This is a genomic window from Arthrobacter sp. B1805, assembly GCF_002929745.1.
Taxonomy (GTDB): domain Bacteria; phylum Actinomycetota; class Actinomycetes; order Actinomycetales; family Micrococcaceae; genus Arthrobacter_D.
The window spans coordinates 57,672-114,010 of record NZ_PJIQ01000008.1; the positions used below are offsets into that span (position 1 = coordinate 57,672).

Below are 56,339 nucleotides of genomic sequence, written 5' to 3' on the forward strand. Positions count from 1 at the left end.
GCCCTTCCGTCAGTCCTGAAGATCCACTTCCCGAGCAACCGTTGCGCCGATCTCGGCGCGGATCGCGTCGAGGACATCCTGTGGCACGGAGCTGTCGACGGTCAGGAGCGACAGCGCCTGGCCGCCTTCCTTGTTGCGGGCTACCTGCATGCCGGCGATGTTGATGCCGCGCTCCCCGAGGAGGCGTCCGAGGGCGCCGATGACGCCGGGCCGGTCGGTGTACAGCAGCACCAGGAGGTGATCGCTGATCGGGATCTCGAGGTCGTAGCCGTTCACGCCGACGAGCTTCTCGACCTGCTTCGGCCCGGTCAGGGTCCCGGCGACCGAGATCTGCGACCCGTCGGACAGAGCGCCGCGCAGGCGCAGTACGTTCCGGTATTCCTCCGACTCGGGGGTGGTGACGAGCCGGGAGGTGACGCCGCGCTGCTCCGCGAGGACAGGGGCGTTGACGTACGAGACCTGTTCGGACACGACATCGGTGAACACACCCTTGAGCGCGGCGAGCTCCAGGGCCTTGACGTCCAGGGAGGCGATCTCGCCGGCCACTTCGATGTCGATCTGTGTCAGGGAGGCGTGCGTCAGTGCCGTGAAGATGCGACCCAGCTTCTCCATGAGCGGGATGCCGGGGCGCACCGCCGGGTCGATGACGCCACCCGCGACGTTCACGGCGTCGGGTACGAGTTCACCCGCGAGTGCGAGGCGCACGGACTTCGCGACGGAGATGCCCGCTTTCTCCTGGGCTTCCTCCGTGGATGCCCCGAGGTGCGGCGTGACGACGACGCTGTCGTGAGCGAAGAACGGAAGATCGGTGCTGGGCTCCTTCACGAAGACGTCGACGCCTGCGCCTGCGATCTGGCCCTGCTCGAGCGCGGTGTGCAGCGCCTCCTCGTCGACGAGCCCTCCGCGCGCCACGTTGACGACGTACGCGCTGTCCTTCATCAGGGCGAAGGCGTCGGCGCCGAGCATGCCGACGGTCTCGGGCGTCTTCGGCATGTGGATGGTCACGAAGTCCGACTCACGCAGCAGCTCGTCCAGGGACACGAGGCGCACCCCGAGCTGCGCTGCGCGCGCCGAGGTGACATAGGGGTCGTACGCGAGGATCTGGGTGCCGAACCCCTGCAGCCGCGCCGCGACCAGTGCACCGATGCGGCCCAGGCCGATGATGCCGATGTTCTTCTCGTACAACTCCGTGCCCGAGTACTTCGAGCGCTTCCACTCCCCGGCCTTCAGAGCCGCACTGGCCTGCGGGATATTCCTCGCGAGGCTGAGGATGTGACCGACGGTGAGTTCCGCGGCGGAGATGATGTTCGACGTCGGAGCGTTCACGACCATGACGCCGGCCTGGGTGGCCGCCTTGATGTCGACGTTGTCCAGGCCCACTCCGGCGCGTGCGATGACCTTCAGTTTCGGTGCAGCCCTGATGGCCTCCTCGTCCATCTGCGTCGCCGAGCGCACCAGGACGGCATCGACGTCCGCCAGCGCCGCGATGAGCTGCGTGCGATCGGCACCGTCGGTGCTGCGGATCTCGAAATCGGGTCCCAGCGCTTCGACGGTTGCGGGTGAGAGTTCCTCGGCGAGGAGGACGACGGGCTTGGTGGTCACGGGATTTCCTTCTGCGGGGAACTGGCGGGATCAGGCGGGATCAGGCGGGATCGAACGGAATCAGCGGTGTCGGACGTCCTCGGACGGTGTCGCGAGCACACCGGCCGGGAGCCGGACGGGAGCGGACACGACTCCGGCAGGGCACGTGCTCGTCACTGAGCGTCGATCACGTGTCCTGCCGGAAGGACCGAAGGGGGCTGGCGCTAGCGCGCGACCGAACCCTCGGTGTAGTCGTCGTTCGTCTTGATCCAGGAGAAGAGCTTGCGCAGTTCGCGGCCCGTGCTCTCGATCGGGTGATCCTCGCCCTTCTTGCGCAGCGCCGTGAACTCGGGAGCGCCGGCATCCTGGTCGTCGATGAAGCGCTTGGCGAAGGCACCGTTCTGGATGTCCGCGAGGACCGCCTTCATGTTCTCCTTCACCTCGGGGGTGATCACGCGCGGGCCGGAGACGTAGTCGCCGTACTCCGCCGTGTCGGAGACGCTCCAGCGCTGCTTGGCGATACCACCCTCGACCATGAGGTCGACGATGAGCTTGAGCTCGTGCAGCACCTCGAAGTACGCGACCTCCGGCTTGTAGCCTGCTTCGGTCAGCGTCTCGAAGCCGTACTGGACGAGCTGCGACGCACCGCCGCACAGAACGGCCTGCTCGCCGAACAGGTCGGTCTCGGTCTCCTCCGTGAAGGTGGTCTCGATGACCCCCGCGCGGGTGCCGCCGATCGCCTTCGCGTAGGACAGGGCGAGGTCGCGGGCCTTGCCCGAGGCGTCCTGCTCGACGGCGATGAGGTCGGGGACGCCGCGGCCGGCCTCGAACTCGCGGCGGACGATGTGGCCGGGACCCTTCGGGGCCACGAGGGCGACGTCGACGTCCGACGGCGGCTGGATGTAGCCGTAGCGGATGTTGAAGCCGTGGCCGAAGAACAGGGCGTCACCGGCCTGCAGGTTCGGCGCGATGTCGTCCTTGTACACGTGCCGCTGCACCTGGTCGGGGGTCAGCACCATGATGAGGTCCGCTTCGGCGGTCGCCTCGGCGACGGAGAGCACCCGCAGCCCTTCGGCCTCGGCCTTGGCGCGCGACGCCGATCCTTCCTTCAGCCCGACGCGCACGTCGACGCCGGAGTCCCTGAGGCTCAGGGCGTGGGCGTGGCCCTGGCTGCCGTAGCCGATGACTGCCACGGTGCGGCCCTGGATGATGGAAAGGTCTGCGTCGTCGTCATAGAACATCTCGGTCACGGGTGTTTCTCCTTGGGGTGGGTGATGCTGGAAAGGGTTGGGAAGGGTGCCTCAGGCGCTGCGCAGGGCGCGGTCGCTCATCGACTTCGCACCTCGGCCGATCGCGAGAGTGCCTGACTGGACGATCTCGCGGATGCCGAACGGCTCGAGCACGGACAGGAGCGCCGAGAGCTTCTCGGGGGTGCCCGTGGCCTCGATGATCAGCGAGTCGATCGACACGTCGACGACGGAGGCCCGGAACAGGTCCGCGGCCTGGGTAACCTGCAGGCGCGTCGCGGCGTCGGCCCTGACCTTGATCAGGACGTGGTCGCGCTGCACGGACTGCTCCGAGGTGAGCTCGACGATCTTGATGACGTTGATGAGCTTGTTCAGCTGCTTGGTGACCTGCTCGAGGAGGTCACCCTCGGCTTCCACCACAACGGTGATGCGGGACATGCCCGCTACCTCGGTCGGTCCGACCGCGAGGGAGTTGATGTTGAACGCCCGCCGCGCGAACAGGCTGGCGACTCGCGTCAGGACGCCGGGCACGTCCTCGACGAGCACGGAAAGGGTGTGTCGTGCCACCGTCAGTCCTCCTGTTCCCATGTGGGGGTCATGTTGCGCGCGATCTGGATGAGGTCGTTGCTGACGCCCGAGGGCACCATCGGCCATACCATCGAGTCGCGGCTCACGACGAAGTCGATGACGACCGGGCGGTCGTTGATGGCCAGTGCCTGCTCGATGGTCGCGTCGATGTCCTCGTCCCGCTCGCATCGCAGGCCGACGCAACCGTATGCGTCGGCGAGCTTCACGAAGTCCGGGACGCGCACGGTGTCGTGGCCCGTGTTGAGGTCCGTGTTCGAGTAGCGGCCCTCGTAGAAGAGCGTCTGCCACTGCCGCACCATGCCGAGCGACGAATTGTTGATCACCGCGACCTTGATCGGGATGTTGTTGATGACGCAGGTCGCGAGTTCCTGGTTGGTCATCTGGAAACAGCCGTCGCCGTCGATCGCCCAGACGACGCGGTCCGGGTTGCCCACCTTGGCACCCATCGCGGCGGGGACGGAGTACCCCATGGTGCCCAGGCCGCCCGAGTTGAGCCAGGCATGGGGGCGCTCGTACTGGATGAACTGGGCAGCCCACATCTGGTGCTGGCCGACGCCCGAGACGAAGACGCCCTCGGGTCCGGTCAACTCGCCGATGCGCTTGATGACCTGCTGCGGAGCCGACAGGCCGTCGTCGGGCTGGGTGAAACCGACCGGGTACGTCTCGCGCAGGTGGCGGATGGTCTTCCACCATGCCGAGATGTCCGGCCGCTCCTGTGCGTCGAACGCCTCGCGTACCGCAGCGGTCAGTTCAGGGATGATCTCCTTGACCGAGCCGACGATGGGGACGTCCGCGGTCCGGTTCTTGGAGATCTCGGCAGGATCGATGTCCGCGTGGATCACCTTCGCATGCGGGGCGAAGCTGGACAGCACGCCTGTCACGCGGTCGTCGAAGCGCGCACCCAGGGTGATCAGGAGATCCGCCTGCTGCAGCGCCGTCACGGCGGACACCGAGCCGTGCATGCCCGGCATTCCCACATGCTGGTCGTGCGAGTCGGGGAACACACCCCGCGCCATGAGGGTCGTGACCACCGGGGCGCCGACGAGCTCGGCGAGCTCCTTCAGCTCGACCGAGGCATGCGCCTTGACCACGCCGCCGCCGACGTAGAACACGGGGCGCTGCGAGGCACCGATGAGGCGTGCGGCCTCGCGCACCTGCTTGGAGTGCCCGCGGACGACGGGCCGGTAACCGGGGATGTCCACCTTGGGCGGCCAGGAGAACGTCATGGACGACTGCTGGGCGTCCTTGGCGACGTCGACCAGCACGGGTCCGGGACGTCCGGTCGTGGCGATGTGGAACGCCTCGGCCAGGACGCGCGGGATGTCCTCGGCCTTGGTGACGAGGTACGAGTGCTTCGTGATCGGCATCGTGATGCCGACGATGTCCGCCTCCTGAAACGCATCCGACCCGATGAAGGCGCTGGAGACCTGGCCGGTGATGGCGACCATGGGCACCGAGTCCATGTGGGCGTCGGCGATCGCCGTCACGAGGTTGGTGGCGCCGGGACCCGACGTGGCGATGCAGACACCGGGACGCCCTGTCACCATGGCGTACCCCTGTGCCGCGTGGCCGGCTCCCTGCTCGTGGCGGACGAGGATGTGACGGAGCTTCGTCGACGCCAGCAGCGGGTCGTAGGTCGGGAGGATGGCTCCGCCGGGGAGGCCGAAGACGTCGTCGACGCCGAGCTCCTCGAGGGATCGGACGATCGCCGCCGAGCCGAGCATCTCGGTGGGCGGGACGACCCTGTTCGGGCCGCGAACCGCGCTCACAGGGACGACGGAGGCCGTCTCACGCGCGGGTGCTGCGGGAGGTGCTGGCCTTGCTGCCAGCAGCGCTGGGCTGATGGGCGATCCCTTGGACATCTGAGACTTCCTTTGGAACGGGTGCTGCACTGCTGCAGCGATGACTGCGGACGGACTTCCACGGGCTTCCCTGCCGACAGGTTGTGTCAACAAAAAAACCCCTCAGCCGTATGAGGCTCTGCGAGGGGTTGCGCGTGACTGTAGTCGTCTACCGGACGGGGTTCAGGCCACGCGCTGTATAAGGACGACGACTACGGGTTCGAGCTGCATACCTGTAGTTTCCACGCCCCGTCGAAACGGTGTCAACCGCACCTGTCCCCGTCTCGCATCGTGGACAGGCTGTCCGACCAGTGGACGTCACCCTCCTGGTCGGCACGATCCGGGCCGGAGTTCCTCCTCCGGCCCGGATCCCCCTCTGCCACCCCTAGCCCGTGTACGCACCCTTGGACGCGGAGTGCACGAGCTTTGCATACTTCGACAGGACGCCTTTCGTATAGCGGGCCGGCAGGGGCGCCCAGCCCTCCTTGCGCCGCTCGAGCTCCGCTTCGTCGACCAGGAGGTCGAAGCTCTTGGCTGCGATGTCGACGCGGATGCGGTCGCCGTCACGGACGAAGGCGATGGGACCGCCGTCGACCGCCTCCGGGGCCACATGGCCGATGCAGAGGCCGGTCGTTCCTCCGGAGAAGCGGCCGTCGGTCAGCAGGAGCACGTCCTTGCCCAGACCGGCACCCTTGATCGCGCCGGTGATCGCGAGCATCTCCCGCATGCCGGGCCCGCCCTTCGGCCCCTCGTAGCGGATCACGACGACGTCGCCCGCGTGGATCCCGCCGGCGTCGAGTGCGTCGAGCGCCCCCTGCTCGCGCTCGAAGACGCGCGCGGTGCCCTCGAAGACGTCGGCATCGAAACCCGCGCTCTTGACGACGGCGCCCTCGGGAGCCATCGAACCGTGCAGGATCGTGATGCCACCGGTCTTGTGCATCGGGTTGTCGAGCGCGCGGAGGATCTTGCCATCGAGGTCCGGCGGATCGATCTCCGCGAGGTTCTCCGCAAGGGTCTTGCCGGTCACCGTCAGGCAGTCCCCGTGCAGCAAGCCGGCCTCGAGCAGTGCCTTCATGATGACCGGCACGCCGCCCACCTTATCGACGTCGAACATGACGTAGCGGCCGAAGGGCTTGAGGTCGCCGAGGTGCGGGATCCGGTCACCGATCCGCGTGAAGTCGTCGAGCGTCAGTTCGACCTCGGCCTCGCGGGCGATCGCCAGCAGGTGCAGCACCGCGTTCGTCGAGCCGCCGAACGCCATGGTGACTGCGATGGCGTTCTCGAACGCCTTTTTCGTCATGATGTCGCGGGCCGTGATGCCGAGGCGCAGCAGGTTCACGACCGCCTCGCCCGACTTCTGCGCGAACGTGTCGCGACGGCGGTCGACCGAGGGCGGCGCTGCCGAGCCCGGCAGGGACATCCCGAGGGCCTCGCCGATGCAGGCCATCGTGTTCGCCGTGTACATCCCACCGCACGCGCCCTCGCCCGGGCAGACGGCGCGCTCGATGCTGTCGAGGTCCTTGAGGCTCATCCTGCCTGCAGCGCAGGCTCCGACCGCCTCGAAGGCGTCGATGAGGGTGACCTCCTTCTCGGTGCCGTCCTCGAGTTTCGCGAAGCCGGGCATGATGGTGCCCGCGTACAGGAACACGGAGGCGAGGTCGAGGCGGGCCGCCGCCATGAGCATGCCCGGAAGCGATTTGTCACACCCGGCGAGGAGCACCGACCCGTCGATGCGTTCGGCCTGCATAACCGTCTCCACCGAATCAGCGATGACCTCACGGGAAACGAGCGAGAAATGCATTCCCTCGTGGCCCATCGAGATGCCGTCGGACACCGAGATCGTACCGAACTGCATGGGGAACCCGCCCGCGTCACGCACGCCCTCCTTGGCGCCTTCCGCCAGGCGGTTGAGCGACAGGTTGCAGGGAGTGATCTCGTTCCAGGAGCTTGCCACGCCGACCTGCGGCTTCGCGAAGTCGTCGTCGCCCATGCCCACGGCTCGCAGCATCCCGCGGGACGGTGCCGCATGGATGCCGTCCGTGACGACCCGGCTTCTTGGCTTGATGTCTGGGGTTGTTTCCGCGCTCATGGGTCCAAGTCTAGGCCCGCGTTACAGGCCCGTTTCGCCGTATGACCCTCCTGTTACAACCCCCCCGCGACGGAGACAGAAGCCCGGAGCTCCCGCGCGGCTCCTCGTGCCGTGGGTCGAGCCTCCGGTACAGTGTGGGTTTCGCGGGCGATTCCGGCCCGCCGGCCGAGCGCACCGCGAGCAGTCCCCGAGGGGACGCGTCCGACAGCCTCCTACCGCAACGGCGTGACATGACTCCTGACGAGCCCCGCGACCCCGCTCCACCGCTCGACGGCGGGCAGGGACTGAAGAACGCCCTCCGGCGCGTGTTCGACGCCCAGATTCCCAACTACGGCGACTACAACCTCGTGTTCGCAGCACGCCATCCCGGGCGGGGGGAAGCAGTCACGACGGATACCGGCTATGTGATCGGGTACAGGTGGAAGCCCGTCGAGCTCATGATCGCGCCCGTCGACCTCACCGCCATCACCAGCGCCGGTGTGCCCATCGAGGTCAACATGACGAACCTCGCCCACGCACTGCAGTGGGACGGCGATGACAGCTACGAGGTGGGCACGAGCACCGGGCGCGCCTTCCGTTTCGGTGTCTCGGAAGCCCCCGTGCTCGACATCGGTCCCGGCAGTCCCCTGCGGCTTGCGCAGGACGACGACGTGACCGACTTCAGGGCGTTCATGGAGTCGTTCATCTCGATGGCATGAGCCCCGCGGCCCTGTGAGCCGGACTGCGCTATTCCCAGGGGCCCCGCCGCACGAGGTTCAGCGGCTCCCGGCCGCTTCCGAGCCGTTCGACCTGACGCTTGAGCAGCGCGAGGATCCGCGGCGGGAAGGCCTCCGTGTTCCCTCCGACGTGCGGTGTGATGAGAACACCGGGCGCGCTCCACAGCGGATGTCCCTCGGGCAGTGGTTCAGGATCCACGACGTCGAGAGCCGCCATGAGGCGCCCTGCCACCACCTCCGCCGTGAGCGCCCCGGTGTCCACCACCGCACCCCTGGCCACGTTGACCACGAGCGCTCCGTCCGGCAGAGCCGCGAGCACGTCCCGGCCGATGAGGCCCCTCGTCGCCTCGGTCAGCGGCGTGATGACGATGACGACGTCGTGGTGCGGAGCGAGCGCCACGAGTTCGTCGGAGCCGTGGACGTGCCCGAACTCGTCGTCGCGCGCCGCGCTGCCGACGCGCGTCACGGTCGCTTCGAACGGCGCGAGTCTCTTGCGGATCTCCTCGCCGATTCCACCCACACCCACGAGGAGGACCCGACGGTCGGCCAGCCCGGGATAGCGGGCGCTGTGCCATCGGCCCTCCCCCTGCTGGCGCACGGCGTCGTCGATGCCACGCAGCGAGGCGAGGGCGAGTCCGACGGCCAGCTCCGCGGTCGCCGCCGCATGCACCCCTGCCGCCGTCGCTATCGCTACCTCCGGGGCCACCAGGTCCGCGACCCCGTCGTAGCCCGTGGACTGCGTCTGGACCAGCATCAGATTGGGAGCGGAGTCCAGCGCGCCATCCAGGTGGGCGCGGCCGGTGTAGGGCAGGACGGCGGCGTCGAGCTCCGTCAGATCGAACTCCTCTGGCGCGTCGAGGAAGTCCCAGAGGACGACCTCGACAAAAGGCGAGACGCCCGCCAGTTCATTCCGCAACTCAGCGGACGGGACGCTCAGGGTTCGGACCTCCTGGCGTGCCGTGTCCGAGTAGTCGTGTCTGGCCGGAGCGGGATTCGTCATGGCGCCAGCCTAGCGCCGGGGCGTCGTGGCGTCCGTCGATTCCACAGAGTGGACACCGCGGGGTCTGCCACCATCGATCTGGGACCCTACGGACCGGCAGAGCCACCCCGATTTAAGGTTTCGGCTCAAGTACTGGTAGAGTTTCATGCTGTTGCGGATGACCCGAGCGAGTGAAATCGGGAGGGAAAACGCCACGCACCTCTAGCTCAATTGGCAGAGCAATTGACTCTTAATCAATGGGTTTCGGGTTCAAGTCCCGAGGGGTGCACCTCGAATCCCCGTTCATCAGGTCTCGCCGCCTGGAGGACGGGGATTCGTCTTTTCTCCGTCCTCCAGGCGATTTTCCGGTCCGGTCAAGCCCGCAGGGCGTGCTGGATACCCGTTGCCCGGGCGCCGTGGATTCCTGCACGATGGCAGGTATCCGACTCCGGAGGACACCATGTTCAGGAAGGCCGCCGACGCGCCGCCCACCATCGAATTCCATCCGTGGCCCCGACCCATCCCGGCCCACTACCTCTCGTTCCTGCAGGTCGCGGTCCTGCTGGGCCTCGTCACCGCCCTGCTCCTGACGGTACTTCCGTCCCTTTCGGTCCTGCATCTCCTCGTCAGCGGGCTGATCCTGGCGGCGCTCCTCCGGAGGACGCGAAGGCAGCATCCGGGCCGCGAGCGGACCGGGGACTGATCGGCCCGGCGCCCCGCCGGTATCCGGGCCTACCATGGACGCGTGAACGAAATCCTGTCCTTCGCCGGTCACTACTGGTGGCTCGTCTTCCCGCTCTCGGGCGTGTTCGCCGTGTGGGGACGGTCCTGGACCGAGGCGAGCGAGCGCCGCCACCAGCGCAGGATGGAGCTGTACCGCCTGAAGCATCCGGGTGCCGTCCAGGGGCACGGGTCGACCGAGCACCCCGCGCACGGTCAGGAGCGGCCGGAACGCGGGAACGAACGGAACGTACAGCAGGTCGCGCGTCTCCACGACGAGATCGACAGGAAATGGCTGTCCTACGAGCTCGACGCGGCGAAGCTCATCGACTACCCGACCATGACCGACGTCAGGGAGCCCCTGACGGTCGCCTTCCTCCGGGCCAAACGGGAAGCGGACTCCCTCCGGCCCGAGGATCCCACCACGGTCACTGCCGAGGAGCTCTCCGACTACCGGTCCGCCGTCACCTCGTACGACGTCGCCTTCCAGGTGGCCGAGACCGAGGCCCGCCGCGTGCGGGCGAGCGGCTTCAGCGTGGAGGAGCGGCAACGGCTGGAGACGGCCCGGAAGCTCGTGACGGTGGCGATCGACGACGCCGCCACCGCCGCCGAGCGCCAGACGGCCTACCGTCGTGCCCGGCGCGAACTGGACGGCCTCATCGTCCTGCCGGACGCCACGATCACATCGCTGGAGGAGAAAGTCGCAGGCGCGATCAGCGCGCGCCCCGAGCCGACGCCCTCCTGATCGCCCGGACGCTGCGGACCACGGCTCCACGGCACCACGGCTCCACGGCTCCACGGCTCCACGCCGCCAAGGTTCCCCGGTTGCAGAACCCTGCGGCCCTCGTCGTCCTGCCCTTCCCTGGACGGCCCGGCTGGACCATAATCGCAACCATCACCGGCACCCATCGAGCGTGGCGAGAGCCACCGGTCAGAGGCGGACACCATGGCAGCGACGATCAACACCTATCTCAGTTTCAAGGACACCGCCGCGCAGGCGATGGAGTTCTACCAGTCCGTGTTCGGCGGGGAACTCCAGAGCAGCACCTTCGCCGAGTACCAGGTGAGCGAGGACCCCGCGGAGCAGTCCAAGATCATGCACTCGATGCTGACCACTCCCTCCGGTCAGGTCCTGATGGCCGCGGACACGCCGAACAGCATGGAGTACTCGGCCCCGGCCGGGCATTCCCTGTCGGTCAGCGGCGACGACGAGGCCGAGTTGCGCCGCTACTGGGAGGCACTCTCGCTCAGCGGCAGCGAGATCGTGCCCCTCGCCCTGTCACCGTGGGGGGACAGCTTCGGTATGTGCGTCGACCGCTTCGGGATCACCTGGATGGTGAACATCGCCGGCGGGTCCTCGCAGGATGCGGCGGTGGCAGGGTCGACTCCGGCTCCCGTGGACACGGCCGGGGACGCCACCGGCGTCTGACACGCCGAGCCGCTGCCGTGTTCCGGGGCGTCGGAGCCTCAGGGCGTCAGGCTCCTCCGGCGTCGGCCCCGCTCCCCGCCGGGAAGGAGAGAGCCGGTTCGTCGGGCGTGGACAGCGTGAGAACGGCTTCCTCGATCCGTTCGTGCTGCTCGATGTCGCGCTCCACGGCCCTGAGTGACACCGCGACGTCGTGCTCCCGGCGGTCGCCCACCAGGTCTACCTGGGCCACGAGGTAGAGGCCCTCGGGGCCCACGTACTCGAGGTGCAGGTAGGTCACCCGCTCGATGCTGCTGTGGGCCGTCAGCCGGGCGGCGACGGCTTCCAGCGTCGACGGCGACACGGCCTGGCCGACGAGGAAGCGGCGGTTGCGGTCGATGAGGACGAGGGCGATCACGCCGAGGAGAACCCCCACGAGGATCGAACCGACGGCATCCGGCACCGGGGATCCGGTCAGCTGGTGCAGCAGGATCCCGAGGAACGCGATCACGAGGCCGATCAGCGCCGCCGCGTCCTCCGCGAACACCGCACGCAGCGTGGGGTTCGACGTGGTTGAGACGCTCTGCAACGTGGTGGTGCCCCGCTCGCGCCCGGCCTTCTTCGCCCACCGGAAGGCCTGCGTGAAGGAGATCCCCTCGAGGACGAAGGCGACCGCGAGGATGGTGACGGACAGCACGGCCTCCCCGCCCGACGCTCCCGTCCGGTCCCCGTGGTCCTCGGGCCCGGCCTGCCGGCCATCGTGCGATGCCTGGTTCTTTATGCCGTCATTCCCGCCCCCGCCGATGACGGCACTTCCCCGGCAGTGCGTCGGAAGTGCCGTCATCGGTGCGGTTCTACTTGGACGCTTCCTTGTTCACATCCGTCGGCGAGTCGAACTCGCGGTCAGGCAGGCCGTTGAGCGTGTCCACGACCGCATCGTCGGCGCCCTTGTCCTTCGCGTGCTGGACGAGGTCCTCCTTCGATGCCGGATACTCCATGCCGCCCAGTGCCTTCTGGATGTCGATCGGGCTCGGATCTGCCATGTGGTGCTCCTTCGTATCGGTTACCTTGCACGGTGGTGCTCCCGGTCGGAGAGCACCGTCACTGGCCCAGGATCACGTGGGCAGCGTCTATCTCACGGTCCGTCACCGTGGTGGGCGCCTCGAGGTGGACGGCTCCCGACGGGATGATGCCCGCCCCTCCGTAGCGCTCCATGACGCGCCACTGCGCGGCGACGTCCTCCCCGGCATGCTCCGGAGGCAGTCGGTCCCAGAAGTCGAACCCACCGCACTCCACGAGGGACTCCCTGTCGAACAGGACGCACCCGCCGACCCAGGCGACCCTGTACAGCAGCCACTCACCGGGCGGTACCGCGAGGTCGGCGGCGGCATGCGCCAGGTTCGCCGCGTTGTGGAGCGGCCACCGGGCGAACCCTGCGGTTCCCGGGCGGATCCGCTCGGGCTGCACCCTGTTGCCGGGCCACAGCGCCAACTCGGTCCGCTCATGGGGCCGACGGTCGTCGAGGTAGGACAAACCCTGCACGGCGGACCCCACGAAGCCGCAGCCGGCAGCCTGCAGTGCCTTGCACATGCGGCCGAGGGACCCGGGCTCGAGCCAGACGTCGTTGTCGAGGAAGAGGACGAACGGAGCGCGTGCCAGTCCCAGGAGGTACTCGCGGTGTTCGGCCAGCCCCCTGCGCGGCAGGTGCCGCTCGAGGCGGACGTGCCGTCCCTGGGCTTCGAGCACCCGCACCATGGCACGCACGGCCGGCGCCGTGAAGGATGCCACTTCCCCTTCGGTCTGGTCGCTCACGATCACGCGGAACGGTACGCCCTCCTGCGCGGCGAGCCCCGACAGCGTGACGGCGAGTTCCGCGGGACGCCCGAAGGAGGGGATCAGCACATCCACGAGGGGCTCCTCGGCGGGCGCTTCGACGGCCCACTCCCCCGACCAGCGCAGTGTCACGACGCGTCCCCCGCCACGGGCGTCGACCGGATCCTCCGGACCACGGCCGCGGTGGACCGTTCCGGCACGTAGTCGAGGATGCTGACCCTCCCGCCGCAGGCCTCGACGGCCGGCGCCTCCTCCAGCATCTGGGCGGTGTAGTCACCGCCCTTCGCATAGACGTCCGGCTTCAGCAGCTCGATGAGCGGGACCAGGGTGTCGGTCCCGAAGACGGTGACGTAGTCGACGCAGCTCAGCGACGCGATGATGCCCGCGCGGTCGGCGATCGGGTTGATGGGGCGATCGGGGCCCTTGAGCCTGCGGACGCCGTCGTCGTCGTTCAGCGCCACCACGAGGACGTCGCCGAGCTGCTTCGCCTGGTTGAGGTAGCGGGTGTGGCCCCGGTGCAGCACGTCGAAGCAGCCGTTCGTGAGCACGATGCGCTTGCCGGCCGCGCGGTCCTCCTCGACCCTGCGCAGGAGGTCGGCCGTCGCCAGGGCCGTGTCCGCGAACTGCTGGAGATGACCCGTCAGGTCGGCCGTCGTGCAGACGGAGGTGCCGGGCCGGTGCACGACGACGTCGGCGGCGGCCTGCGCGAGGTCGAGGCTCGTGGTGAGCGGCAAGCCGACCGCGCGTGCAGCCGTGAGGCTCGCCACGAAGGTGTCCCCCGCGCCGGAGGCCTGCTTCTCGGTGGCGGGCTTGGCCCAGGTGCGGTGTTCCTCGCCGTCCTGCCCGAGCAGCACCGTGCCGTCACGGTCCAGGGTGACGACGACGGCGGCGGCGTTCGTGGCCGCGAGGAGCTCGGTCCGCCGTTCCGCCACCGTCGCAGCCCTGTCGGACCGCGGATCGAGGCGCGTCGCGAGGACCTGCGCGGCCTCCTGCGCATTCGGGGTGACGATGTCCGGCTCCAGGGCGGACCACACGGCGGTGTCATGCGCGTCGACGACGACGAGCATGCCTGGATCCAGCCTCGAGGCGTGCCCGAGTGCCTCGCGGACCTCGTCGCCCAGAGCGCCGGACCCGTAGTCGCACACGACGACGGCATCAACCCCCGCGACCGCGTCCGGAATTCTTGCGGCGAGCGACGTGATGGCGGACGGTGGAAGGCCGTCGTGCGTGTCGTCGAGCCTGAGCATGACCTGGTCCCCACCGAGGATCCGGTACTTCGTGGTGGTGCTGACCCGCTCGTCCTGCACGAGGTCCGTGGTGTCCACGCCCGCGGCGTCGAGGATTCCCCGCAGGCGGCGCCCGGCGTCGTCGGTTCCGATCAGGCCGCACATCCGGACCCTCGCCCCCAGGGCGGCGAGGTTCATCGCCGTGTTCGCCGCGCCTCCCGCGGCATAGTCCCGCCGGGTGATGTCCACGACGGGCGCGGGCGCCTCACGGCAGAACCGTTCGATGGTTCCGCTCCACCAGCCGTCCAGCATCGCGTCGCCGACGACCGTCACACGCGGCGACCGGTCGGCGATGGCTGCGGGGACCCACGCCGCGAGGCCGCGTACCTCCGAGAGGTCTCCGGCGATGTCGTCCGCGTCGTGTACGCCCGGCACCCGCTCGTCCGGCAGGAGCTCGGGACGGTCCGCCTGGTCGTTCCGTCGCGCGTCGTCCATCAGGCACCCTCCTGCGGCGCACTGATGTGCACGACCTTCACGAGGGCGAACTCGTCCAGCAGTTCCGGTCCGTAGCCGAAGCCCGCCCCGCTGATGCCCCGCGGCTGCGCGGACCCGCCCGGCGCACCGCCGAAGACGGCGTTCACCTTGACCGTGCCCACCGGGAGCCGGGCGATCGCCTGCTGGGCGTGCGCGATGCTGCCCGTCAGCACGGAGGCGGCGAGGCCGTAGGGGCCGCCCGCGGCAAGCCGGAGGCCCTCATCGAAGCTCTCCACGACGGTCACCGGTGCGACCGGTCCGAACGTCTCCTCCGTCATGACGTTCATCGCCTCGGTGCACCCGGCAAGGACGGTCGCCGGGTAGTGGGCGCCCGGCCCGTCCGGCACCGAACCACCCTCGAGGCATTCCGCGCCGAGCCGGATGGCTTCGCCGACCTGCCCGTCCACGATGTCCCGCATGCGGCGGTCGACGAGGGGCTGGCGATTTCCGCCGGCGTTCCGCCGCCGTGCCTCGTCGACGAGCGCGGCCAGGAACGGCTCGGCGATTCCCCGGTGGACGTAGATCCGTTCGACCGAGGTGCAGATCTGGCCGCTGTTGGCGAAGGCACCCAGTGCTGCCTGTGAGGCCGCCCAGACGGGATCGACATCGGCGTCGACGATCAGCGGGTCGTTGCCGCCGTTCTCCCGGATGACGTGTGCACCGGTGAGTGACGCCGTCCGCGCGATGCGTGCTCCCGTAGCGCTGGAGCCGACGTGGGCGAAGACGTCCACGCCGGTCTCCATGGTCAGCATCTGGCCCACCTCGGCGCCACCGGTCAGCGTGGTGAGGACTCCCTCCGGGAAGGCGGGCTGGAGCAGGCGCCCCAGCAGTTCGCCGACGTGGGGGCAGCGCTCGCTCGGCTTGTGGATGACGACGTTGCCGGTGACCAGGGCTGCACCGATGAGTCCGGCGGCGACGGCCACCGGATCGTTCCACGGCGTCAGGAGCACGGCTACGCCGCGCGGCTCCGCGACGGTGTAGTCGGTCGCAGTGACCGCGCCACGGAGGCTCAGCCCACGGTGCACCGGGCCCAGTTCCGCATACTGCTCGAGGGTCGAGATCCCGGCCTCGATGCCGCCCAGCGAGTCCTCGAGCAGCTTGCCGGTCTCCCGCGTGTTCAACTCCGCCAGTTCCTGCGCGCCGTTCCGCAGCGCGGCGGCAGCTCGGCGCAGGGCCGCACCGCGGTCCGCCGGGCTCGTCGCGGCCCATTCCGGCTGCACGGTCCGCGCCAGTGAGATGGCGAGTGCCACCTGCTCGCGAGCGACGCAGGGCAAGGTGCCGACCTCACTGCCGTCCCGCGGGTCATGGATCGTGATCGATCGATCGGCCTGCACATCAAGCAGAGTGTCTGCCTGGGAGTTGATGGACATTGCGCTCCTTGATGTCGAGTACCGGCGCGGCTCGTTCCCACCGCGCGGCTAGTGATTCCGTACCCAGCGTGCGCCCGTTCACACACGTCACCGTCCGATTTCTACGCCGCTCACGCAACCATCAGCACGCTTAGCATAGTGTGGCACCAGGAGAAGAGGCGGCCGCCCACCCGCAGCGAAAAAGGCATGGACAGCAGGAGCACTGCTGTCCGTGCGGGCAGCCGTACCGGCGATGGCACCAGCAGATGAACGGGGAAGAACGTGATGCAGCAGGATACGACGGCGGATTTCGGCGGACGGCAGGACACCGCGAGGTCGGTCGGACCGGTGCTCGAGCCGTTCGAGGACGTGCGGAGCATCGCCGTCCTGCGCGGCGGAGGGCTCGGCGACCTCATGTTCGCGATGCCGGCCATCGCCGCCCTGAAGGACACCTACCCGGAGGCGGACATCACCCTCCTCGGTATGCCGGGGCATGCGGCGCTGCTCGCCGGGCGGCCAGGGCCGGTGTCGGCGGTGCTGGAACTCCCGTTCTCTCCCGGCGTACGCCCGGGGGACGAGGACCCGGAAGCCGTCGAGCGGTTCTTCACCGGAATACGCGGTTCCTTCGATCTCGCCGTCCAGCTGCACGGCGGCGGGCGGAACTCGAACCCGTTTCTCCTGCGCCTCGGCGCGCGCCACACCGTGGGCACGCGGACGCCGGACGCCGTAGCGCTGGAACGCACCATCCCGTACGTCTACTACCAGCACGAGGTGTTCCGTGCACTGGAGGTGGTGGGACTCGCCGGCGCCGTTCCCGTGGACCTGGAGCCACGGGTGCACGTGCTGCCGGCCGAAGCAGACCGCGCTGCACAACTCACCGGCGAGGGCGCCGTGATCGCTCTTCACCCAGGCGCCACGGACCCCCGCAGGAGATGGCCGTCGTCGTCGTTCGCGGAGGTCGCGGTGCGCGCGGCAGCGGACGGGTGCGAGGTGCTGGTGGTCGGGGACGAGACGGACGTCCCGACGGCGGAGGACATCGTCCGGCTGGCCCTCCAGGCCGATCCGACGGCGAACGTGCGCTCGCTCGCCGGTCAGCTGACGCTCGGGGAGCTGACCGGCGTGCTGGACCGCAGTGCCGTCATGGTGGGCAACGACAGCGGGCCGCGTCACCTCGCGCAGGCGGTCGGTACGCCGACGGTCGGCGTCTACTGGATCGGCAACGTGATCAACGCCGGGGCGATCGGACGCACACTCCACCGCGTGCACTTCTCGTGGGTGACGCACTGCCCCGTGTGCGGGGTGGACGTGACCCAGGTGGGCTGGACTGCGGAACGATGCGAGCACGATGACTCGTTCGTCGCGCCGGTCCAGCCCGCCGCCGTCTACACGGACGTGGCCGAACTCAGGGCCACGAGCCTTCTTCTGCGTGGGCGATGACCATCTCGCGGATCTCGCAGCTCTTGGGCTGCGACAGCGCGAACAGGATCGCCTCGGCGACGCGCTCGGGGTCGTTCAGCCGTGAGTCGTCCTGGGGCTTGTACTGCTCGTCGCGATCGTCGAAGAAGCGCGTCTTCATACCGCCCGGGATGATCGTCGTCACGCCGATCTGGCCGGCGGTCTCCGCTGCCAGGGCCTGCGAGAAGCCCATCACGCCGAATTTCGAGGCACAGTAGGCCGTCGCGTCGCCGACCGCCTTGATGCCGAGCGTCGAGGCGATCGTCACGACGCGCCCGTGGGTCTTCTTCAGGTAGGGCAGCGCGGCACGGGCGGTCGACGCCGTGCCCATGAGGTTCACGCCGATCACCTTCTCCCACTGATCCGCGGGCACCGTGTCGAGCGCTCCGCAGCGGTCGATACCGGCGGCGGTGACAACGGCGTCGAGGCCGTCCATCATCTCTGCCGCCTCGCGCACCGCCGCCTCCACGGCCGCCCGGTCGGCGACGTCGACCTCGAAGGCCTTGACGCCCGTCACGCGACTGATGTCGCGGTCGAGCACCACCGGTGTGCCACCTGCGGCGATCACACCCTGGACGATGGCTGCTCCGAGGCCGGAGCCCCCGCCCGTCACCAGGACGCGTCCCGGGTTGAATCCTGTACCTGCTGTGGTTCCTGCGTTCTCGGTCATGCTGTTCCTTTCGTTGCTTGGTCCCGGCCGGCTGGATCGGTCCGGGCCCGTCTCTGCAGCCCGTCAGCCTACTCGGGCGAGCGCGGCTGCAAGTTTGGTGGTGGAGCGGGCTGGGATGTAGGGGACGGTGACGGTCCTGCCACCCCAGCTGGCGACGAGGGCGGCCTCGGGAAGGTCCTCGGCCGCGTAGTCGCCACCCTTGACCCAGATGTCCGGCTGCAGGCGCGAGATGGCATTCTCCGGGGTCGACTCGCCGAAGACGAGGACTGCGTCGACGCACTCGAGAGCCGAGAGCAGCTCGGCGCGGTCCTCCTGCTTGATGATCGGCCGGGTCTCGCCCTTCAGACCACGCACCGACTCGTCGGAGTTGAGACAGACGATGAGGCAGTCGCCGAGTCGTCGGGCGGCGGCAAGGGTCCGCGCGTGGCCGGCGTGCAGGAGGTCGAAGCACCCGCCGGTGGCCACCACGGTCCCGCCCGCCTCCCGCGTCCGGCGTGCCACTGTGAGAGCGTCCAGGCCGTCGACCGGCAACTGTTCCGGAGCTGCAGGCCGCTCCCGGCCCATGGATCCGACGCCACCGGAGCCGAGGAAGTGCGCCGCGGCCTCCGTCGCCTGCTGGGCCGCGTCGTCGATCGCAGCTCCCCGGGCGAGCCCGACCGCGAGCGCGGAGGCGAAGCGGTCGCCTGCCCCGCAGGGGTCGGCAGCGGTGACGCGGGGGGCGGGCACCACCTGGGGCAGGAGTCCCCTCGCTCCCACGAGCGCGCCGTGTTCGCCCATGGTCACCAGGACGGCGCGGCTGCCCCACTTCTCGAGCAGGACGTCGGCGGCGGCCGCTGCGGCCTGGGTGCCCGAACCTGCGATGTCGGCGAAACGCAGTGCCTCACCGATGTTCGGCGTCACCGCTGCGACTCCCGGCACCGGACGCGCGCCCGATGGATGGGGGTCCCACACCACGGGGACGGACACCGCAAGCGTCTCGAGCCGCGCACGGAGCTCGTCGTTCCCGAGCAACCCCCTGCCGTAGTCCGCAGCGACGATCGCGTCGGCGTGCTCGAGTGCCGCGAGCATCTCCTCGGTGCAGCCGGGCACGGGCGGCGTCGCGCAGCCCTCGTCGAAGCGCACCACGGGCTGTCCCGAAGCGCGGACCCTGGTCTTGACCGGGGTCGGCGCGCCTGAAGGCCCGGCGACCACGGTCACGCCGTCGAGTTCCGCGCGCAGCAGTCCCGCCGCGTCGTCGTCCCCGAGAACGGTGACCAGGACGGCGTCGTGCCCGTCCGACTGCAGCATGCGGGCCACGAGACCGGCTCCGCCCGCCCGGCGCCGCACGGCGTCGACGTCGACGACGGGCACCGGCGCGTCGGGCGAGAGCCGCCCCGCGCCGCCAGAGAGATCGGTATCGAGCAGGACGTCGCCCACCACCACGATCCTCATCGCTGTGCCTCCCGCCGGCGGTGTACTTCGGCGTCGAACGCCCGGCAGATCGCGTGGAGTGCAATCAGGTGGCCCTCCTGGGCGTTGGCTGACTTCGCGTCGATTGCCACGTAGTCGTCCACGCGGTCGGCCAGCGGGTTGGGGCCAGGCCCTGTGAGCGCCCAGGTCGTGACGCCTGCCGCCCGGGCGGCGTCGACGGCGTGGAGCAGGTTGGGGCTCTTGCCGCTCGTGCTCAGGAGGATCAGGATGTCACCGTCCCGTCCATGGGCGCTGACCTGCCGGGCGAACATGTGGTCGAATCCGTAGTCGTTCGCGATCGCGGTGACCGCGGAGCTCTCGGCGTGGAGCGAGATCGCGGAGAAGGGCTCGCGCTCGCCATCGAAGCGGCCCACGAGCTCTGCGGTGAGGTGCTGCGCCTCGGCAGCCGAACCACCGTTGCCTGCGGCGAGCAGTCGCTGCCCTGCCATGAGCCGATCGGCCATCTCGACACCCCACCCGGCGAGGGTGCCGGCGTTCTGCACCAGGGACTCGAGCGCGGGGGTGACCGCGCGGAGGTGGTCCAGGACGAGGCGTCGCGAATCCTCCTGCACCGCATCCGTTGCGCGCTCAGGCTGTCCGGAGGGGATCGTCGGTGCTGGGGTGTCGGTGCGCGTCTGGGTGAAGACGTCCGAAAGATGCGTGGTCACAGTGCCCTGCCTCCCGTGCTCTCGAGTCGACGCGCGGCGCTCCGCCGCGCGGTGGCCGGTTGTGCGGGCGCTGCCGCACCCAGGGCCGTCTGGTATGCCTTTTCCGTGTCCGCAGCAATGCGGCTCCAGGAGTAGCGGGCGCGTACGCGCCGGTAGCCGTTGTCACCGAGTTCGCGCGCCCATTCGGGGTCCCCCACGATGTCTGCGATGGCTGCCGCGATGGCGGCCGGATCCTGGGGCGGGACATGGAGACCGGTCTTGCCGTCCACGACCGTGTCCACCAGTCCGCCGACGGCCGCCGCGATGACCGGGACGCCGCACGCCATCGCCTCCAGCGGCACGATCCCGAACGGTTCGTACCACGGGGCGCAGACGACTGCGTCGGCACTTCTCAGGACCGCCGGCATCTCGGCGCGGGAGACCTGACCTCGGAGGACGACCCGGTCGGCTACGTCGAGCTCGAGGGCGAGCGCGCGGAGCCGCTGCGCTTCCGGGTCGTCCTCGAGGCTCGTCGAATTGCCCGCGCCCCCGACGATGACGAGTTCGACGTCGTCCCGCCCCAGCTCTGCGAGGTCACGGAGGGAACGGATGACGAGGTCCATGCCCTTGCGGGGGACGAGCCGGCCGACACTGACGATGCGATGTGCGCGGCCTCGCTCCTCCACGGGACCCCGTGGCGTGAACAGTTCGAGGTCGACGCCGCACGGCGCGATCGAGACACGGCTGCCGGGAACACCCATCGCCTTCAACTCGAAGACCTCGTCGGAGCACGTCGCCACGATCCGGTCGGCGCTCCGGCCCACCATGGTCTCGAGCATGAGCCGCTCGGACGGGCTCGTGTCCTCCGCCCCCTGGTGCCGGCGCTTCACCGTCCCGAGGGCGTGGAAGGTCTGGACGACCTGCACCGGGCGGCCTGCTGCCCGCGACTGCCCTGCGGCGTCGAGCGCGGCCAGCCCGGACATCCAGAAGTGCCCGTGCACGATGTCCGGCGGCTCCTGGCCCCAGTCCGCCACGATGCCTTCTGCGAGTTCACCCATGTACGGCAGCAGCATGTCCTTCGGGACGCTCCTCACGGGGCCGGCGGTGATGTGGACGACCTCGAGCCGCGGCTCGGTCCGAACCCGGTCGGGAACGGCAGGATCGTCGCGCCGCGTATATACCGTCACCTCATGACCGCGGCGCGCGAGTGCGAGGGACAGCTCGGCCACGTGGACGTTCTGCCCGCCGGCATCGACGCCTCCCAACGCCGCAAGGGGGCTTGCATGCTCAGACACCATGGATATCCTCACTGCGCTTTCCTTTCTGTAGCCGCCAGGACGCGGTGCCGCGTCGGTTCCTGCTCCAGGACGTCGTCCCAGTCGGCGAGGAACCGTGCGAGACCGTACCGTGCGAGTGCCGCTTCCCGTGCAGCCAGCCCCCGTGCTCTGGCTTCGTCCGGGTTGTCGATGAGGCGTGCCGCCATGCGGACGAGGTCATCGATGCTGGTCGAGATGGCTCCGGCCTCCGGTGGCACCGCACGGGCCGCTTCGGTCGTCGCGAGCGCCAGGACGGGGAGTCCGACATGCATGGCTTCCAGGAGCGAGAGCCCGAGCGATGTCCAGCGCAGCGGGTGGACATAGGCACGCGACCGTCCGAGCCGGGCATGCAGCTCGGCCATGGGCAGGTCGCCGCCGATGCGGAGCTCCCCCGGCCCGAGGTCGAGCGCGTCGGCGAGCTTGTGCGTCCCCATGCCGAAGACCTCGAGCGGCGCGACGCCCGCGAATCGTGGGAGCAGATCGGTGCCGGTGATGCGCCCGCGCCGGACGGGCTCGTTGATGACGGCGGCGAGCTGCTCCAGCTCGCCCGTATACAGGTAGCCGGGATCGACGATGCCGTGCTCGATGACCCTCGTCCGCGCGTTCCCGTTGTCCCAGAAGAGTTCATTGAAGTGGGTGACGTGGATGACGGGGATCCCCGACTGGTCCGCCAGCGGGTGAACGGTGCCCACGATGTCCCGGCGGGGCGTGTTGTGCTCGAGGAACACCGCGGGCAGGTCCTGGCCCGGTGTCCGCCCGAGGAGGCGCTCGCACTCGGCGATCTCCTCGAACCGCTGCAGGACGACGACGTCGATGTCTGCGTCCGCGAGGTCCTGAGGAGCTACTTCGATGACGGAGGCGGGCCAGTTCCGGCCGGCCCTGCCCAGGCCCCAGGCACCACCCTCGGGGGTCGTGGGCAGCACGTAGGTGTGCTCCCCCCTCACGAAGGCGTCCGTCCACCCTCCGTGGACGTGCCATAACAGGATCCTCATCGGTTTCCCCTCGTTGTTCGGCGGCCCTCTGTACGGCCGATGGTGCGGCGCGAGCCGAGTGACGATACTCCGGAGCTGAGCCGCAGGGCGGCATCCACCACATCCTCCGGGGAGACATTGGACAGGCACGGGTGTCCCTGCACCGGGCAGATGCGGGCGCGGCTGAGCGCGCACGCCGCCTGCTGGTCGCCGAGCAGTTCGACGGGGACACGGTACGGCGCCCAGCGGATGGCGGGCACCACGGGCGAGAACAGGCAGACGACAGGTGTGCCCACCGCCGCCGCCAGGTGCGCGGGACCGGTGTTCCCCGTGATGACGACGGTCGCTCCGGCGAGGATGGAGCCCAGCGCCGCCAGATCCGTCCGGCCACCCAGATCGACGGCCTCCGGACCTGCGACGGTGGAGGTGAGGTCTGTCTCGTTCGGTCCACCTGTGACGACCACGCGGAAGCCCGCCGCGGTCAGCAGTTCGACGGCGGCGGCGTGGTGCAGTGGCGGCCACGCGCGCGCGGGCACGGAAGCCCCCGGGTGGACGACGACGTAGGGTCCGCGGCCGACGAGATCGGAGGCGTCCGTGAGGTTGGTGACCTGGAGCCGGCCGTCGTCCCCGGGCGGCAGGGCATAGCCGGCCGCCTCCGCTATGCCGAGGGCGCGTTCCGCTTCCGGCTGGTCCTCGGGGAAGTCCTCCCCCGGCTTGAGCCGCACGTCGAGGAGCGACCCGGCGTAGTCGACCGATGCACCCGCGATACGCCGCACGCCCGCGAGCCGCAGCAGGAGCGCCAAGGGCAGGGGCGACTGGTGGAACGAGGTCAGGATCACCGCTTCGTGGACACCTGCCGCCTCGACGGCGTCGTGCAGTTCGCCCAAGAGTTCCGGCGTGACCTCCGGTGGCGGATCCACGATCCAGGGCGCGGCCCAGGTGAGGACGTCGACGACGCCAGGCAACAGCCTCGCTGCAGCGGCACCCTGCGGGCCGCACAGCATGACGACGTCGTTCGGCGAGTCGCCGTGGTCGCCGGCCGCGATCGCACGGACGGCGGGGCCTGCGAGCAGGACGTCGCCGGCGCTGTCGAGCCGGACCACCAGCACGCGCCGCCTCATGGCGTCCCGGCCCAGAGGAAGTCGACGGCCTCGGCGAGATTCCCGGCGACGGCCGGGGCGGACCGGATCTCCTCCTCGAGCGTGATGTCCGTGGGCACGAGCACCGCGCGGGCACCGGCGGCGGCGGCGGCACCCATGTCAGCTCCGATGTCGCCGATCACGGCGACGTCCGACGGATCGAGGCCGAGGCGGGCACTGGCCGAGAGAACCATCCCGGGACCCGGCTTGCGGCATCCGCACCCGTCGTCGTTCCCGTGCGGGCAGAGCTCCCAGACATCGAAGGGGCCGAGCAGTTCTTCCACGCGGGCATTGACGGCGTCGACCTGCTCCCGCGTCACGAAACCGCGGGCGATGCCGGACTGGTTGGTAACCACGCCGACCGGGACGCCTCGTGACCGCAGGCCGTCGAGGACCTCGCGGGCTCCGGGCATGGGCTGTACGAGCGACGGGTCGCCGTTGTACGGAACGTCGATGACGATGGTCCCGTCGCGGTCGAACAGGACCGCCCGGGGAGCTGTCTGCGTCAGTCCGGCCGAAGTGTGCATACAGGCTTAGTTCCCGAGAAGGAGCAGTACTAAACACTTTGTGCAGAACTTCTTCTCCTGCTTCTTCTCCTGCTTCTTCTCCTGCTCCTCCTCCGCGCCGTCCCTCGGCCGCGATTCCACCCCCGTGCAGGGCCCCCTGCGGGCCACGCGTCGGCCCGTGCCGACCCGTGCCGACCCGTGCCGACCCACGGCTCGCGCTGCGACGGGCGCCCGCCGATCCTCTGGCAGGATGATTTGCATGACTTCCGAGGGCACCAGCGCCGAAAGCGCTCATCAGGCGTTGCAGGGACACCACGAGCACGTATCGGCCGACGCGACCACCCGCGCCATCCCCAGCACGACACCCCCACCGGACGGGCGGCCCGAGATCCTGGCCCTCCGCGCCCTGAAGCTCGGCGATCTGCTCGTCGCCGTCCCGGCCCTCCGGGGATTGCGTCGCGCGTTCCCGGAACACCGGATCTTCTACGCCGCGCAGGAGTGGCTACGACCGGTCGTCGCCCTCACCGACGCCGTCGACGACCTGCTGCCCACGCACGGGCTCGACGACCCCCTGCCCATCGAGCACGGGCGGATCGACCTGGCCGTGAACCTCCACGGCAACGGCGCGGAGAGCCGGGGACGGCTCGAGGAGATCGGCGCCGGACGCCTCATGGGCCACAGGGCGCCGGGCTGGGAGGGGCCCGAGTGGGACAACGACGCGCTCGAGCGGCAGCGCTGGGCCTCGCTCGTCAGCTGGCACGGCGTCCCGGCGGATCCACTGGACTGCCGCCTCCGGGTGCCCGACGGCGACAGCCCCGCTCCTGACGCCGTCGTCGTCCATGTCGGAGCCGCCTATGGCAGCCGTCTCTGGCCTGTGGAGCGGTTCGCGGCGGTTGCGCGTTCCCTTGCCGCAGCCGGGCACCAGGTGGTGTTCACGGGAAGTGCGAAGGAGCGCCCCCGCGCCCTCGCGGTCGCCGACGCCGCCGGGCTGACCGAGGAGACCGTCGCGGCGGGGAACCTCCCGCTCGACCGCTTCGCACGACTCATCGCAGGGGCGTCCCTCGTGATCTCCGCCGACACGGGAGCCGCCCACCTCGCGTCCGCCTATGCGAGACCGTCGGTCATCCTGTTCGGTCCGGCACCGGTGTCGTCATGGGGTCCCCCGCCGGGCCCCCACACCGTGCTGACCGACGAGTCGGTACGTGTCGGGGAAACGTTCTCGCCCACACCCGACCCGGCGCTGCTGGCGGTGACCGTGGATCAGGTGCTGGCAGCCGCAGCCGATCACGGCATCTCCTGACGACGCGATACCGGCGGTGGTGGAGCTGCTGACCAAGGGCTCCACCGCCGGCCGCACGCTGACGACCAGGCCGGGATCGGCACGAAGCACCGACGGCGCCCTCAGGCGATCCGGGTAGCGGCCTCCCGCCCGTCCTGCTCGGCAGGAGCACCCAGGAGCCTCTTCTGCAGCTTGACCAGGATCCGCGCCAGTGCCCGGGACACCTGCATCTGTGACATACCCAGTTCATCGCCGATGCTCTGCTGGGTCTGCTCCATGAAGTAGCGGCGGTACAGCAGTTCCTTCTCGCTGGCGTCGAGCTCGTTGACGGCGCCACGCAGGGAGATCATGTCGTCACTGCGCTCCATGCCGTTGGAGTCGGTCGCGAGGGTATCGGCCCAGCTCCGGCCCTCGAAGGGGGCATCCAGCGAGTCCGGCCGGAGGCTCGAGTACGATGCCTGGGCTTCGAGGATCTTCTCCTCCGGCCACCCGAGCTCGATCCCGAGCTCGCGGGCCGTCGCTTCACGACCGAGCCGCTGGGCCATGGCGGGTGCCGTACGGGCGATCTCGGTGCGGAGGTCCTGCACATCCCTGGGCGGCCTCACCACCCAGCACGAGTCCCGCAGGTAGCGCTTGATCTCCCCGTTGATGGTGGGGACGGCGAAGGAAGCGAAGGGAACCCCCCGCGCAGGATTGAAACGCTGCACCGCCTTGATCAGGCCGAGATAGGCCACCTGCCTGATGTCGGACGCCTCCGGACCGGACACGGCGAAGGAGCGGGCCACCGACTCGGCGATGTCCATGTGTCGCAGGGCGATGTCGTCCTGCAGTGCTGCTTTGAGGGGGCGTTCCGAGTAGCCGTCACCCTCGGAGTCACTGCCGCTGCCGCCGCCCGCAGCCCGGTGATCGACGACGTCCATCGCCTCCACGGTGCGTTGTGCGGGGGCCCCGTGGTTCACGAGGGGTGCGGCGGTACTCGGCATGCTGTGTTCTCCGTCTGGCGTTGGGCACTAACGCATCCCAACAAAACAGCAGCCTGCTGAGTACGCAAGCGATTCTTCTCTTTCGAGGAATGTGCGCCGAGGCCTACCCATTTCCTGACACCCGTTGTAGGAGCTGTCGACCACATGAGGTCCCCGAGCAGGCAAAAGCCCCCTGCCGGAGACGGCAGGGGGCTCGATGCATCGTTCCGGGCGGCCGGATCAGCTCAGGACGGTCGCTGCCGGCCCGGATGCGCCCGGACCATCGAGTGCGGTGTCGTCCTGCCGCGCTCCGCCCGGCGACGTCACGCTCCACCGAGGCGCCCCCAGTTCCCTGACGACCGCCTGCAGATGGCTCCGGAGCTCGTCGGACACCAGCCCGCCGCCGGCGACCAGCGTGCGCTCGATGTCGTCGGCCGCGTCGAGCACCTGACGACCGGCCGGCGAGATGGAGACCATGTGCGAGCGGCGATCGAGGTCGTTCCGAACGCGCGTCACGTGCCCTCTGGACTCGAGCCGCGCCAGGGTCTTGCCCATCGTCTGGGCCTGCACCCTCACGATCTGGGCGAGGCTTGCCTGGGTCATGGCGCCCTGGTCCGCGAGGACACCCAGCGCGATCACGCCCGCGTGGGTCACGCCGATGTCGACAAGGCGCTCATTCCAGGCGTGCTCGACAAGGCGCGCCGCCGTCGTCAGCAGTCGACCGGTGGGCCATTGCTCCAGATCCGGCATGAAACAGTGCACTTCCTCTCGCTCAGGACACCGGCGCCCGCGTTCGGGATCGGGTCTTCCACCTATGATAGCTAGGCTTACTAATCACGATCGCTCAGCCCGCGATGAGGGCTTCGCAGCGTCAAGGGTCGCCCTCCGGCCGTCCCCTCAACAACACCAGCGAGAACAACAGGAGTATTCATGTCGCAACGACTCGCCGTCGGTGATAGTGCCCCCGACTTTACGCTCAACGACGCCGAAGGCAACGAGGTGTCACTGTCCTCGCTTCGCGGCGGCAACGTCGTCGTGTATTTCTACCCGGCAGCTGCGACGCCCGGCTGTACGACCGAAGCGTGTGACTTCCGGGACAACCTGGCATCCCTACGCGCCGCCGGGTATCGGGTCCTGGGGATCTCACCCGATCCGGTCGGCAAGCTGGGTGCCTTCACCGAGAAAGAGTCCCTGAACTTCCCGTTGCTGTCCGACGAGGACCACGCCGTCGCGGAAGCCTACGGCGCCTGGGGAGAGAAGAAGAACTACGGGAAGACCTACGAGGGGCTCATCCGTTCGACGGTCGTCGTCGATCCCGAGGGCACGGTCGCGCTCGCGCAGTACAACGTGCGGGCAACCGGCCACGTCGCCAAGCTGCGCCGCGACCTCGGCATCGACCAGTAGGGATCGGAAGCGCTGCCTCGTTGGCGCTAGAGTGAAGGAAAGGGACGCGCTCTGCGGAGCGGCGCCCGAGCGCGAGTGGCGGAATTGGCAGACGCGCTGGATTTAGGTTCCAGTGTCTTCGGACGTAGGGGTTCAAGTCCCCTCTTGCGCACTACAAGTACCTGCAGGAGCCGTCCTCGGACGGCTGTTCCAAGCCCCGCCGGGTTCCACTCCCGGTGGGGCTTTTTCATGCCCGACGGCAGCCTTCCGCTCATCGACCCGCACATCGACCCGCACATCGTCCCGCACATCGACGCAGGTCACGGGGAGGTCACGAAGCAGCAGCCTTTCAACGAGCCGAGATTTCTTCGCAGATCCAACCCATCCACCCCCGCCGGGTGCCCGAAGTAACTGTGAGACATCGACACGATGTGTTTCATCAAACAGTCACCGACCACAGGCACCCGCCGGGTCACATCTATGGAGGAAATCTCATGGAAATCACCAAGCGCAGGAACCTTTCGATCCTCGGAATCGCAGCAGTCTCGATGTTCGGTCTCGCAGCCTGTGGCGGCGGCGAGGAAGCCTCGTCGGAGGCCGCCCCCAGCAGCATGGCCAGCGAGACCAGCATGGCCAGCGAGTCCGCATCGCCGGAGGCGTCCGAGAGCATGAGCCCGTCCGCATCGGCATCCGCATCGGCCGACGCCATGGCAGACCCCGCCGCGAACCTCGTCGGACCCGGCTGCGCCGGATACGCCGAGACGGTCCCCGATGGCGCCGGCTCGGTAGCCGGCATGGCCCTCGATCCCGTGGCAACTGCGGCGTCGAACAACCCCATCCTGACCCAGCTGACCGCCGCGGTCTCCGGCGGGATCAACCCTGAGGTCGACCTCGTCGACACGCTCAACGGCGGCGAGTTCACCGTCTTCGCACCGGTCGACGAAGCCTTCGCCGCACTGCCGGCCGAGACCGTCGAAGGTCTGAAGACGGACACCGCGGGCCTCAGCGGCATCCTGACCTACCACGTCGTGCCCGGCAAGATCCAGCCTTCCGAGCTCGAGGGCACCATGCAGACGACAGTCCAGGGTGCCGACCTCGAGGTCACCGGCTCCGGCGACGAGCTCATGGTCAACGGCGCCAGTGTCATCTGCGGTGGCGTCCAGACGGCCAACGCCGTCGTGTACCTGATCGACACCGTCCTCACGCCCCCCGCCGGCTAAGGAACATCAGCCCCCTGGTTCATGCCTCTAACCTGCTCCAGGGACCAGGAACGGACCCCTTCACCCCTCGGTGGAGGGGTCCGTTCCTGTAGGTCCTGCTGCCGCGCCTGGACCGCAGCAACAGGACCATCACCTAGACTTGGGTCTTCCAGACTCCCGGTTCCCCGGACCGGGGCCCGCCTGCCTTTCGGAGATCCTGCTCGTGAACATCCCCGCCGCGTGCCGAAACCGCCCGGGTCGGTCCGTCCACGGGGGCATCAGAATCGTCGCGGCGCTGGCGTCGGTAGTACTCCTCGCCTCCTGCACCGCACGGGACGTCCCCGCACCGCACCCGTCCCCGACCGCATCGGCCACGGCGGAGGTGACGGCGACGCCCGAGGCCTCCACTTTCACTTTCGGTACCGCTGCGGATCCTCGGACGCTCGACCCGGCACTGGCCAACGACACCGAGTCCTACCGCGTGACGCAGCAGGTCCTGCAGGGTCTCGTCGGAGTCGATCCGCTGACATCGGAGCCGACGGCGCTGCTGGCCGAATCCTGGGAGGAGAAGGACGACGGCCGCACGTACGCGTTCACGCTCAGGGAGGACGTCGTCTTCCAGGACGGCGAGCCGTTCGACGCCGAGGCCGTCTGTGCCAATTTCGACCGCTGGTACACGCTGCCCGCCGGTGCCCGTTCCGGAACAGCCAGCCTGCCGTTCAAGGACGTGTTCAGGGCGTTCTCGGACCAGCCGGAGGTCAGCCTCTACAGCGGGTGCACGGCGACAGGGAAGTACTCCGTCGACCTGAAGCTCACGAGCAGGATCACCGGACTCATCTCCGCGCTCGCCGCGCCCGCCTTCGCCATCTCCTCGCCCGCTGCCCTCGAAGCCGGCGCAGCGGACGAGCTCAGCGAGAGCCGCGAGGGAGTGGAGATCTCACGGTACGGCCAGGCGCCGGTCGGTACCGGCCCGTTCGAACTAGCGTCCTGGCAGCCGGGCACGGTGGAGCTGTCGTTCTTCGACGGGTACTGGGGCGAACGGGGGGAGATCGACCGCGTCGTCTTCACGACCATCCCCAGTCCCGACTCCCGCGCTCGGGCGCTCACGGCAGGCAGGATCGACGGCTACGACTTCGTCTCGGTCGACAGCGCGGTCGACCTCGCTCGTAACGGGCTCCAGTTCCTGCAGCGCGACCCCTACTCGGTGCTGTATCTCGGTCTGAACGAGGACTTCCCGGGTGTCGACAACGTGCTCTTCCGCGAAGCGGTCGCGCACGCCATCGACAAGGATTCGCTCATCGACGGCCGCTTCCTGAACGGGACCAAACCCGCTCGCCAGTTCATTCCGGAGAAACTCGGGGTCAGCGGCGAGAGAGTCGAGGACTACGGCTACGACCTGGATCTCGCCAAGGATCTGCTGACGCGATCCGGCTACGACGGACGCCCGCTCCCCTTCTACTACCCGCGCAACGTCTCGCGGGCCTACCTGCCCTCGCCCGAGAAGGCGTACGCCGAGCTGAGCCGACAACTGACCGAGGCCGGCTTCACCATCAAGCCCGTGCCGGTGGAGTGGAGCGACGGCTATGCCGCCACGGTCCAGCAGTCCGGCGACAGGGCGTTCCACCTCCTCGGCTGGAGCGGGAGCTACGACGACCCGGACAACTTCGTCGGTGCGCTCTTCGGCAGCTACAGCGACGAGTTCGGCTACGACGACCCGCAGTTGGTCAGCAAGATCAATCGAGCGCGAGGGTTGCCGGACGGTGAGGACCGCTCCGATGCCTATGCGGACATCAGCGCGCAGATCGCCGCCCGGATTCCGGCGGTGCCGCTGGCCTTCCCCATCTCGGCACTCGCGATGAGCGCCCGCGTCAGCACCTACCCCGTCAGTCCCGTGATGAACGAGGTGTTCAACCGCATCGACCTCGCTGATGTGGAGCCCCGCCCCACCCCGTCCGGCTGAGCCACAGGCTCCCGCCTATTCGGGTGATCCGGAGCACCCGGTGGATTTAAGTAAGGTCACTACCAGACGCTAGGCTTTCCCTGCTAGGACCTCGCGACTGGAGACAATGTTGAGCACTATGAGCCAGGGCACACCCGCCAAGACAACCGACGTCATCCTCATCGGCGGCGGGATCATGAGTGCCACGCTCGGCGCTTTCCTGCGGCAGCTCCAGCCCGACTGGGACATCTCACTCTTCGAACGGCTCGACGCCGCCGGGCTCGAAAGCTCCGACCCCTGGAACAACGCGGGGACCGGGCACTCCGCACTGTGTGAACTCAACTACTCGCCTGCAGGCAAGGACGGCTCCGTCGATCCGGCCAAGGCGGTCGCCATCAACGAGCAGTTCCAGGTTTCCCGACAGTTCTGGTCCCACATGGTGTCCGAAGGGCTCGTCGGCGACCCTCGCTCGTTCATCAACCCCGTACCCCACATGAGCTTCGTGTGGGGCCAGGCGAACGCTGAGTACCTGCGCAAGCGCTATGAGGCGCTCAGCGCCCAGCCGCTCTTCAGCACCATGCAGCACAGCGAGGACCATGACACCATCGCCGGGTGGACTCCCCTGGTCATGAAGGGCCGCAACCCCTCCCAGCCCGTCGCGGCCTCGCGCGTGGAGGGCGGGACCGACGTCGATTTCGGCGCACTGACGCGGCAGCTCACCAGCTACCTGCAGGGGACCGGCGTCGAGGTCAACTACGGCTTCGACGTACTCGACGTCGCTCGCGCCTCCGACGGACGCTGGGACGTCAAGGTGAGGAACAAGGCGACCGGCGAGACGAGTACCGTCACCACGAAGTTCGTCTTCATCGGTGCGGGCGGCGGCGCCCTGCACCTCCTCCAGCGCAGCGGTATCCCGGAAGGCCGCGGTTTCGCCGGCTTCCCGGTATCCGGACAGTTCCTCCGCTGCACGGACCCGGAGCTCGTCGAGCAGCACAATGCGAAGGTGTACGGCCAGGCCTCGGTCGGCGCTCCCCCGATGTCCGTCCCGCACTTGGACACGCGCTTCGTCAAGGGCGAGCGCTCGCTGCTGTTCGGACCGTACGCGGGGTTCTCCACCAAGTTCCTGAAGCGGGGCTCCTACCTCGATCTCCCGACGTCCATCCGGACGTCGAACCTGGTGCCGATGCTCGCGGTAGCCAAGGACAACATGTCCCTCACGAAGTACCTCATCACCGAGGTCCTCAAGAACCGCGACGCCAAGAACGAGTCGCTCAACGAGTTCCTCCCGACAGCCGAGGGCGGCAGCTGGGAACTGATCTCTGCCGGGCAGCGTGTACAGGTCATCAAGAAGGCCCCCAAGAAGGGCGGCGTACTGCAGTTCGGCACCGAGGTCATCACCTCGGCTGACGGTTCGGTCGGGGCTCTTCTCGGTGCGTCTCCCGGCGCCTCCACGGCCGCACCGATCATGGTGGAGCTGCTGAAGCGCTGCTTCCCGGGCAAGATCTCGGACTGGGAGCCGAAGCTGAAGGAGATGCTGCCAGGGTACGGGGTCAAACTCAACGAGAACCCGTCGCTGGCCGCAGAGGTGCAGTCCCTGACCGACCGGGTACTCAAGCTCAAGTAACTATCGGCGGAGCCGGCGGGCCGGGCGATCGTCAGCACCGAAGGCAGGTTCCTTGTTCCGTCTGGCTCAACTATCCCTAGGTAATCGGGCGCTCATCGCGCTCATCACGATCCTCGCATCGGTCTTCGGCGTCATCACGCTCGGATCGCTGAAGCAGGAGCTGATCCCGTCACTCGAGTTCCCCCAGATCACGGTGCTGTCCAACGTACCGGGAGCATCTCCGGAGTACCTCGACGAGCAGGTCAGCGAGCCGCTCGAAGCCGCACTGAGTGGCGTGGAAGGCCTCGAGTCGTCGTCGTCGACCTCCCGCACGGGCGTGTCGACCGTCAGCCTGGTCTTCATCTACGGCACGAACCTGGACCGTGCGCGTGCGCAGGTCGACCGTGCAATCTCTACCGTCCGTCCGGCGCTGCCGGACGACGTCGAGCCCCAGGCCCTCGCCGGGAGTATCAGTGACCTGCCGATCGTCTTCATGGCCGTGTCGTCGGAGCAGTCGCTCAGCGAGCTGAACGGCGACCTGACGCGACTGACCGTGCCACGCCTGCAGAAGATCGACGGCGTGCGCACCGCCGACATCTCCGGCGGAACACGGCAGCACGTCGCGATCCTGCCGCGGGACGGCGCGCTGCAGGCGGCTGGACTCACGATCGGGGACGTCACGAGCACGCTCGAGGACAACGGCGCCCTGTTCCCGGTCGGAACCCTCGAGGAGTCCCCACGGTCGCTCACCATCCAGGCAGGGAGCAGGGTGGGTTCACTCGACGACATCAGGGCCCTGCCCGTGCTGCCGGCCTCCCCCGCGAATGACACCCCTCCCGATGGCCCGGCGCGGACCGACGGCACGGGCGGCACCGGGTCCGTCGTCACCATCGGGGCCATCGCCGACGTGAGCCTGGCTGACGACGAGCCGACCTCCGTGACGCGCACCAACGGGGTCGAGACCCTCGCCCTGACCGTGACGAAAGTGCCCGACGCCGACACCGTCCAGATCTCCCAGCGGATCGTGGACCTGGTTCCCGACCTCGAGGCGGAGCTCGGGAACGCAGCGGAGATCACTGTGGTGTTCGATCAGGCGCCCTTCATCGAGCGGTCCATCGACGACCTCACCACCGAGGGGATCCTCGGCCTCGGATTCGCCGTGCTGATCATCCTCGTCTTCCTGCTGTCGGTCCGCTCGACCCTGGTCACCGCTATCTCGATCCCCCTGTCGCTGCTCGTCACCTTCATCGGGTTGTACGCCGCGGGTTACTCCCTCAACCTGCTGACGCTGGGCGCCCTCACCATCGCCATCGGCCGCGTCGTCGACGACTCGATCGTCGTGATCGAGAACATCAAGCGTCACCTCGGGTACGGGGAGGAGAAACGGGAAGCCATCCTGACGGCGGTCCGGGAGGTAGCGGGAGCCATCACGGCGTCCACGCTCACCACGGTGGCCGTTTTCGCGCCCATCGCGTTCGTGGGCGGTCTCGCGGGCGAACTCTTCCGCCCCTTCGCGGTGACGACCGGCATCGCGCTGCTGGCCTCCCTCGCGGTGTCCCTGACGATCATCCCCGTCCTCGCCTACTGGTTCCTCCCGCGGGCCTCGTCTCCCGCCGGTCGGCGCGGAGCGCGTCACACCGCAGCCGCCCAGGCCGGACAGACAGGGGACGGAGCCGAGCACGCCTCGGTCCCGGACAGGCCGTCACTCCTGCAGCGAGGCTACCTTCCTGTCCTGGCCGGGACGCAGCGCCACCCGGTCGTCACGCTGATCAGTGGGGTGATCGTCCTCGGTGCGACCGCGGCCATGGTTCCGTTCCTCCCGACGAACCTCCTCGGCGCGTCGGGCCAGAACAGCTTCTCCATCACACAGACCCTCGCTCCGGGGTCCAGCCTTGCGACGACGACGGAAGCTGCCGGCCGAACTGAGGCGATCCTGGCGGACGTTCCGGAGGTCCGGGACGTGCAACTGACGGTCGGCACGGCGGACGGCGCCTTCGCGGCGCAGTTCTCCGGCGGGGCCTCCGTGGCGACCTTCACGGTCACCACGGACGAGGACGCCGACCAGGAGGCCCTGCAGGCGTCCGTGCGCCAGGAACTCGAGGGACTCGAGGAGGCGGGGACGTTCTCCCTGTCGAGCCAGCAGGGCGGGTTCGGCACCTCCAGCACCATAGACATCGACATCACCGCACCGGTCAGCGACGACCTGGCAGCGGCGAACGCCGCTGTCCTCGACGGCATGCAGGGCCTCGAGGGGGCCGGCGAGGTCTCCAGCAATCTCTCGGCCGCGCAGCCGCAGGTCCAGATCGACGTGGACCGGACCGCCGCCGTGGAAGCGGGACTGAGCGAGGGCCAGATCGCCGCACTTCTCGGTGGCAGTATCAGCCCTGTTCCGGCCGGCTCCGTCCGTTTCGATGCGGAAGACCTACCGGTCCTCGTGGGAGAAGGGACACCGATCACGAGTCTGGACCAGCTTCGGAACCTCCAGATCCCCACCGCGCAGGGTCCCATTGCGTTGACCGAGGTGGCGTCCGTCCAGGAGGTCCAGGTCCCAACCTCCGTCACGAGCTCGAACGGGGAGCGGACGGCGCGTGTCTCCGTCACGCCGTCGGCGGATGATCTCGGTACCCTCACGACCGCGGTCGATGAGCGCCTCGACGCCATCGCGCTGCCTCCGGGGACGACCGCGACCGTGGGCGGCGCGTCCAGCCAGCAGGCGGAGTCCTTCGACCAGTTGTTCCTGGCCCTGTGGGCGGCGGTCGCCATCGTCTATGTTATCATGGTCGCGACGTTCAAGAGCCTCGTGCAGCCCCTGATCCTGCTCGTGTCGATCCCGTTCGCCGCCACCGGTGCGGTCGCCCTGCTGCTGATCACGGGTATCCCGCTCGGGCTGCCCTCGCTGATCGGGCTGCTGATGCTCGTGGGCATCGTGGTCACCAATGCGATCGTCCTCATCGATCTCATCAACCAGTACCGGCTCCCGCGTGACGGCGCACCCGGTCTGCGGGTCGAGGACGCGATCCGCGAGGGAGCGCGGCAGCGTCTTCGCCCCATCCTCATGACGGCTCTGGCCACGATCTTCGCCCTGACCCCGATGGCACTGGGCCTGACCGGCCAGGGGGGCTTCATCTCGCAGCCCCTCGCGGTCGTCGTGATCGGTGGGCTCGTCTCTTCGACGGCATTGACGCTCGTACTCGTCCCGGTCCTGTATCGGCTGGTCGAGGGTGGCCGGGAAAGGCGGACGCTGCGCCGCGCGTCCACGGCGGGAGCCTGACCCGTCCGTGAGGAAGGGGTACTACGGCGTATACTAGATGCATATGTATATAGTTGCCGGTCTTCCGGCAGGAGGCCGGGAGCGACCATGGCACAGAACGTGGAATCCGCCGTCGAACAGGACGAGAACCAGGGCAGAAGCGATGATGCTGCCGGCAGGCCGTCGGTGCGTCAGGCCTCCGAGACGTGGGAGTCCCTCTTCCGGGCGCAGGTGGGGGTCATGCGTCGGATCCGGAAGGATCCGGTCTTCCGCGAGCTGGCCGTCGCCGAGTACGACGTCCTGTTCAACCTCAGCCGCTGCCCGACGGGCTGGACCCGCCTGAACGAACTCAACAACCACCTGTTGATCAGCCAGCCCAGCCTCAGTCGCATGGTGGATCGGCTTGAGGCGAAGAACCTGGTGCAGAAGCGCCCGGCCCAGAACGACCAGCGGGGTGTCGAGCTCGCGTTGACGGACGAGGGCAAGGCCCTGCAGCGGCGCATCGGCTCTGCCCATGTGCGCCGTATCCAGGAGGTACTGGCGCCAGTCCTGGACAGCGACGAGATGGAGCAGCTGAAGGCGCTCACGGACAAGATCAACGCTCGCCTGGGCTAGCTCCTGTGTTGGGAGACCCGGGACCGCCCCGCTTAGCGCAGCGGCAGGTGCTGGGCGCTGTCCTCCATGGGCAGATCGTCGACCGTGGCCGTCACCACCAGGCTCGAGAGCTGCAGTGACCCGCCGACCGTCGACAGGAACGCGGTGTCAGCGGCGTCCCGGCCGGTCCCGATGCGCAGCATGGAGGCCCGCGGCGCCAGGCCGGTCGCGTCCACCAGGTGCCACGCCCCGTCCACCCAGGCCTCGACGACAGCGTGGAAATCCATCGGGTTCAGACCCGGCGCGTACACGGACGCGAGCCGCGCCGGAACGTCACGCGCCCTCAGCAGCGCGATCACGAGATGAGCGTAGTCCCGGCAGACACCCCTGCGTGCGAGGAGTGTATCGGCCGCGCCATCGGTGAAGCGGGAGGACCCGGGCACATAGGACAGTTCGCGCGATACCCAGTCCCGCACGCCGTGAACGAGATCCAGGCCCCGCAGGTGGGGAAACTGCGCGTAGGCCGTCGGCAGGATCTTGTCCGATTCGCAGTAGCGGCTGGGCCGGACGTACCGCACCAGGTCGAGGTCGTCCCCCGACGCAGGGGCCGCTACACCCGTGACGTTCGCGCGGTAGTGGACCTGGAGCGTCGATGCTCTTGCCGTCGTCAGCAGGTGCAGCCTCGTGCCGTCCCCGTCCTGTCGCTCGCGGACCTGCGCCGGTTCCCCGTCGACCAGCACGGACAGGTCCTCCTCCACCGACCGGTAAGCGCCCGGGCCTGCGACGGCGATCGACAGGACCACCGCCGTTCCCGCGACGGTGGTGGCACTGAGGTCTGCGGAGACAGTGCGTTGCATGGTTCGTTGCTCCCGGTAGACAACTGGATCGCCTCCAACTCTAAGCTGAGGTGGGCGGCAACCCTCGACGCCGGCGGGCGCCATCCTGCCGGGCAGGATGACCGGCTGGAAAGGACCACCATGAGCGACTTCACTGCGGAGGCGATCGGCGACCTGACGGGTCGTCGTGCCGTCATCACCGGGGCCAACAGCGGGCTCGGCCTGCAGACCGCCGTCGGACTGGCGAGGAAGGGTGCCGACGTCGTGCTTGCCTGCCGGAACGAGCAGCGGGGGCGCGACGCCGAGCAGAGGATCCGGGCCCTGACGGGTAGCGACCGGCTCCATGTGCACGTCCTGGACCTCGCGAGCCTGGCGTCCATCCGGGCTTTCGCGGCCGCCCTGACCGGGCCGGTCCACATCCTCGTGAACAACGCAGGGATCATGGCGACACCCAAGGGCACCACCGCGGACGGCTTCGAGCTGCAGTTCGGCACGAACCACCTGGGCCACTTCGCGCTGACCGGTCTCCTGCTGCCGAACCTGCAGGAAGCGCGGACGGCCCGGGTCGTCACCCTCTCCAGCGTTGCCCACAAGGGGGGCCGCATCAACTTCGACGACCTCCAGTCCGAGCGCGGGTACCGGCGGTGGAGGGCCTACGGACAGAGCAAGATCGCCAACCTGTACTTCATGGTCGAACTCGACCGTCGGGCGCGCGCGGCCGGGTGGGATCTGCTGTCTGTCGCTGCCCATCCTGGCCTCGCCAACACGAACCTGACAGCCGGCATGCGGGCTCCGGCCATGCTCGACGTCGTCGGCGGCTTCTTCAAGCTGATGAGCCAGTCCGACGCCGCGGGTGCGCTGCCGACCCTGTACGCCGCGACGCATCCGGACGTCAGGGGCGGCGATTTCTATGGTCCGTCCGGGCCCGGCGAGACCCGCGGAGCGCCGCGTCTCGTCGCGCCTGCCGCCCGCGTGCTGGACCGCGACATCGCCGTCCGGCTGTGGGATCGAAGCGTCGAGCTGACCGGCGTCGATTACGCGGCACTGGCACCCGCCGGCTAATCATCCACCCTGGCCGGGAGGATCGGTCGCGATCTGCACCGACTGAATCATGGAGCGGATGCTGGCGAACTCAGGAGTCCCGTAGTACGCCTCCGCTTCGCCGATGGTGCCGAAGGACACCGTGGCCGGTCCGGTGTTCGCCGGAGCTTTCGGTGCGAGCACCTCGAGATCACCGAAGCTGAAGCGTCCCAGGGCCTCACTGCCCTGGACGGTATTGGACAGGGAGCACGCCAGGGCGTCCGCTCCGCCCACCTGGTCCGTGATGCCGTAGGAGCCGAAGAAGCGGAAGCCCGTGATGAGCCGGATCACGAAGCGGGGCTCGATGTCCGTCGCGGCGGGGGGCTGACCGGTCAACTCGAGCGGCTCACTGCCGATGACGTAGTACGGCGTGCGGTCTGCATCGGGACACGGCGCCTCCTGCGTCAGGATGCCGGAATGCAGTTCCGCGGCGGTCGTCCCCTCCGGCGTGCGGACGGCATAGTGCAGCGAGTCCGGCGCGTAGGCACCGGGTTCGGGCTGCAGCGGCTGCACCACCCAGGCCTCGGGCAATTCGAAGCTCACGAGCCTGCTCGGATCGGTGAAAACCTTCCACCCCTCGCGTGCCTCCCGCAGTGGAGCCGTGGTGGGCTCCGGCGTGGGACTCGCAGCGGGCACCGAGGATTCCACCGCTCCCCCTTCGCCCTCCTGCGTACCGGTGCACGACGCCAGCACCAGGCAGGCGAGCACAGCCGCCACAACCGTGTGCACGTGGCGCTGCCCGTCCGCACGTGGGGATGATCTCCTGCGCATGGTGTCCCTCCCTCGCAACGCTGGGTGCCGCCAGTCTAGGCCTTCATCGAGCTCCCGACCCCTGTATTGCACCGAGGGAGCGGGCGGCGCGGACCGCATCGGCGACAGCTCGGGCCGCCTCCTCCAGATCGCCGGGCGTGGTGTCCTGCGTCCAGGAGAATCGGACGGCGCTGGAAGCAGTCTCGGCATCGATTCCCAGCGCCAGGAGCACGGCCGACGGCTCTGAGGACGCGGCCGCACAGGCGGAACCGCTGGAACAGACCACTCCCCTGCGGTCGAGCTCCAGGAGGACCGACTCGCCGCTGACACCCGGGAAACAGAAGGACGCGAGGTTGGGGAGCCGGTGATGGGCATCGCCCGTCAGCACCGCCTCCGGAACATCGGCCAGAATCGCGCCGATGAAGGAGGCCCGTGCTTCACTCGCGAGCGCGGCTGCGGCGGGGAGTGCCCGCTGTGCGAGTTCGAGCGCCCGTGCCACTCCGACGGCCCCGGCCACGTTCTCCGTGCCGGACCTTCGCCCGCGTTCCTGTCCGCCGCCGTGCAGCACGGGCTCGCAGGGCGTGCCCGACCTGAGGTACAGCAGACCGATCCCCTTGGGCGTACCCAGCTTGTGGCCCGAGATGCTGAGCGCACTGACGCCCAGCGCGTCGACGTCGAGTGGAAGCCAGCCCGCGGCCTGCACCGCGTCCGAGTGTAGAGGGACGCCGGCTCTCCTGCAGACGTCCGACAGCGCCGCGATGTCCTGAAGGGTACCCACCTCGTTGTTCGCGTACATCAAGGTGCACAGCGTCGTCCCGACCTCGAGCGCGGCTTCCAGGGCTTCGGGCGTGATCCGGCCCGTGGCCGATACGGGCATGACCGTGAGCCGGAAGCCGTGGAAATCCCGGAGGTAGGCCAGCGTCTCGAGGACCGCCGGGTGCTCGATCGCGCTGGTCACGATGTGCCGGCCCCTGGGCGCTGCAAGGGCCATACCCTTGAGCGCGAGGTTGTTGGCCTCGGTGCCGCCGGAGGTGAACACCACCTCGGAGGGACGGCACCCGAGCAGGGCGGCTACACCCGCTCGTGCCCGCGCCAGTTCTGCCGCGGCGGCTTCACCGATCGCGTGATGGCTGGAGGGATTCCCGAAGACGGAGGTCAGGAGGGGCCACATCTCCTCCAGGACCTCGCGCCGGGCAGGTGCAGTGGCTGCGGCGTCGAGGTAGATCATGCTCGGGACCCGGTGCGGTCGGGCTGCAGGACGAAGTCGAGGCCGAGGTCGAGGGACCGGACGCTGTGCGTGAGCGCGCCTGCGGAGATGATGTCCACGCCGGTCGCCGCGATGGCCGCCACCGTGTCGAGGCGGACGTTTCCGCTGGCTTCGACGAGCGCCCGGCCACCGATGACCCTCACTCCCTCGGCGAGGTCGTCGAGGGAAAAGTTGTCCAGCATGATCGTGTCCACTCCCGCTGCGAGGACCGGCCCGATCTGCTCGAGCCTGTCCACCTCCACCTCAACGTGCACGGTGTGCGGCAGTCGTGACCTGACGTCCCGCAATGCCTGCGTCAGGGCTTCAGGCCCGTCGAGGGCCAGCAACGCGAGGTGGTTGTCCTTGACCATGACTGCGTCGGAGAGGCTCGATCGGTGATTGGACCCTCCGCCGCAGCGCACTGCCCAGCGCTCGAGCACCCGGAGTCCCGGGGTGGTCTTGCGCGTATCGACGATCCGCGCGGGGGCGCCGTCCACCGCGTCGACGAACGCCTTCGTCATGGTCGCGATACCACTGAGCCTCTGTGCGATGTTGAGCGCGGTCCGCTCCGCCGTGAGGATGCCGGACGCCGGACCGCTGATGTCCGCGATCGTGTCCCCGGCGTCGAACCGGGTACCGTCCGGCCGTGGGAACGTCACGCTGATGCGCTCGTCCGTGAGCCTCATCGCCGCTTCGATCGCGGTCGTCCCGCAGAGGATGCCGGGTTCGCGTGCGGTGATCGCAGCCGTCGTCCGGAGGTCGGGGTCGATCAGCGCCTGGCAGGTGATGTCCCCCCACGGCGCATCCTCGGCGAGCGCGGACGCGACGACCGCATCGACCAGGTGCTGCGGAGGTGGCGCCAGGACGACGACGGTGCTTGGGGCGGCGGATGCAGTACCGGATGCGGCGGGAGTCATCGGGTTCCTTCGATGGAGCATGCGTAGGTCCTGCTCGGGGCTGGAATGCGGGGACCGGCTTGGGGGTGGTCGGAGCGGTAGTGCGCTCCGCAGGACATCGGGCGCTCGAGGGCGGCATGCACGAGCAACCGCGCGCAGAGCAGCAGGTTCGCCATCTCGGCGTCCGCCGGTTCCCGATAGGAGGCGAGGTGTTTCAGCGCGAGGACCAAACCATCCCCGGAGCGCAGGATCCCCGCGTGGTCGGTCATCAGCGCCTGCAGATCACGTCGCGTGAAGGACTGCGTACCGCTGCCGGAAGCGGCCAGGTCGAGGTGCTCGATGTCGAACCGGGGTGCTGCTCCTCCCCCCGCGGCGATCGCCGCCGCGCACCGCGCCCCGAAGACCACGCCTTCGAGCAGGCTGTTGGAGGCGAGCCGGTTGGCGCCGTGCACACCCGTCCGGGCAACCTCCCCGACCGCGAAGAGGTTTGGCACCGACGTCCGACCCTCCGTGTCCGTCCACACCCCACCCATCCAGTAGTGCGCAGCCGGAACGACGGGCACGACGTCGGACGACCAGTCGTAGCCGTGCAGCGCAGTGAGTGCGCTGAGCGATGGGAAACGTGTCGACAGGAACTCTCTGCCGAGCGCCGTCGCATCGAGGTACACCTGGCTCCCACGGCCGTCCGATGCGCTCGATGCCCGGCGGGAGAGGTGGCGCGCGATGCTGCGGGAGACGACGTCACGCGGCGCGAGGTCCCCCTCCGGGTGGTAGTCGGTCATGAAGCGGTGTCCAGCGGCGTCGACGAGCCGAGCGCCCTCGCCCCGGACGGCCTCCGAGATCAGCGGATTGCCCGGTACGTCGAGCGACGTCGGGTGGAACTGGAAGAACTCCAGGTCCGCCACGGCCGCGCCCGCGCGCCAGGCGAGTGCCACGCCGTCGCCTGTGGCGATCGAAGGGTTGGTCGTGTGCTCGAAGAGCTGCCCTGCTCCCCCGGTGGCGAGAACGACGGCGTCGGCCGGGAGCTCGCGCCGAACGCCGCCCTCGAGCACCTCGACGCCGGTCGCGCGCCGAGGAGCGGTCCGGGAGTCCTCGAGCAGCACCCGTGTCACGAGCGTCTCCTCGAGCACGCGTATACCGGCGTCGCGCCGGACGTCGGCAGTCAGGGTGTCCACGAGTCCGGCCCCGGTGGCATCACCACCCAGATGGAGGATCCGTGCTGCGGAATGTGCTGCTTCCCGCCCGCGCGCCGGCATTCCGGGATCGGCCGCATCGGCGTCGAAGACGATCCCTGCCCGTTGCAGCTCACCGATTCCGCTCTCTGCACCGTGGCAGAGCACTGCAACGGCGTCCGGGTCGCCGAGCCCGGCGCCGGCTGCGAGCGTGTCGGCGATGTGCGCGTCGACGGTGTCGTGCTGCAGGTGCTTCCGCCCGTCACCGCCGATGCTGACGGCCGACGCTCCAGGAACGACGGCGGCGATGCCACCCTGCGCGTAGCGCGTGTTGCTCTCCGCGAGCGCAGCCTTCGACACCAGGACCACTTCGAACCCCGGAGCGAGGCGTCGGAGCACCAGGGCGGTCTGCAGCCCGGCGATGCCGGCACCGACGACGACGACGCGGTGCGTGCCGCCCGCCACCGAACGGCGGGCACCCGGACGCTCGGGTGTCATGGCTGGACCGCGAGCATCCGGTTCAGGGCTACGCGGGCGTGCTCGGTCACGTTCGCGGACACGGTGATCCGGTTCAGCACCTGCCCGTCAACGAGTCCCTCGAGCACCCAGGCGAGATACCCCGGGTGGATCCGGTACATCGTCGAACACGGACAGATGACGGGATCCAGGCAGAAGATGGCGTGCTCCGGGTACTGGGCGGCAAGCCGGTTCACCATGTTGATCTCCGTGCCGATCGCGAAGGTGCTGCCCGGCTCGGCTGCCGCGATCGCTTTCCGGATGTAGTCCGTGGATCCCGACTCGTCCGCGGAGTCGACCACGGGCATGGGGCACTCGGGGTGGACGATCACGCGGACGCCGGGGAACTCCGCCCGCGCCTTCTCGATCTGCGCGACGGTGAAGCGCTTGTGCACCGAGCAGAAGCCGTGCCACAGGATCACGCGGGAATCGATGAGGGTCTGCTCGTCGGTGCCGCCCCAGGGCTTGCGCGGATTCCACATGGGCATCTGTTCGAGCGGCACGCCCATGGCTTTGGCGGTGTTGCGCCCGAGGTGCTGGTCGGGGAAGAACAGGACGCGCTGGCCGCGTTCGATGGCCCATTCGAGGACCGCGGCCGCGTTCGAGGACGTGCAGACGATGCCGCCGTTCTCGCCGCAGAAGCCCTTGAGCGCCGCGGAGGAATTCATGTAGGTGACAGGGATGACCGGCTGGCGGCCGTCGACGTCGGGTTCCGAGCCGAAGAGTGCTGTCAACTGGTCCCAACACTCCGACACCGAGTCGATGTCGGCCATGTCCGCCATCGAGCAGCCGGCCGCGAGGTTCGGGAGGATCACCGCCTGCTCCGGGGTCGACAGCATGGCGGCTGTCTCCGCCATGAAGTGGACGCCGCAGAAGATGATGGCCTCCGCTGCGGTGCGCTCCGTGGCGGCGCGGGCGAGCTGGTAGCTGTCCCCCACGAAGTCGGCGTACTGCACCACTTCGTCGCGCTGGTAGAAGTGTCCGAGGATGACGACCGATTCTCCGAGTGTCTTCTTCGCGGCGAGGATCCGCCTGTCCAGCTCGTCGGCCGGAGCGGCTCGATACTCCTCGGGAAGTTCGCCCTGGCGCGGAGTCGCGGACGGGGCTTGGTCGTGCATGGAGGCACCGGGGCCGTAGTCGGGCATGGGAAGGGCGTCGAAGGCCCAGGGATCGCGCGCGAGGTTCGGCGAGCACGTTGCAGTCGCCGCGGCGGCTCCTGCCTCGCCGCGCGAGATCAGCTTGATGGCGGTCGTGACGGACACTGGTTCTCCCTGGGGTGGGGACCGCCGCTCTGTGATCGCGGCGGTCGGGTTCGGGTCGGGGGTGATGACGCTGCTGGGTTAGGGCGGAGCATCCGGAGCGGGCCATTCGGCGGATCCGGATGCTTGCGGAGCCTCTCGGGGAGGGGTACCGGCGTCCGGTCCGGTGTACCGGTAGAGGCGGGGCGGCCGGTTCCGCCCGCCCTGGAGTACCTCGTCCGTTGCGGAGATGTCCTTCGCCGAGCGGAGCTGGCGCCTGAAGTTCGCCGGGTCGAGGTGCCTGCCGAGCACCGCTTCGTAGACGCCCCTCAGTTGCGCAAGCGTGAAACGCTCACCCAGGAAGTGGTAGGCGACGGAACCGTACTCGATCTTGCCGCGGAGGCGTTCCAATGCGTAGGCGACGATCTCGTCGTGGTCGAAGGCGAGGCCGACCGCTTCGGCGGCGCGGAACCACCGGACGTTCTCCGACTCCTGCGCCAGATCCGCCTGGTCCGGCCGAACGAGGGCCCAGTAGACGATCGACACCAGACGCTGCGTCGCCGATCGATCGAGTCCCCCGAAGGCGTAGAGCTGCTCGAGGTAGGTCGGGTCCAGGTTCGTCGTCTCCCTGAGATTCCGCGCTGCAGCGTCATGGAGCGACTCGCGACCGCCGAGGGGTCCACCGGGAAGAGCCCACTTGCCGAGGTGCGGCTGTCGGACCCGGCGCACGAGCGGGAGCCATATCTCGAGACGGCCCGATCCGGCGTCGGGACGGAGCGCGAAGATGACCGTCGAGATGGCGAGCGACGGCGGTTGCACCTGCCGTTCGGAGACGTTGGCCGAACTGTACATGCCGGCCTTCCTCCTGCTCCGCTGGGGCCATTGTTAGGGTCATGATGACTGTAACTCATCGGAACCGGTCGTCCAAGGCGGCCGCTCTCCATGACGCGGGCCGTCATACAGGCACTCGGCTTGCCCCTGACGCCAGAAGTGCCTAAAGTCACACCGTCGGCCGTTCGAGGCCGCGCGGCGGGGATGTGTTCAACGGTGCACACGTCTCTGCCGCCCTTACGATGGGGACATGGACCACCACGCTGTACACGAGGTCGAAGGCGTCGACCCCCATCTGGCCATCTCCCGCAGCGATGCGACCGGCGACATCGGCCTCCGGCCCATCCTGCTGCTGCACGGCTTCGGGTCCTCCTCCAGTCGGAACTGGGTGGACTCGGGCTGGGTCCGGTTCCTCAATGACGCGGGCCGCTCGGTGATCATGGTGGATCTGCCTGCCCACGGGGACAGCGCCGCGCCGGCGGATGCAGGCGCCTACGCCCCGAGCCGTATGCGCGCAGACATCCTCCAGGCCCTGTTCGACGAACGCGTCCTGCCGATCACCGAGGGCCGGCCCGACTCCGGCGTCGACGTCATCGGATATTCGCTCGGGGCTCGCCTGGCCTGGGAATTCGGTGCCACGCAGCCGGAGCTGGTGCGCAGGATGGTGCTCGGCGGGCCGGGGACAGCGGATCCGCTGGCCGGTTTCGACCTCGAAGGCGCCGAGCGATTCCTCGCAGGCGGACCGGCGCCGGAGGACCCGACGACGGCGGACCTCCTGCGCATGGCAGAGGCACTACCCGGCAACGACCTGCCGTCACTCCTGGCAATGGTGTCGGCGGTCAAGACCGAGCCGTTCGACCCGGCGGGCGCCGTCCCGAAAATGCCGCTGCTCCTCGTCGCCGGGGACCAGGACGAGTATGCCGCCGGCATCCAGGATCTCAGGAACCTGGCTCCGCGCGCCGAGATCGCCGTCCTTCCTGGCAGAAACCACACGAACGCCGTCACCTCGAGGGCCTTCAAGGACGCCGCCCTCGCCTTCCTGGCCTGAGGATGTAGCACTGTCTGAAGGTGCGGTACACCGCGTGGCTAAGCGGCGGAAGGACCCACCGGCCGCGTTATACTGACAACTGATCAGCAGCCTTATCAAGAGGTTCAGCGATCGACACCCACAACCCGTCGCAGGAGGACACGCATGGATGTGCTCCTTGCTGACCGGTACCAGACAACCGGCCTTCTCGGCGTCGGCGGAACCGCCTCGGTCTACCGAGCCGTCGATCGCAACCTCGGACGCGACGTCGCCATCAAGATCTTCAACCCGACGACGGCGGACGACGACAACTACCGACGCCAGCACACCGAGACCATGCTGCTGTCCACACTGAACCATCCCGGGCTCGTGACGCTGCATGATGCAGGGATCCATGAGGACGACGACGGCCGCACGACGGGTTTCCTGGTCATGGAGCTCGTCGACGGCGAGGACCTCCGCCACCTGCTGAAGCGTGGCGCCCTTCCCGCCGAGGACGTCGCCCAACTGGGAGCGGATCTCGCCGACGCCCTGGCCTATATCCACTCCGAAGGCGTCGTCCACCGCGACGTGAAACCCGCCAACATCCTGATGTTCCACAGCCGGGACAACGAGACGCGCCTGTATCCGAAGCTCACCGACTTCGGCATCGCGCGCATGGTCGAGGCGACCATGGCCACGGCCGTGGGTGCGACGATCGGAACGGCCAACTACCTCAGCCCCGAGCAGGCCAAGGGCGATCCGCTCGATGAACGCAGCGACATCTACTCGCTCGGACTCGTGCTCCTCGAGTGCCTGACGGGCGAGAAGGCTTTTCCCGGACCCGTGGTGGAGGCCGCCCTGGCGCGGCTCCTGCGCAATCCCGAGGTCCCTGATTCGCTCGGCCCCGAGTGGAGCGACCTGCTCCGGCGGATGACATCGAGGGATCCCTCGATGCGGCCCTATGCCCACGACGTCGCGCTCCAGCTACGCAGCCACGCGGACGAGCAGGCTCCTGCCGTGCCGTCGGGGGCGGAACCGGGTAACGCCAATGTTCCCGTGACCGGTCGCGGAAGGGATGAGGCGGACGCCGTGACCGGTGGGGTCTTCACGGGCAACGTCCGCATTCCCGACCCGCCTGACCGCGCTCCCCGCATCAGCTGATCGCCCCGGCGCGGCCGGACTCTCCGACCCCGGAACGAGCTGGAGGTTCCCCCAGGAATTCCTGGCGGGACCTGCAGCCGTGGGCCGGTGAGGCAGGTGCACGCCCAGGCAGGGCGCCTGCCTGGACAGTGCCGCCGTCGAGGGGGATTCCCGCTCCTCCCCCACCCGCGGCACGTCGCCCGGGCGCTAGTCGTTCTTGCTGCCGCCGTCGTCTTCCTCGGGCTCGAAGTTGCTCGGCTCCGCCGTCGAACCCGCCGCTACTCCGTCATCGCTCGCGGGAATGGTGCCGTCCGGCCCTACGCCGTCCGCCGCGTCGGTACTGTCGTTTCGCTCGGTACTGTCGTCTCGCTCGGTGCCTTCGGTGCTCATGGATCCTCCTGCGTCTCGATGTCTTCCGATCCTATGCTCGGGACCTGCCAATTGACAGCAGGCTGATCATCGACGGTCGGATGCGTCAACTCCTGGTGGACCGCAGGGCGAGGGCGGACAGGGTTCCGAGGATGAACAGAACGACGGCGGCGAGTGCGGGCACGACCGACGCTCCGGCAGCCCCTCCGGACTCCGCAAGGGTGCCGGCGAGCGCGGAGCCGATGGCGGTGCCGGCCACGATGCCGCTGGCGAGGAACGTCATGACGGTGCCCAGGCGATGCGCCGGCGCGACGGCCGAACCGATCGAGAAGATGGTCACCATGGTGGGACCGACGAAGATGCCGAGGAGGAACAGCACCACCAGCATTGCGGGAAGAGAACTCGGCAGGGCCAGGGCGCACGCCGCCAGTGCCATCGCGCCTGCAGACGCGACCCACCGGCTCGTGTGCCTGAAGCGCGGGGACCAGTACGCCACGGTCAGCGCGGCGATGGCGGAACTCGATCCCATGACCGCATAGAGCAGCCCGGAGGATTCGGCGGCACCGAAAGTGCCTGCGTACGCGGTGAGGAAGGTCTGGGTGGACCCGAAGAACGTCCCGATGGCGATCATTCCCGCCACGGGCAGCAGGACCAGCCCGAACGTGCGTGCGCGCGGAACCCCCTGCGAACTGCCTTCCTCATCGCCGCCGACGGGGGCCGGGCCCGCGTCACTGTGGGCGACGGTCGGATGCACGGCGAAGGCGCTGACGAGGGTGATGGTCAGGGCCGCCGCGAGCGCCAGCGGGAGCCACGGTGCGATCAGGCTGGCGAGCAGCCCTACGAGCGCCGGCCCGAGGACGAATGTCAGTTCGTCGGCTGTTCCTTCGTACGACAGCGCCGTGTCCAGCGCGCTCCGCGGACTCCGACGGGTCATGGCCATCCAGCGGACCCGGGCGAAGGGACCGATCTGCGGGCAGGTGAAGCCCATGGCGAGGGAGGCGACGAGCACGAGGACGAGGGCGCTGCCCGTGAATCGTTCTGCGGTCAGCGTCATCACGAGCAGGCCTGCGATGGCCAGCGTGTTCAGGATCGCCGATGCGAGCAGCACGATGCGCTGGCCGCGCTTGTCGGCGAGGATGCCGAGGAGCGGCGCGCCCATGGCCGAGCCTAGGCCGACGGCGCCGGCCGCGAAGCCGCCTGCCGCATAGGAGCCGCTGGCAGTCGTGACCAGCGTGAGGGCACCGACGGTGAGCATCGCCAGGGGCAGCCGCGCGAAGAAGCCGATGATCAGGAAGGAAGAGCCGGCAAGGTGCGGAAGGACACCGAACTTGCCGAGGCGTGACCGGCGCGGGATGCCGAGCTGGGACTGGTCCGGTGAACGAAGAGGTTCCGGCGTGGCCGGGGAGGGGTTCTTGTACATGCGCTTTCCGGGTGCATCGAACGCGCATCGTCCCCCCTCCCGATGCGCCCGACCCGGTAACGCATCAAGTTTACACGCTGGCCGGCTGCTCCACGAAGCGCAGGCTCGACCCTTGCCGGCCCTTGATGACCTGCAACTGCGCCCCCACCCGTTGTTTGAGCTCGGGCACGTGACTGACCAGTCCCACGACACGCCCGCCGCTCCTGAGTCCTTCCAGCGCGTCCATGACATGTTCGAGCGCCTGATCATCGAGAGAGCCGAATCCCTCGTCGACGAAGAGCGTCTCGATGTCGAGCCCTCCCGACTCCTGCTGGACGACGTCGGCCAGGCCGAGCGCCAGCGCAAGCGAGGCCATGAAGGACTCGCCACCCGAGAGCGTGGAGGTATCCCTCCGATTCCCGGTCCAGCCGTCGATGACGTTCAGGCCCAGCCCGGACCGCTTGTTGCCCGCCGTGGCGTCGCTGTGCACCAGTGCGTAGCGGCCGTCGGACATCTGCAGCAAGCGTTCGGTGGCGGCGGCCGCTACCTGCTCGAGGCGCGAAGCGAGCACATACGTGGCCAGCGGCATCTTGTACAGGTTCTCTCCTCCTCCTCGCGCAGTGTCAGCAACGGCTGCGACCAGCCGGGCATGCGCGCGCAGCGGCTCGATGACCTGCTCGAGATCGGCGAACTTCCGCGCGTAGGTCTCGAGCTGCGCCACCGAGTGACCGAGCACTTCGGCGCTGATGCCCGCTCGCTGCGCTCGACCTCGGAGGTCGTCGGCGGCGCCGGCGGCCAGTCGCTGGTCCTCGTCCGTGGGTCGCTCGATGCCCTCCTGCTCCTCACGCAGGCCCTCACGCACGCTTTCCTCGTCCCACGCTGCGTCGAGGCGGTGCGCGCGTGCCTCGTACTCCCGTATCGCGCCGAGGATCCGCGCATGGTCGTCCTCCGCCAGGAGTGCCGCGCGGGCAGCATCAGCCGATTCGAACGGGGTGTCGCGCAACGCCTCACTCACGCGCCGGCGGCTGTCCTCCTGTCGAGTCTCGGCCCGGGCGAGGGCGTCGAGGGATTCCCGGACCGCCTCGAGATCGTCGTCGGCACTCTGCACCGCGCTGATGCGGGCCGCCAGCGACGGCGCGTCCCCGCGCAGCCCCGCAAGTCGGGACGCCAGCGCGTCCTCCTGGTCGAGCAACGAGGACCGCCGAGCATCGGCGACGGAACGCTTCTCGCGCAGTGAGTCCCGGAGCAGGCACGACCGTTCCTCGTCATCGCTCCCGCGCTGGATACGCTCCTCGACAGCCGCACGTTCGGCATGTGCCGCTTCGGCGTCCGTCAGCTTCTTCCGTGCAACCCGCGCTGCTGCCGCAGCATCTTCAGGAGAGGCCCCTCCCCCGCGCGCGGCGAGGTCCGCCACCTCGAGGCGCGCACGATCCCGGAGGTCACGCGCGGCGTGCAGCACCTTCTCGGCTTCCGCTTGCAGGCGGCGTGCCGCCTGTTCCTCCGCCAGGCTGACCCTGTCACCACCCGGAGAGGCCACGGGCGAGGGGTGCTCGGAGCTGCCGCACACCGGGCACGGCTCGCCGTCCACCAGACTTTCGGCAAGTTCCTCGGCGGCCTGTTCCAGGCGGAGCTGGAGCTTGGTGAGCCACTGCTCCTTCAGGTCGAGGAACCGCTCCGAAGCCGCCGCATGATCGGCGTCCGCCGTCACCTGCCGTTTCTGCGCCGCACGGAACTGCCTGGCTGTCTCCTCCGTAGCGACAGCAGCGGCGAGGTCGGCACGCAGGTGCGTCAGGCCGTCGGCAGCTTCCCGCAAGGGAGCGAGCCTCTCGGTATCTGCTGCGCGCTCGAGCTGAACCCGGGCGATGACCGCGTCGATACCCTCTATCCGCGTGTCCAGCTCCACGAGTTCCTTGCTCCTGGCGTCGAGTTCGGAGCGGACCTCCAGGAGCCTGCGCTCCTCGGGCAGCGCCGCGCGGAGCACCGCGAGCGTGGACGACGACGACGCACAGGCCGCGGTCAGTCGTTCGCGCGTGAGGTGCGCCGGCTCGTCCTCGGAATCCGCACCGCCCAGGAATTCGGTGGAGGCCGCGTTGTCCCTCAGGCGGCGGAGCGCCTCGTCGTACCGGGTCCGTGCACTATCCGCTGCCGTGGATGCCTCGTGGTCCAGATGCAGCAGCGCGGCCAGCCTGTGCGCCTCGTCGTGGCGCCTCGCCAGGTCGGCCATGCGGGCGATGTCCTGAGCCCGCTCCCGGTGGGCGCTCTGCTGAGTCCGGACCCGTTCGAGAGCATCGAACCGATCCTGTCTCCGTCTGAGCGCCGCGAGCGCCCCGTCTGCGAGTGCACTTCGTTCCGCAAGTTCGGTGCTCTCCCCCGCGGCGGCATCACGGCGCTCCGCGAGTGCCGCGACGAGCACCCGCATCGATGCCGCCCACTCCTCGGCGGACAGAGGGTCGATGCCGAGGTCCGCCACACCGAGATCATGGCGTTCGGCCTCGTCGATCGCCCGCAGGAAGAGATTCCGTTGCTTGCCCTCCTGCTCGGCGAGGGCCCGGACCGCGCGCTGGCTCTCCTCCGCGAGCAGCCGCTCGAGGTCCTCGAAGCGCGTTGTCGAGAAGAGCTTCTGCAGCAGTTCCCGCCGAACCTTCGCGTCGGCACGGAGGAAAGCGGCGAACTCGCCCTGAGGCAGCATCACGACCTTGGTGAACTGTTCCTTGTCCATACCGAGGAGTGCCTGCAACTCGAGGCCGGCTTCGTCATTGCGGGCCGACTTCTGTACCCACTCCGAACCGATCCGCTCGCTGAGGAGAGTGCGGGCCTGCTCGAGCGTGGTGCCGCTGCCGCGTCGCGACGGCCGGTCCCAGGCGGGCGAGCGGACCACCCTGAAGCGACGGTCACAGGCCGTGAACTCGAGGGATACCTCGGGAGCGAGGGACGCCGCCGCGTGATCGCTGCGTAGCCGTTTGGCGGCCTGCCGTGCACCGGGAACGGAACCGTAGAGGGCGAAGCACACGGCGTCGAGCACGCTGGATTTGCCGGCACCCGTCGGGCCGTTCAGGAGGAACAGGCCCTGACTCGACAGCGCGTCGAAGTCGACGACCTGCCTGTCGGCGAACGGGCCGAAGGCTTGGATCTCGAGGTGATGGAGTCTCATCTGCGCGTCCTAGCGCTCGTGGGCCAGGCTCAGGGCGGCGTCCACCGTGGATTCGACCAGTGCCTGTTCCTCCGGCGACGCCTTGCGCCCCCGGACGTGCTCGAGGAACCCGCAGCAGATCTCCGCGTCGTCCCGTGCTGCGGCGATGCGCTGGCTGTAGGTGCGGTTGTCCGTGCGTTCGCCGCCCTCGGGCGCGAACGCAAGCACGAGCGTATCGGGGAAGCGTGCCCTGAGCCGCTCCATCGCCCGAGCGGGCCGCTCCGGATCCGTGAGGGTGACATGGCAATAGGCGGACTCCGCCCATTCCAGGTCATCCCGGCCCAGCAGGTCCTCGAGCGCACCGTTGAGGACGGCGAGATCACGTGGAGCCGGCCAGTCCACTGTCCGGATCTCCTCCACGCCCTGCGGTGACACCTCCAGGAGCCAGGCGCCTTTCCTGTGGGTGGCCTCGGAGAAGGAGTACGCGAGGGGCGAGCCCGAGTAGCGCACGGTCTCCGACAGCTTCTGCTTCCCGTGCAGGTGGCCCAGTGCGCTGTAGTCGAACTCGTCGAACAGGGACAGCGGTACCGCCCCGAGCCCGCCGATCGCGAGGTCCCGCTCGCTGTCGGAACCGGCGCCACCGGCCGCGAAGGTGTGTGCCATGACGATCGACACGACGCGGCGGCTGCCGCTCCTGCGGCCGATGTCAGCCCGGATGCGGCCGACGGCGGCGCGCGTCACTGCGGTGTGCGAGCTCGAATCCGCCTGCAGCGTCTCCGCGACGACCCGGGGCTCGAGGTAAGGGATGCCGTACACGGCCAGTTCCGCATCTGCACCGAGTGGAAAGACCACGGCGGTTGCGATGTCCTCGACCCGCGTCCGCAGGTGGACTCCGCCCCGGGCCAGGATCCTTCCGCCGAAACCGAGCCGTGTCGCGGAGTCGTGATTGCCACTGCTGACGACCACGTGTGCGCCGGCAAGCGTCAGGCGCTCCAGGGCTTCGTCGAAGAGTGCGACGACGTCGACGGGGGGCAACGCGCGATCGTAGACGTCACCGGCCACGAGGACGACGTCGACGGCCTCCTCACGCACCGTCTTCTCGAGGTTGTCGATGAAGATCCGCTGCGCGTCGATCATCCTGGTGCCGTGGAACGACCGGCCCAGGTGCCAGTCGGATGTGTGGAGGATCCTCATGATTTTCACGCTACCGCCGCACGCCGACATTCGATGGATCAGCGCGCGACGGACCCTCGATCAGGGTCAGCGCATCCGCCCTGACGTGCCGGATCCGGCGTCGCCGTCGCCGTCGCCGGAGGAAAGGTCGCGCCCGTCCGAGGCCGTCGATGCGAAGAAGGATTGCGCATCGCCGGCTGACGCATCGGCTGAAGTACCGGCTGAGGAACCGGCCGCGGAACCGGTGGCGAGCGACTGCTCGTCGGCATGAACCCCCAGCTGAACGGCGACGGCGGATGCGGGTGCCTCGGAGTCTGCAGCCTCGAGGCGCTCCGGGCGGGGCGCGCCCCACGAGTCGACGCTCCGGAAGACCAGCCCTGCAATCAGGCCGCCGATGATCGGAGCGACCCAGAAGAGCCACAGCTGCTCGAGCGCCCAGGTCTCGGCGAAGATGGCCGAGGCCGTCGCCCGCACAGGATTGATTCCACCGTTGGTGACGGGGAGGAGGAAGGAGAGCAGACCGGCGAAGGTCAGGCCGACTGCGAACGGCGCGAGGTCGCGCCGGGCGCGCTTCGAGGTCGCACCGAGGAACACGGCCACCAACAGTGCCGTGGCGACGACCTCCAGCAGGAAGGCGCTCGTCAGGGGGAACTGGACCGGCGAGTGCTCCGCATAGCCGTTCGAGGCCGAGCTGAAGAACTCGCGGATGCCCGTGAGCTGCGGGTTGGCGCTGAGCACCAGCCAGATCAGTCCTGATGCCGCGACGGCGCCCAGGACCTGCGCGACGATGTAGGGGACTACAGCCTTCCAGTCCATCCTGCCGGCCACGGCAGACGCAAGGGTGATGGCGGGATTGAAGTGACCACCCGAGACGTGACCGAAGGCGATCATGGCCGCGATGACGGCGAAGCCGAAGACCAGGGTGGGCTGCAGCGCCGTCTCCGTGGCCAGCATCGTCGCTCCCAGACCGACGAGGATGACGAGGAACGAGCCGGCCCCCTCGGCGATGGACCTTGCTGTGAGGCCGGGGGTGCGCAACGCGTCGTCGTGTCCGGCCGTGGCGAGGCCTGCATCGGCTGACGCTCCTGCCGTCGTCGAGGTGTGATTCATGGGATGCATGTTCCTTCAGTCGTTCCTGCAGAGACCGCCCGGTGGTGCACCGGGCCGCCGACAAGCCTTCCATCCTAGTCTGCGTGGCGGCTGGGAGGCGCACGCCTCAGGGCCGGTGCCCTGTCCCTAGACTGGGGGACGTGATGAACGACAGCACTCCCGACCACAGCGCGCACGAACCCTCCGGCGGTACGACGACGGGGTCGGGCCCGATCACCTATGAGGACCGCGTCCTCGGTTGCCTCCTCGGCACGATGGCCGGTGATGCCTATGGGGTTCTGTACGCCGCGGGAGACGATCCGACGATCGCACTCGGCGATCCGGCAGCGTCGGCTGTCTCCGACGCGACGCAACTCACCCTGTACACCGTCGACGCGCTGATCGAGGCACTCGAATGGGCGAACGACGGCGTCGCGGCGGATGAGACCGCCTGCCTGTGGCTGGCCTACCTCCGCTGGCTCGGTCGCCAGGGCGAGCACCTGCCGTCCAACGCGCCCGCGCCGCCCGCCCGGTGGCTGGATCGGCAGGATGACCTCCTTCCCGTGCACGACGCCGACGCCGACACGGTGCGCGCGCTCCTGACCGGCGAGATGGGCACTCAGGCCCGTCCCCTCAATCCCACGGCGCACGGTCCGGGTGCACTGATGCGATCGGCTCCTTTCGGGCTGGTTCCGCGCATCCCGGCCAGCATGGTCGAACGCCTCACGATCGAGGGCGCCGCGCTGACGCACGGCTCACCGGAAGCGCGGAGCACGGCCGCCCTGTACAGCGCCGTCATCCGCGCGCTGGCGATCGATGGCCTCACCCTCGAGGAGGCGATCAGCGAGGAGCGCGTCGGCGAGATCCACCTGGCCAGGGAGGCGCCTCGCGACCCCGCCGGACGCCTCTCGGCCGGAGAACCGGCCACCGATTCGCCTGCGATCGCTGGTTCGGGAAACCCCGCCGGCGGTACGACGGCGGCGGGGACCTTCGCGGCTGCCCTCCAGGCCGCGCGCGAGGGCGCCGGTGCGCCGGCATCGCCGCGTGGACAGCTGGAGGCCGCCGTGGCGCACGCTGCTTCCGCAGGCCGGCCCGATGCGTCACCCGTCGTCGCGGCGTCCCTGGCAGGTGGCATCATCGGTGCCCTCCACGGCACAGGGGCCCTTCCTCCCGTGTACCTCACCGCGCCTGGACTCGCTGACGTGGTGCGCTCGCTCACACGCACATTGCTGAGGGCGACCACCGGCTCCTGACGGGGACTCGCGGCGATTGCTCGGAGGTCCCTAGTCTTGAGGGCATGTGGAGTCCCGTCGCCCTTCCGCCGCTCACCGGCCACCGCGTCCTGGTCACGGGAGGCAATGCCGGCCTCGGCTATTTCGCCTGCGAGCAACTAGCCGGAGCAGGCGCTGTCGTGGTCATGGCGTCACGCAGCGAGGAGAAGGCGACCTCGGCGATCCGCGCCATCAGGACCAGGGTTCCTGACGCCGACATCACCTTCCAGCCCCTCGACCTGGCAGATCTGGCCTCGGTCAGGGCTGCAGCGACGACCATCGCCGAAGGACCGCCCCTGACCGGCCTGCTGGCCAACGCAGGAGTGGTGAGATCGCCCGAGCGAAAAACCACCGCGGAGGGCTACGAGCTCCTGTTCGGGACGAACCATCTGGGGCACTACGCCCTTCTCGCCCTGCTCCTGCCGAAGCTGTCCGCCGCAGGTACCAGGATCGTCCACCTCGGAAGCATCAGCCGTCGTTGGGCGCAACTGACGTCGTCGTCCCTGCAACCGGCGACCTACCGCAACACGACCGCGTACGCCACATCGAAGCTCGCCGTCATGGCGTTCGGGTTCGAGCTTGCCCGCCGCCTCGAGCTGACCGGTAGCGCCGCTACGAGCGTCGTGGCCCACCCCGGTCTCGCACTAGGCATGTTCACGCCCGTCCGGCAGGGCGTCGCTGCCCATCGGGACGCACCCCGGTGGCGGCAGCGTGTCATGAAGAC

50 protein-coding genes and 2 tRNA genes (1 of these 52 only partly in view) are annotated in these 56,339 nt (G+C 69.0%); 19 read left to right on the plus strand and 33 right to left on the minus strand.

All coding sequences use genetic code 11. The annotated features are described in order from the left end of the window. Nucleotides 1-9: 9 nt before the first annotated feature. The 5 genes from serA to ilvD all read right to left on the minus strand — a co-directional run bounded on the left by serA (nucleotide 10) and on the right by ilvD (nucleotide 7,346). Nucleotides 10-1,602 (minus strand): phosphoglycerate dehydrogenase, encoded by a 1,593-nt coding sequence (serA, locus tag CXQ96_RS10490; RefSeq protein WP_104117992.1) that lies wholly within the window; start codon nucleotides 1,600-1,602, stop codon nucleotides 10-12. A gap of 203 nt (nucleotides 1,603-1,805) precedes the next feature. After that, nucleotides 1,806-2,831 (minus strand): ketol-acid reductoisomerase, encoded by a 1,026-nt coding sequence (gene ilvC / locus CXQ96_RS10495; protein ID WP_104117993.1) that lies wholly within the window; start codon nucleotides 2,829-2,831, stop codon nucleotides 1,806-1,808. A gap of 51 nt (nucleotides 2,832-2,882) precedes the next feature. Next, complete coding sequence (gene ilvN / locus CXQ96_RS10500; RefSeq protein WP_104117994.1) at nucleotides 2,883-3,395, minus strand: acetolactate synthase small subunit; 513 nt, start codon at nucleotides 3,393-3,395, stop codon at nucleotides 2,883-2,885. A gap of 2 nt (nucleotides 3,396-3,397) precedes the next feature. After that, on the minus strand, nucleotides 3,398-5,278 hold the full coding sequence (locus CXQ96_RS10505) for an acetolactate synthase large subunit (RefSeq protein ID WP_104117995.1): 1,881 nt from the start codon (nucleotides 5,276-5,278) through the stop codon (nucleotides 3,398-3,400). Nucleotides 5,279-5,642: 364 nt separating this feature from the next. Further along, on the minus strand, nucleotides 5,643-7,346 hold the full coding sequence (gene ilvD / locus CXQ96_RS10510; protein ID WP_104117996.1) for a dihydroxy-acid dehydratase: 1,704 nt from the start codon (nucleotides 7,344-7,346) through the stop codon (nucleotides 5,643-5,645). Between the two features lie 230 nt (nucleotides 7,347-7,576). Here ilvD and CXQ96_RS10515 point away from each other — a divergent pair, with 230 nt between their 5' ends. Beyond that, the gene (locus tag CXQ96_RS10515; RefSeq protein ID WP_104117997.1) at nucleotides 7,577-8,044 is read left to right on the plus strand and encodes a hypothetical protein; all 468 of its coding nucleotides are present in this window, start codon (nucleotides 7,577-7,579) and stop codon (nucleotides 8,042-8,044) included. Between the two features lie 28 nt (nucleotides 8,045-8,072). Here CXQ96_RS10515 and CXQ96_RS10520 read toward each other — a convergent pair whose 3' ends face one another. Next, complete coding sequence (locus CXQ96_RS10520) at nucleotides 8,073-9,062, minus strand: 2-hydroxyacid dehydrogenase (protein WP_104117998.1); 990 nt, start codon at nucleotides 9,060-9,062, stop codon at nucleotides 8,073-8,075. 195 nt (nucleotides 9,063-9,257) lie between these two features. Here CXQ96_RS10520 and CXQ96_RS10525 point away from each other — a divergent pair. The 4 genes from CXQ96_RS10525 (at nucleotide 9,258) to CXQ96_RS10540 (ending at nucleotide 11,190) form a co-directional block, all read left to right on the plus strand. After that, nucleotides 9,258-9,330, plus strand: a tRNA-Lys gene (locus CXQ96_RS10525). A gap of 171 nt (nucleotides 9,331-9,501) precedes the next feature. Beyond that, nucleotides 9,502-9,744, plus strand: a complete 243-nt coding sequence (locus tag CXQ96_RS10530; RefSeq protein WP_146070857.1) for a hypothetical protein — start codon at nucleotides 9,502-9,504, stop codon at nucleotides 9,742-9,744. A 42-nt stretch (nucleotides 9,745-9,786) separates the two neighbouring features. Continuing rightward, the gene (locus tag CXQ96_RS10535; protein WP_104118000.1) at nucleotides 9,787-10,506 is read left to right on the plus strand and encodes a hypothetical protein; all 720 of its coding nucleotides are present in this window, start codon (nucleotides 9,787-9,789) and stop codon (nucleotides 10,504-10,506) included. Between the two features lie 201 nt (nucleotides 10,507-10,707). After that, a complete protein-coding gene (locus CXQ96_RS10540) occupies nucleotides 10,708-11,190 on the plus strand; it encodes a VOC family protein (protein WP_104118001.1) in 483 nt (160 codons plus the stop codon). Between the two features lie 46 nt (nucleotides 11,191-11,236). Here CXQ96_RS10540 and CXQ96_RS10545 read toward each other — a convergent pair whose 3' ends face one another. Genes CXQ96_RS10545 through CXQ96_RS10565 form a run of 5 tightly spaced genes read right to left on the minus strand, consistent with a single transcriptional unit; the run spans nucleotide 11,237 to nucleotide 16,129 of the window. Beyond that, nucleotides 11,237-12,010 carry a cation diffusion facilitator family transporter gene (locus CXQ96_RS10545; protein ID WP_146070858.1) on the minus strand — a complete coding sequence of 258 codons (774 nt, stop codon included), beginning with the start codon at nucleotides 12,008-12,010 and terminating at the stop codon, nucleotides 11,237-11,239. Between the two features lie 10 nt (nucleotides 12,011-12,020). Next, entirely contained in the window at nucleotides 12,021-12,209 is a 189-nt protein-coding gene (locus CXQ96_RS10550) for a DUF2795 domain-containing protein (RefSeq protein WP_104118002.1), read from the minus strand. Between the two features lie 58 nt (nucleotides 12,210-12,267). After that, nucleotides 12,268-13,131, minus strand: a complete 864-nt coding sequence (locus CXQ96_RS10555) for a glycosyltransferase family 2 protein (RefSeq protein ID WP_104118003.1) — start codon at nucleotides 13,129-13,131, stop codon at nucleotides 12,268-12,270. Next, entirely contained in the window at nucleotides 13,128-14,720 is a 1,593-nt protein-coding gene (locus CXQ96_RS10560) for a PfkB family carbohydrate kinase (protein ID WP_104118004.1), read from the minus strand. Before CXQ96_RS10560 ends, CXQ96_RS10555 begins: the two co-directional genes overlap by 4 nt. Then, nucleotides 14,720-16,129: an aldehyde dehydrogenase gene (locus CXQ96_RS10565; RefSeq protein ID WP_104118005.1), complete on the minus strand. Its 1,410-nt coding sequence runs from the start codon at nucleotides 16,127-16,129 to the stop codon at nucleotides 14,720-14,722. The genes CXQ96_RS10560 and CXQ96_RS10565 overlap by 1 nt, the downstream gene beginning before the upstream one ends. 264 nt (nucleotides 16,130-16,393) lie before the next feature. Between CXQ96_RS10565 and CXQ96_RS10570 the strand changes: the two genes are divergently transcribed. Continuing rightward, nucleotides 16,394-17,545 carry a glycosyltransferase family 9 protein gene (locus CXQ96_RS10570; RefSeq protein ID WP_104118006.1) on the plus strand — a complete coding sequence of 384 codons (1,152 nt, stop codon included), beginning with the start codon at nucleotides 16,394-16,396 and terminating at the stop codon, nucleotides 17,543-17,545. On the opposite strand, the gene CXQ96_RS10575 is transcribed toward CXQ96_RS10570, so the two are convergent. From CXQ96_RS10575 to CXQ96_RS10610, 8 genes are all read right to left on the minus strand, one after another. Beyond that, the gene (locus CXQ96_RS10575; protein WP_104118007.1) at nucleotides 17,511-18,233 is read right to left on the minus strand and encodes an SDR family oxidoreductase; all 723 of its coding nucleotides are present in this window, start codon (nucleotides 18,231-18,233) and stop codon (nucleotides 17,511-17,513) included. The genes CXQ96_RS10570 and CXQ96_RS10575 overlap by 35 nt on opposite strands. Nucleotides 18,234-18,296: 63 nt before the next feature. Then, on the minus strand, nucleotides 18,297-19,664 hold the full coding sequence (locus CXQ96_RS10580) for a PfkB family carbohydrate kinase (RefSeq protein ID WP_104118008.1): 1,368 nt from the start codon (nucleotides 19,662-19,664) through the stop codon (nucleotides 18,297-18,299). Further along, the gene (locus tag CXQ96_RS10585) at nucleotides 19,661-20,254 is read right to left on the minus strand and encodes an SIS domain-containing protein (RefSeq protein ID WP_258059058.1); all 594 of its coding nucleotides are present in this window, start codon (nucleotides 20,252-20,254) and stop codon (nucleotides 19,661-19,663) included. Before CXQ96_RS10585 ends, CXQ96_RS10580 begins: the two co-directional genes overlap by 4 nt. A 92-nt stretch (nucleotides 20,255-20,346) precedes the next feature. Further along, on the minus strand, nucleotides 20,347-21,639 hold the full coding sequence (locus CXQ96_RS10590; RefSeq protein ID WP_104118009.1) for a glycosyltransferase: 1,293 nt from the start codon (nucleotides 21,637-21,639) through the stop codon (nucleotides 20,347-20,349). Continuing rightward, entirely contained in the window at nucleotides 21,636-22,637 is a 1,002-nt protein-coding gene (locus CXQ96_RS10595; protein ID WP_104118010.1) for a glycosyltransferase, read from the minus strand. Before CXQ96_RS10595 ends, CXQ96_RS10590 begins: the two co-directional genes overlap by 4 nt. Beyond that, the gene (locus tag CXQ96_RS10600) at nucleotides 22,634-23,737 is read right to left on the minus strand and encodes a glycosyltransferase family 9 protein (RefSeq protein WP_104118011.1); all 1,104 of its coding nucleotides are present in this window, start codon (nucleotides 23,735-23,737) and stop codon (nucleotides 22,634-22,636) included. The genes CXQ96_RS10595 and CXQ96_RS10600 overlap by 4 nt, the downstream gene beginning before the upstream one ends. Then, nucleotides 23,734-24,282: an HAD-IIIA family hydrolase gene (locus tag CXQ96_RS10605; protein ID WP_104118012.1), complete on the minus strand. Its 549-nt coding sequence runs from the start codon at nucleotides 24,280-24,282 to the stop codon at nucleotides 23,734-23,736. Before CXQ96_RS10605 ends, CXQ96_RS10600 begins: the two co-directional genes overlap by 4 nt. Nucleotides 24,283-24,288: 6 nt before the next feature. Next, the gene (locus CXQ96_RS10610; RefSeq protein ID WP_104118013.1) at nucleotides 24,289-24,522 is read right to left on the minus strand and encodes a hypothetical protein; all 234 of its coding nucleotides are present in this window, start codon (nucleotides 24,520-24,522) and stop codon (nucleotides 24,289-24,291) included. Between CXQ96_RS10610 and CXQ96_RS10615 the strand changes: the two genes are divergently transcribed. Then, a complete protein-coding gene (locus CXQ96_RS10615; protein ID WP_104118014.1) occupies nucleotides 24,521-25,561 on the plus strand; it encodes a glycosyltransferase family 9 protein in 1,041 nt (346 codons plus the stop codon). The two genes, CXQ96_RS10610 and CXQ96_RS10615, sit on opposite strands and share 2 nt — an antisense overlap. Before the next feature lie 101 nt (nucleotides 25,562-25,662). Here CXQ96_RS10615 and CXQ96_RS10620 read toward each other — a convergent pair whose 3' ends face one another. Further along, complete coding sequence (locus CXQ96_RS10620) at nucleotides 25,663-26,523, minus strand: sigma-70 family RNA polymerase sigma factor (RefSeq protein WP_104118015.1); 861 nt, start codon at nucleotides 26,521-26,523, stop codon at nucleotides 25,663-25,665. Nucleotides 26,524-26,742: 219 nt separating this feature from the next. Continuing rightward, the gene (locus CXQ96_RS10625; protein WP_104118016.1) at nucleotides 26,743-27,252 is read right to left on the minus strand and encodes a MarR family winged helix-turn-helix transcriptional regulator; all 510 of its coding nucleotides are present in this window, start codon (nucleotides 27,250-27,252) and stop codon (nucleotides 26,743-26,745) included. A gap of 180 nt (nucleotides 27,253-27,432) precedes the next feature. Here CXQ96_RS10625 and bcp point away from each other — a divergent pair, with 180 nt between their 5' ends. The 7 genes from bcp to CXQ96_RS10660 all read left to right on the plus strand — a co-directional run bounded on the left by bcp (nucleotide 27,433) and on the right by CXQ96_RS10660 (nucleotide 36,491). Then, the gene (gene bcp / locus CXQ96_RS10630; protein WP_104118017.1) at nucleotides 27,433-27,906 is read left to right on the plus strand and encodes a thioredoxin-dependent thiol peroxidase; all 474 of its coding nucleotides are present in this window, start codon (nucleotides 27,433-27,435) and stop codon (nucleotides 27,904-27,906) included. Between the two features lie 69 nt (nucleotides 27,907-27,975). After that, a tRNA-Leu gene (locus CXQ96_RS10635) sits at nucleotides 27,976-28,057 on the plus strand. A gap of 322 nt (nucleotides 28,058-28,379) precedes the next feature. After that, entirely contained in the window at nucleotides 28,380-29,105 is a 726-nt protein-coding gene (locus tag CXQ96_RS10640) for a fasciclin domain-containing protein (RefSeq protein WP_104118018.1), read from the plus strand. Nucleotides 29,106-29,307: 202 nt separating this feature from the next. Continuing rightward, entirely contained in the window at nucleotides 29,308-31,044 is a 1,737-nt protein-coding gene (locus CXQ96_RS10645) for an ABC transporter substrate-binding protein (RefSeq protein WP_258059036.1), read from the plus strand. A gap of 118 nt (nucleotides 31,045-31,162) precedes the next feature. Further along, on the plus strand, nucleotides 31,163-32,647 hold the full coding sequence (locus CXQ96_RS10650) for a malate:quinone oxidoreductase (protein WP_104118019.1): 1,485 nt from the start codon (nucleotides 31,163-31,165) through the stop codon (nucleotides 32,645-32,647). Between the two features lie 52 nt (nucleotides 32,648-32,699). Then, entirely contained in the window at nucleotides 32,700-35,897 is a 3,198-nt protein-coding gene (locus CXQ96_RS10655; protein ID WP_104118020.1) for an efflux RND transporter permease subunit, read from the plus strand. Between the two features lie 87 nt (nucleotides 35,898-35,984). Then, entirely contained in the window at nucleotides 35,985-36,491 is a 507-nt protein-coding gene (locus CXQ96_RS10660) for a MarR family winged helix-turn-helix transcriptional regulator (protein WP_104118021.1), read from the plus strand. A 32-nt stretch (nucleotides 36,492-36,523) separates the two neighbouring features. Here CXQ96_RS10660 and CXQ96_RS10665 read toward each other — a convergent pair whose 3' ends face one another. Continuing rightward, a complete protein-coding gene (locus tag CXQ96_RS10665; protein ID WP_104118022.1) occupies nucleotides 36,524-37,327 on the minus strand; it encodes a transglutaminase family protein in 804 nt (267 codons plus the stop codon). A gap of 120 nt (nucleotides 37,328-37,447) precedes the next feature. Here CXQ96_RS10665 and CXQ96_RS10670 point away from each other — a divergent pair, with 120 nt between their 5' ends. After that, nucleotides 37,448-38,368, plus strand: coding sequence for an oxidoreductase (locus CXQ96_RS10670; RefSeq protein ID WP_104118023.1), 921 nt, complete (start codon nucleotides 37,448-37,450; stop codon nucleotides 38,366-38,368). Here CXQ96_RS10670 and CXQ96_RS18060 read toward each other — a convergent pair whose 3' ends face one another. The 6 genes from CXQ96_RS18060 to CXQ96_RS10700 form a co-directional block, all read right to left on the minus strand. After that, nucleotides 38,369-39,157, minus strand: coding sequence for a hypothetical protein (locus CXQ96_RS18060; protein ID WP_146070859.1), 789 nt, complete (start codon nucleotides 39,155-39,157; stop codon nucleotides 38,369-38,371). Between the two features lie 43 nt (nucleotides 39,158-39,200). Further along, on the minus strand, nucleotides 39,201-40,364 hold the full coding sequence (locus tag CXQ96_RS10680) for a cysteine desulfurase family protein (protein ID WP_104118025.1): 1,164 nt from the start codon (nucleotides 40,362-40,364) through the stop codon (nucleotides 39,201-39,203). Next, nucleotides 40,361-41,299, minus strand: a complete 939-nt coding sequence (gene nadC, locus CXQ96_RS10685) for a carboxylating nicotinate-nucleotide diphosphorylase (RefSeq protein ID WP_104118026.1) — start codon at nucleotides 41,297-41,299, stop codon at nucleotides 40,361-40,363. Before nadC ends, CXQ96_RS10680 begins: the two co-directional genes overlap by 4 nt. Continuing rightward, a complete protein-coding gene (gene nadB, locus CXQ96_RS10690) occupies nucleotides 41,296-42,948 on the minus strand; it encodes an L-aspartate oxidase (RefSeq protein ID WP_104118027.1) in 1,653 nt (550 codons plus the stop codon). The genes nadC and nadB overlap by 4 nt, the downstream gene beginning before the upstream one ends. Next, a complete protein-coding gene (gene nadA, locus CXQ96_RS10695; protein WP_104118135.1) occupies nucleotides 42,945-44,210 on the minus strand; it encodes a quinolinate synthase NadA in 1,266 nt (421 codons plus the stop codon). Before nadA ends, nadB begins: the two co-directional genes overlap by 4 nt. A 96-nt stretch (nucleotides 44,211-44,306) precedes the next feature. Continuing rightward, entirely contained in the window at nucleotides 44,307-45,056 is a 750-nt protein-coding gene (locus tag CXQ96_RS10700) for an NUDIX domain-containing protein (protein ID WP_104118028.1), read from the minus strand. Between the two features lie 229 nt (nucleotides 45,057-45,285). On the opposite strand from CXQ96_RS10700, the gene CXQ96_RS10705 reads away from it, so the two are divergent. After that, nucleotides 45,286-46,083 carry an alpha/beta fold hydrolase gene (locus CXQ96_RS10705; protein ID WP_104118029.1) on the plus strand — a complete coding sequence of 266 codons (798 nt, stop codon included), beginning with the start codon at nucleotides 45,286-45,288 and terminating at the stop codon, nucleotides 46,081-46,083. A 144-nt stretch (nucleotides 46,084-46,227) separates the two neighbouring features. Continuing rightward, on the plus strand, nucleotides 46,228-47,205 hold the full coding sequence (locus CXQ96_RS10710; RefSeq protein ID WP_104118030.1) for a serine/threonine-protein kinase: 978 nt from the start codon (nucleotides 46,228-46,230) through the stop codon (nucleotides 47,203-47,205). 186 nt (nucleotides 47,206-47,391) lie between these two features. Here the strand turns inward: CXQ96_RS10710 and CXQ96_RS10715 are convergent, their stop codons facing one another. The 5 genes from CXQ96_RS10715 to CXQ96_RS10735 form a co-directional block, all read right to left on the minus strand. After that, nucleotides 47,392-47,574: a hypothetical protein gene (locus CXQ96_RS10715; RefSeq protein WP_104118031.1), complete on the minus strand. Its 183-nt coding sequence runs from the start codon at nucleotides 47,572-47,574 to the stop codon at nucleotides 47,392-47,394. A gap of 85 nt (nucleotides 47,575-47,659) precedes the next feature. After that, entirely contained in the window at nucleotides 47,660-48,973 is a 1,314-nt protein-coding gene (locus CXQ96_RS10720; protein ID WP_104118032.1) for an MFS transporter, read from the minus strand. Between the two features lie 70 nt (nucleotides 48,974-49,043). After that, nucleotides 49,044-52,103, minus strand: coding sequence for an AAA family ATPase (locus CXQ96_RS10725; RefSeq protein WP_104118033.1), 3,060 nt, complete (start codon nucleotides 52,101-52,103; stop codon nucleotides 49,044-49,046). A 9-nt stretch (nucleotides 52,104-52,112) separates the two neighbouring features. Beyond that, nucleotides 52,113-53,276, minus strand: a complete 1,164-nt coding sequence (locus CXQ96_RS10730; protein WP_104118034.1) for an exonuclease SbcCD subunit D — start codon at nucleotides 53,274-53,276, stop codon at nucleotides 52,113-52,115. Nucleotides 53,277-53,342: 66 nt separating this feature from the next. Then, nucleotides 53,343-54,365 (minus strand): aquaporin, encoded by a 1,023-nt coding sequence (locus CXQ96_RS10735; protein ID WP_181036430.1) that lies wholly within the window; start codon nucleotides 54,363-54,365, stop codon nucleotides 53,343-53,345. Nucleotides 54,366-54,508: 143 nt separating this feature from the next. Between CXQ96_RS10735 and CXQ96_RS10740 the strand changes: the two genes are divergently transcribed. Both CXQ96_RS10740 and CXQ96_RS10745 read left to right on the plus strand, forming a co-directional pair. Beyond that, nucleotides 54,509-55,597, plus strand: a complete 1,089-nt coding sequence (locus CXQ96_RS10740; protein ID WP_104118036.1) for an ADP-ribosylglycohydrolase family protein — start codon at nucleotides 54,509-54,511, stop codon at nucleotides 55,595-55,597. 44 nt (nucleotides 55,598-55,641) lie between these two features. Next, on the plus strand, nucleotides 55,642-56,339 hold the 5' portion of the coding sequence (locus CXQ96_RS10745; RefSeq protein WP_104118037.1) for an SDR family NAD(P)-dependent oxidoreductase. 217 nt of this gene lie beyond the right edge of the window; the window shows 698 of its 915 coding nt (coding positions 1-698); it begins with the start codon at nucleotides 55,642-55,644; the stop codon falls past the right edge of the window.

What these genes read in the sequence shown, in the direction of transcription:
- CXQ96_RS10570 (WP_104118006.1), top strand. Translation starts at nt 16,394, where the DNA reads ATGCAGCAGGATACGACGGCGGATTTCGGCGGACGGCAGGACACCGCG.
- CXQ96_RS18060 (WP_146070859.1), bottom strand. Translation starts at nt 39,157, where the DNA reads ATGCGCAGGAGATCATCCCCACGTGCGGACGGGCAGCGCCACGTGCAC.
- nadB (WP_104118027.1), bottom strand. Translation starts at nt 42,948, where the DNA reads ATGACACCCGAGCGTCCGGGTGCCCGCCGTTCGGTGGCGGGCGGCACG.
- CXQ96_RS10740 (WP_104118036.1), top strand. Translation starts at nt 54,509, where the DNA reads ATGAACGACAGCACTCCCGACCACAGCGCGCACGAACCCTCCGGCGGT.
- CXQ96_RS10515 (WP_104117997.1), top strand. Translation starts at nt 7,577, where the DNA reads ATGACTCCTGACGAGCCCCGCGACCCCGCTCCACCGCTCGACGGCGGG.
- CXQ96_RS10520 (WP_104117998.1), bottom strand. Translation starts at nt 9,062, where the DNA reads ATGACGAATCCCGCTCCGGCCAGACACGACTACTCGGACACGGCACGC.
- CXQ96_RS10660 (WP_104118021.1), top strand. Translation starts at nt 35,985, where the DNA reads ATGGCACAGAACGTGGAATCCGCCGTCGAACAGGACGAGAACCAGGGC.
- CXQ96_RS10705 (WP_104118029.1), top strand. Translation starts at nt 45,286, where the DNA reads ATGGACCACCACGCTGTACACGAGGTCGAAGGCGTCGACCCCCATCTG.
- CXQ96_RS10610 (WP_104118013.1), bottom strand. Translation starts at nt 24,522, where the DNA reads ATGCAAATCATCCTGCCAGAGGATCGGCGGGCGCCCGTCGCAGCGCGA.
- CXQ96_RS10530 (WP_146070857.1), top strand. Translation starts at nt 9,502, where the DNA reads ATGTTCAGGAAGGCCGCCGACGCGCCGCCCACCATCGAATTCCATCCG.
- CXQ96_RS10715 (WP_104118031.1), bottom strand. Translation starts at nt 47,574, where the DNA reads ATGAGCACCGAAGGCACCGAGCGAGACGACAGTACCGAGCGAAACGAC.
- CXQ96_RS10730 (WP_104118034.1), bottom strand. Translation starts at nt 53,276, where the DNA reads ATGAGGATCCTCCACACATCCGACTGGCACCTGGGCCGGTCGTTCCAC.
- CXQ96_RS10700 (WP_104118028.1), bottom strand. Translation starts at nt 45,056, where the DNA reads ATGTACAGTTCGGCCAACGTCTCCGAACGGCAGGTGCAACCGCCGTCG.
- CXQ96_RS10595 (WP_104118010.1), bottom strand. Translation starts at nt 22,637, where the DNA reads ATGAGGATCCTGTTATGGCACGTCCACGGAGGGTGGACGGACGCCTTC.
- CXQ96_RS10575 (WP_104118007.1), bottom strand. Translation starts at nt 18,233, where the DNA reads ATGACCGAGAACGCAGGAACCACAGCAGGTACAGGATTCAACCCGGGA.
- CXQ96_RS10545 (WP_146070858.1), bottom strand. Translation starts at nt 12,010, where the DNA reads ATGACGGCACTTCCGACGCACTGCCGGGGAAGTGCCGTCATCGGCGGG.
- CXQ96_RS10670 (WP_104118023.1), top strand. Translation starts at nt 37,448, where the DNA reads ATGAGCGACTTCACTGCGGAGGCGATCGGCGACCTGACGGGTCGTCGT.
- CXQ96_RS10640 (WP_104118018.1), top strand. Translation starts at nt 28,380, where the DNA reads ATGGAAATCACCAAGCGCAGGAACCTTTCGATCCTCGGAATCGCAGCA.
- CXQ96_RS10625 (WP_104118016.1), bottom strand. Translation starts at nt 27,252, where the DNA reads ATGCCGGATCTGGAGCAATGGCCCACCGGTCGACTGCTGACGACGGCG.
- CXQ96_RS10615 (WP_104118014.1), top strand. Translation starts at nt 24,521, where the DNA reads ATGACTTCCGAGGGCACCAGCGCCGAAAGCGCTCATCAGGCGTTGCAG.
- CXQ96_RS10560 (WP_104118004.1), bottom strand. Translation starts at nt 14,720, where the DNA reads ATGGACGACGCGCGACGGAACGACCAGGCGGACCGTCCCGAGCTCCTG.
- CXQ96_RS10665 (WP_104118022.1), bottom strand. Translation starts at nt 37,327, where the DNA reads ATGCAACGCACTGTCTCCGCAGACCTCAGTGCCACCACCGTCGCGGGA.
- CXQ96_RS10580 (WP_104118008.1), bottom strand. Translation starts at nt 19,664, where the DNA reads ATGAGGATCGTGGTGGTGGGCGACGTCCTGCTCGATACCGATCTCTCT.
- CXQ96_RS10620 (WP_104118015.1), bottom strand. Translation starts at nt 26,523, where the DNA reads ATGCCGAGTACCGCCGCACCCCTCGTGAACCACGGGGCCCCCGCACAA.
- CXQ96_RS10505 (WP_104117995.1), bottom strand. Translation starts at nt 5,278, where the DNA reads ATGTCCAAGGGATCGCCCATCAGCCCAGCGCTGCTGGCAGCAAGGCCA.
- CXQ96_RS10735 (WP_181036430.1), bottom strand. Translation starts at nt 54,365, where the DNA reads ATGAATCACACCTCGACGACGGCAGGAGCGTCAGCCGATGCAGGCCTC.
- CXQ96_RS10720 (WP_104118032.1), bottom strand. Translation starts at nt 48,973, where the DNA reads ATGTACAAGAACCCCTCCCCGGCCACGCCGGAACCTCTTCGTTCACCG.
- CXQ96_RS10540 (WP_104118001.1), top strand. Translation starts at nt 10,708, where the DNA reads ATGGCAGCGACGATCAACACCTATCTCAGTTTCAAGGACACCGCCGCG.
- CXQ96_RS10600 (WP_104118011.1), bottom strand. Translation starts at nt 23,737, where the DNA reads ATGAGGCGGCGCGTGCTGGTGGTCCGGCTCGACAGCGCCGGCGACGTC.
- CXQ96_RS10565 (WP_104118005.1), bottom strand. Translation starts at nt 16,129, where the DNA reads ATGTCCATCAACTCCCAGGCAGACACTCTGCTTGATGTGCAGGCCGAT.
- CXQ96_RS10725 (WP_104118033.1), bottom strand. Translation starts at nt 52,103, where the DNA reads ATGAGACTCCATCACCTCGAGATCCAAGCCTTCGGCCCGTTCGCCGAC.
- CXQ96_RS10650 (WP_104118019.1), top strand. Translation starts at nt 31,163, where the DNA reads ATGAGCCAGGGCACACCCGCCAAGACAACCGACGTCATCCTCATCGGC.
- ilvD (WP_104117996.1), bottom strand. Translation starts at nt 7,346, where the DNA reads ATGAGCGCGGAAACAACCCCAGACATCAAGCCAAGAAGCCGGGTCGTC.
- bcp (WP_104118017.1), top strand. Translation starts at nt 27,433, where the DNA reads ATGTCGCAACGACTCGCCGTCGGTGATAGTGCCCCCGACTTTACGCTC.
- CXQ96_RS10710 (WP_104118030.1), top strand. Translation starts at nt 46,228, where the DNA reads ATGGATGTGCTCCTTGCTGACCGGTACCAGACAACCGGCCTTCTCGGC.
- CXQ96_RS10605 (WP_104118012.1), bottom strand. Translation starts at nt 24,282, where the DNA reads ATGCACACTTCGGCCGGACTGACGCAGACAGCTCCCCGGGCGGTCCTG.
- CXQ96_RS10680 (WP_104118025.1), bottom strand. Translation starts at nt 40,364, where the DNA reads ATGATCTACCTCGACGCCGCAGCCACTGCACCTGCCCGGCGCGAGGTC.
- CXQ96_RS10550 (WP_104118002.1), bottom strand. Translation starts at nt 12,209, where the DNA reads ATGGCAGATCCGAGCCCGATCGACATCCAGAAGGCACTGGGCGGCATG.
- nadC (WP_104118026.1), bottom strand. Translation starts at nt 41,299, where the DNA reads ATGACTCCCGCCGCATCCGGTACTGCATCCGCCGCCCCAAGCACCGTC.